Genomic DNA, 57458 nt, shown 5'->3' on the forward strand with positions numbered 1-57458 from the left:
TCAACCGCTTTGTCAAAGAGCACAATACCGAGCCAAAGCCGTTCGTGTGGAAGGCAGACCCCGACGAGATAATCGCGGCTGTTAAACGCGGGCACCAAACGTTGGAATCAATCCACTAGCAGCTTGCCAACAAACGACTTTCGGGGCTCGCAGGCGAGCATTTGGTTGAAAATGGGTCAGCCGATGGTGGCTCCCGTCTGTTGAGCGAGGAGTGACCAGATGCGTAGCCGTGGCCAAGGATGACCTGAAATCGGCCCATCGCGACTTCGACCAAAGTTCGTTTGTCATAGCCTTTTTGGATGCCTGCCATATATGGCCGCCCTCTATATGCATGGATGCCATTGGCATTGCCAAGTTGTTTGACCGCCGCATTTCGGGTATCGGGAGAGGATTAAATTATCGAGCTCAACTCCCCGTCTGAAGGGGTTTCGTTTTCCGTGTGAGGTTATCGCCTATTCGGTCTGGGCCTATCTTCGGTTTGCCCTAAGTACAGCCGATGGAAAGGAACTTCTGGCCGAGCGCGGCGTCATTGTCAGCCGGGAAACGGTTCGTCTTTGGATCAATCGCTTTGGTCGTCATTTTGCCGCATGTATTAGCATAGACCAACGCAAGCCGAACGACACGTGGCATATGGATGAGGCTGACATCACGATCGGCGGATAGCAAATTCTGGCTCAGGCGGGAAATCGATGCGGACGGCGATGTTCTTGATATCCTGGTTCAACCTCGCCGTAACACCAAAGCTGCCAAGCGTTTACAACCTCTCCGTTTTCTCATATCGACACGCAAGAGCAGATGCCTTCTGCCTGTGGTCCGACTACACGGCAGAAATGGCAGTTTGAAAAACGAACGCCTCGGCGACCCGCGACCAACATAATTAATTTGGCAATGCCGGCATTGCGGAATTCACCGCCGTGCGCTGGGTGTCGATCGAGGAATCCCAGCAGCACTATCCGTTCTGCTCCAGAAGGCCGGCGATGAATCCCGCCGGCCTTATTCGCCGAGGTCGGCGCAGATGATGTCGGCCGTGCGGCGGTAGTGGTTCTGCAGGAGTGCGACCGCGTCTTGCGTCCGCCTCTCGATGGCGGCCTTGAAGATCTGGGCATGTTCGTCGCTGACCTTGCGGACCCTGAACGCCTTGCGGATCGACAGGGCGCGGTAGCGGTAGAGACGGTCCGCCAGCTGTTCGCAAAATCCGATCAATGGCTTGGAGCCGCAATTTCCGATGAGCAGCGCATGGAAGCGGCGATGATGCCGCTCCCATTCGGGATTGTCCTTGAAATTTTCCGGATCGAGTGAGCGCGGCGTCCGGTCGAGCCGGTGATGGGCAATCAGCAGCGCCTCTTCCCAGTCCGCCGTTGTCCGCTGGATGGATTCACTCAGCGCGATCCCCTCGACCCAGCAACGCGTCTTCGTCAGTTCCTGCAATTCATCGAGGCTGATCGGCTTGACGAAAAAGCCGCGCTGCTCCTTGCCGATCACCAGTTCCTCGCTCGCCAGTCGGTTCAGCGCCTCGCGGATCGGCGTCTGGCCGGACCCGTAATGCTCGGTGAGAAAGCGCAGCTGTAATTTGCGGCCGGGCTCGAGCTCCGCGGACAGGATGTCGGCCTTCAGGCGTTCATAGATGCCCGTCGCCCGGGTGGCCGGGGCTTCCGCGGATTTCTCGATCGTGTCCTGGCGCATGGTTGTCTCGTGCGGTTGCTCTCAATTTCATATACATCAATCGCTAGAAATAGAAAATTTATAAATTTCATATTTACAGAACTTATTTTGTATTTTATTCCAAAGATGCAAAGGGAGGATCGGCCGTGGACGGCAATGCGCGTCAAAACAGGAAATTTGCCTTCGGTCGCAGCTGCGCGTGTTGCGGCCTGGACGTTCATGCACATGTCGTTCCCTATGACTTTCCCCGCTTCGCCGGAGACGCCGTCCCGAAATCATGGCCCTCGATGCAGCCTGCCGATGGCTGCCACCGCACCATGGTCGTCGATGGAAAGAACTACCGGACCGTCAGCGATGCCTGCTGGTCGGTCGAGCGACGGATCGCCGACATGGATAAGGCCGGCATCGGCGTGCAGGCGCTTTCTCCGATGCCGGAACTGTTTAGCTACTGGATGGATCCTCGGCCGGCCGATGATCTGCTTCGCTATATCAATGACGTGATCGCCGGCATGGTGGCGGAGGGCAGGGGCCGCTTTGCGGGCCTCGCCGCAGTTCCCCTCCAGTCGCTCGACCTCGCCATCGCCGAACTGCGGCGCGTCGTCGAAATGCTCGGATTTGCGGGCGTCGAGATCGGTAGCAATGTCAACGGCGTGCCGATCGGCGATCCGCGTTTCCTGCCCTTCTTCGAGGAAGCGGAGAGGCTCGGCGCGGCTGTCTTCGTGCACGCCGTGCGCCCGGCCGGCATGGATCGCCTCGTCGGTCCCGGTCAGTTGCAGCAGGTGCTTGCCTATCCGACCGATGTCGGACTGGCAGCGGCATCCTGCATCACGTCCAACCTCCTGATGAAGCTGCCGAAGCTGCGCATCGCCTTCAGCCATGGCGGCGGCACGCTGGCAAGCCTCCTGCCGCGTCTCAGGGAAGGCTGGAAGATCTTCCCGGCGCTCGCCGATGCCCTGCAGGCGGACCCCTATGATCAGGCCCGGCGCTTCTATGTCGATTCACTCGTCTATGACGAGTCGACCCTGCGCCATCTTCTGACGATCTTCGGCGACGACCGCATTCTGATCGGTACCGATTATCCATTCAAGTTCCATGAGCGTGCGCCGCTTGCCCGGATTGAGGCCGCGTTCGAGGATGCGGGCTCACGCGATCGTCTGGCCTTTGCCAACGCCGCCGCATTTCTGAACCTTGAGGAGGCCGCCTGATGTCCGACTTTCCGCTTGCCGGACTGAGAAGCGTGGAACTGTCCACGCCCGATCTAGAAGGATCCGTCGAATTCTACACCCGCGTCTGGGGTCTCGAAGAGGTCGCCCGGGAGCAGGGCAAGGTCTTTCTGGCCGCCACCGGCAGCGATTTCCACGTGCTGGAACTGAAGCCGGGCGACGCGCCCCTCTTGCGCAAGGTCACCTTCCGCGCCCGGTCGCGCGAGGCGCTGGCAACGCTCGAAGAAACTCTGGTTGCCGCCGGCTGCACGCTGCTGCGCGCCCTCGGTCCCGCTGATTCTCCGGCCGGTGGCGAACGTTTCGTGGTCCGTGAGCCGCAGGGCTCGACGCTTGAATTCGTCTTCGGCGACAAGACGAAAGAGGAACGGATCGTCCCCAACGTGCCGCTGCGGCTGGCGCATGTGAACATCAATTCCAGCGACATCGAAGCGCTGACCTCATTTTACCGCTCCGCCCTCGGCTTCCGCCTCACCGACCGGTCGAAGATGATGGCCTTCCTGTGCTGCAACAGCGACCATCATTCGGTGGTGCTCGCCGAAGCCGACGTCAACGGGCTCAACCATATCGCCTTCCAGATGCCGGACCTCGAATCCGTCATGCGCGGCTCGGGTCGTGTGAAGGATGCCGGTTATCCGATCGGCTGGGGTGTGGGACGGCATGGCCCGGGCGACAATGTCTTTGCCTATTTCGTCGATCCGACCGGCGTGGTCATCGAATACACCGCCGAGGTTCTGCAGGTCGACGACAATTACCGCTTCCGCGGGCCGTCCGAATGGGTCTGGCCGCCCGGACGAACCGACCACTGGGGCATTGCCCCGCCCAAGAGCGACGACTGCAAGAAGGCACAGGTGTCCGTGTCTTTCGCGGGTCCATGAATCAATCATCACGACAGTTTTGAGCAGGCAGTTTTCCGTGACGAACGACAAAGCAAAAACCGATCATTACACCGTCCTGGTTGTGGGCTTTGGCCCCGCCGGCGCCGTGGCCGCAGGCCTTCTGGGCAAGCTCGGCCACCGCACGCTGGTCATCGACCGGCTGGCCGACATCTACGACAAGCCGCGCGCCATCGCGCTCGATCACGAAATTCTCCGTCATCTCGACAATATGGGGATCGCCGAAGAGGTCATGCCCCATGTCGCGCCGTTTACCGCCTCGCAGCATTTCGGTGCCAAGGGCCAGCTGATCCGTCGCATCGACATGGTGCCGGAGCCCTATCCGCTCGGTTACACGCCGAGCATGGTTTTCACCCAGCCGCCGGTCGAAGCGGCCATGCGGCATCACGCGGAGAGCTTCGATTGCGTCGACGTCGACCTCGGCGTGGAACTGATCGGCCTGACGCACGATGCGGACGGTGTCTCGGCCGAGCTCAAGTCCGCCGACGGCCGGGTTCGGTCGGTGACGGCCGATTATCTGATCGGCTGTGACGGGGCGTCGAGCACAGTTCGCCAGCTCGTCGACATTCGCCTGGAAGATCTGATCTTCGACGAGCCGTGGCTGGTCATCGACGTCAAGGTCAATGAGGCCGGTCTCGCCAAGCTGCCTCAGACCTCGGCGCAGTTCTGCGATCCGGCGCGCCCGACGAGCTTCGTGATGGGGCCGAAGAACCACCGCCGCTGGGAAATCATGCTGCTGCCGGGTGAAAACCCGCGCGAGATGGAGAAGCCGGAGAATGTCTGGGCGCTTCTGTCCCCCTGGCTGACGCCGGAGGACGGCACGCTCTGGCGTGCCGCCGCCTATCGGTTCCATGCCCTTGTCGCCGAAAGATGGCGCGACGGCCGTGTCTTCATCGCCGGCGATGCCGCCCACCAGCAGCCGCCTTTCATCGGCCAGGGCATGTGCCAAGGCCTGCGGGACGTCACCAACCTCATCTGGAAGCTCGACCGTGTGATCACGGGCACGTCGTCCGACGGCCTGCTCGACACCTACGGGGTCGAGCGCAAGCGCCACGTGATCGAACTGACCGGCAAGATCAAGGCGATCGGCGAGATGATCTGCATCCGCGACCCGGCCGAGGCGGATGCGCGTGACGCCCGCATTCTGGCCGAGGGAGGCGGCACTCCGCCGACCATCACGCGGCAGGAGATCGTCCCGCCGCTGCAGGAGGGGCTGCTCGCGGCAGCGGCCTGCCCGGCACGGGGAACGCTGTTTCCCCAACCCGTCATTCGACAGGCGGACGGCGAGCGGCTTCTGGACACGCTCATCGGCACCGGCTGGCGGCTGATCGTCGACGGCAGGGGCGACATCGCGATGCGGGATGTCGCGCCGCTTGCCAATGAAATCGGCCTCGCTGTCGCGACCATCGTTCCACCCGGCTCGGACGGCACGTCGCCCGGCACCCTGGCTGAGAAGGACGATGTGCTTGCCGGATGGTTCGATCGCCATGGAACGCAGGCCGCGCTGGTGCGGCCGGACCACTACGTCTTCGCCACTGCCCGTACGCAGGCGGATCTGGTGGCGGAGCTCGGCGAGCTGCAGCGCAAGCTCGCCTGAAGAAGGATTTGCGTCGAAGCCGCGTCCCGCGGCTTCGCGACAGGAACAAGACCGCGGGTTTGCAAGACGACCCGCATGCAAGGAGAGACAGAGAGATGAAACTTTCCACCGTCAAGATCGCGGGACGCGTGACCTGGGGCATCGTCGAAGGCGAGACCTTCCACGACGTCGGCGCGGCGATGAAGGCAACCTATCGAGACCTCAAGCAGGCCGTTGCTGCCGGCCTCGCGGGCGTCGCCGAGGCGAAGACCGGTGCGGCGACTTACCCGACATCCGACGTCGAGTGGCTGGCCGTCATTCCGAACCCGGACAAGATCCTCTGTGTCGGCCTGAACTATGAGATGCACCGCCAGGAGACCGGCCGCAGCGTCGTTGAAAATCCGACCATCTTCGCCCGCTACGCCAACAGCCAGATCGGCCACATGGCGCCGATCGTGCGGCCGAAGGTGTCGAGCGATCTCGATTACGAAGGCGAGCTGGCGGTCATCATTTCCAAGCCAGGCCGCTATATCAGCCGCGAGAACGCGCTGGAGCATGTCGCCGGCTACTCGATCTACAATGACGGCAGCGTCCGGGATTTCCAGCGCCATACCCATCAGTTCACGCCGGGCAAGAACTTCCCCGATACGGGCGCCTTCGGCCCCTGGATGATGACGCCGGACGAGCTCGGCGATCTCGATCCGCTGCGGATCCAGACCCGCCTCAATGGTGAGGTCGTTCAGGACGCCACGTTCGCCATGATGATCTTCGATGTCGCGCGCATCATCGAATACTGCTCGTCGTTCACCCGGCTGGAAGCCGGCGACGTGATCGCCACGGGTACGCCCGGCGGTGTCGGCGCCAAGCGCAATCCGCCGCTGTGGATGAAGCCCGGCGACATCGTCGAGGTGGAAATCGACAAGCTCGGCATCTTGAGGAATCCGATCGGCCAGGAGGCCTGACCGGCAGACGCGGCCGGCCGCCATGTGGCCGGTCCGCGAGGACGGAAGACAAGTTCAAGCGACTGAATGCAACCCCGGCCGTCGATTGGCGGCCATTCATGACCATCGGGAGGATGAAATGAACAGATATCTCGCAGGCGGCGTTGCCGCGATTACGCTCCTACTGGCCGGCATGGCGCCGGCGTCGGCCCAGACGACGCTCAAGGTTTCGAGCTTCCTGCCGCCGAACAATGCCTGGCAGAAGGAGCTAGAGGCCTGGGGCGATGAGCTCAAGGAAAAGTCTAAGGGCGAACTCACGCTTCAGATCTTCCCGGCCGCGCAGCTCGGCCCGCCGAACCGCCAGTATCAGCTCGTCACGAATGGCGTTGCCGACATCGCCGTCATCCTGCACAGCGCGACGCCGGGCCGCTTTCCGATGACGGAACTGGCCGGGCAGCCGCTGACCTTCCCGTCGACCGGCAAGACCAGCGAGATCATGTCGCGCCGCTTGACGGAACTGGCACCGGAATATCTGGCTGCCGAGCATCCGGAGACGAAGATCCTCTGGATGGCCGTCACGCCGCCTTTGAAGCTGCACACTACCAAGACGGATGTGACGACGGTCGCCGACGTCAAGGGTCTGCGCGTGCGCTATGCCGGCAAGGTGTTCCAGGAAATGCTGGAAGCCTTCGGCGCCGCACCGCTGCCGATCCCGCCGGGTGAAACGGTCGACGCGCTCTCAAAGGGTGTCGCCGATGGCGCGATGTTCCCCTATGAAGCGACGAAGTCCTTCAATCTTGGCTCCGTCGTGAAGTATTCGCTCGAACCGGGTCTCGCGTCCGCCACCTTCGCTCTGGTCATGAACCAGTCGGTCTTCGACGGCTTGAGCGCCGACGACCAGAAGCTGATCGAGGAAACGACGGGCCCCGCCCGCGCCGAGGCTTTCGGGCGCCGCTGGGATGCGAGCGAGGCGGACGGTCGCCAGTACATGGTCGACAACAACGTCAAGATCGAAACCCTGACGGACGCGCAGCTGGCGCCGTTCAAGCAGGCCGTCGAGCCGATCGTGAAGAACGCCGTCGACGCTCTGGATGCCGACGGAAAGCCCGGCAGCGCTTTCATCGAAGCCTATACGAAGTAACATGACACACCGCGTCGCCCCGATCGGGCGGCGCGGTTCGATACTGCGCGAGGAGGCTCAGCTAATGTCACTGTCGTCAGCCGGATTTTCCCGGCTTCTGGAGCGGTATTTTCGCCTGCTGCTCGTCATCCCCATCCTTGCGCTTGTGGCGATGATGCTCACCACCGTGGCCGATGTCTTCATGCGCTACGTGTTCAACGCGCCGATCCGCGGCTCCTATGACACCGTCGAGATCTGCCTGCTGGTCAGCATCTATTTCGCGCTGCCCGCAGTGATCCTGGAGGGCCACCAGATCGTCATCGATCTGATCGACGGCCTCGTGCCCGAAAAACTGGTCCGGGTCATGAAGGCCGTGGCGGCGATTGCCGCCGTCGTCATACTCTGCTTCATCTTCTGGTCGATGCTGAAGCCGGCGCGTGACGCCTATGACTTCGGCGACATGAAGCTAGAACTAAACTTCCCGGTCTGGATCATCTGGGTCCTGGCGCTGTTCGGCCTCTTCAACAGCATCATTGCAGCGATTGCGGTCCTCTTCGGGGCAGGAACCCCGGACGTGGGGTCGGTGGAAGGCGAGGGTGCGCTATGAGTGCCTCGCTGATCGGTCTGTTCGTCGTCATCTTCATGTTCGGCATCCTGTTCCTGAGGATGCCGGTCTGGCTTGCCCTTCTGATCTGCGGCATCGCCGGCAACACCTTGCTCTCACGCCTGTCGGTGGCGGCGGCTGTCACCGGAACCAACGCCTTCGATACGGCCTCCAATTATGGCCTTTCGGTCATTCCCCTGTTTATCCTGATGGGCGAGGTGGCAACGAACAGCCGTCTCTCTGCCGAACTCTTCAAGGCGGCTCGCGTCATTCTCTCCGGCATTCCCGGCGGTCTGGCCGTGGCGACGATCGGCGCGTCCGGCGCGTTTGGCGCCGTGTGCGGATCGTCGGTGGCGACCGCCGCGACCATGACGCGGATTTCGCTGCCGGAAATGCGCGAAGCCGGCTATGACGACGGCCTTGCCACCGCATCGGTTGCCGCCGGCGGCAGTCTCGGCATCCTCATCCCGCCGTCGATCATTCTGGTCATCTATGCGGCGATCTCCGAACAACCCCTGCCGCAACTGTTTGCCGCTGCACTGTTGCCGGGCATCCTGTTGATGCTGCTCTACATTCTCGTTGCCCTGATCGTCGCCCGGCGGCAGAAGGACAATGTGCCGGTCGACCCGCCGGCCAGCCTCAAGGCCCGCTTGCTGGCGCTGAAGGACCCGTGGCAGTTCCTCGCGCTGTTCATCGCGACGATCGGCGGGATCTATGCCGGCGTCTTCTCTCCGAACGAGGCCGCGGCCGTCGGCGCCTTCGGCGCCATCCTGCTTGGCTTTCTCGGTCGCCGGCTGACCTGGCAGGGGCTGACCCATGCGCTGAAGGTGACGGTGATCACCAGCTGCGTGCTGTTCACAATCATCATCGGCGCCACGATCTTCGCAAACTTCATCGTCCAGACGAAGCTGCCGGATCTGCTGCTTGCCGGCGCCCAGGCGCTGCATCTGGCGCCATGGGCCGTCATGGCGCTGATCATTCTCATCTACATCCTGATGGGCTGCTTCCTCGAAGGCATCGGCATGGTGCTGATCACGGTGCCGGTCTTCCTGCCGGTCGTCATGAGCTTCGGCTATGATCCGATCTGGTTTGCGATCATCGTCGTCATCGTCGTGGAACTGGGTCTCATTCACCCGCCGGTCGGCATGAACCTGTTCATCATCCAGGCGCAGGCGCCAGAGATCAAGATCAAGCAGCTTTACGTGGCAATTCTGCCCTTCCTGCTGGCGCCATTCGCGCTGATCCTGCTGCTGTTCGCCTTCCCGCAGATCGCCCTCTGGCTGCCGAGATTGCTCTACTGACGAACGGCCTTCGGACCTGTCGCCGAGATAGTGTGAGAAGGATAGTTTAAGCTTCCTGCACTCCCTCGAACGACTCATTCATCGTATGCGCAGGGCATTATGATAAAAGTCTGCGACGGTGCGGAAGAGCTGCGCCCGGTTGATCGTCTTCCCGGACGCAAGACGGTCATCGACGGCCCCGTGCAAAGCGTCGAACAGCATGACGGCAGTCAGACGCGGATCGCCGATCTGCCAGGCCTCGTCTTCAGTGCCTTTCTCCAGCAGAGCCATCAGCCGGGGGATCACCGGATTGTCAGCTTTCATGGCACGGTTTGCTGGCCGATGCTCGTGAAACACCAGATCATGCACCGGCATGGCGTCGAGATAGGTATCGAGACAGACCGCCACAAAAGCGTCGATGCGGGACGGCCAATTGGTGTATTCCTTCGCCATCGCCAGGTCGATCTTGTCACAGAAACCCTCGACGAAGCGCATTTGCAGGGCGGTCAGCACATCGTCCTTGGTCTTGAAGTAGAGATAGAAGGTGCCCTTGGCGACATCGGCGCCTTCGACGATCTCGCTCACATTGGTGGCGGCAAAACCTTTCTCCAGAAAGAGAGCCTGGGCCGCATCCATCAGTTCTTCGCGCCGGATATCGGCCGATTTGGTGCGGGGTCGTTTTGCCGTGTCGCTCTTCATTGCTGCTTCCATGTGATTTGCCTTTGCGATCTTTTACACCAAAAGGCATTCCAGCGTCTTGCCGACAGCTGCGGTGTCCGCCGTTAATCCATTGTCCTCCAGTCGCGCCACGATCCATGCAACGGCCGGTTCTACGGTCGCAAAGGTCCGGGCCGGCACGCCAAACAGCTTCTCGGCATTCATGCGGCTCATCTCGTCGAAGCGTGACGGGGGCACCACGGTCGCCATGCCGATCACCTGTTGCCTGATCTTGTCGCCGTTTTCCTGAAGCCAGAGCTTGGCTTCCTTCGCCCCACCGGAGGGACGTTCGAGCGAGGCATCATCCTGGAAGACGCGTAGCGTGGCGAAAGGGACGCCGCGATCGAGCCATGCCGACCATTCGGCGAAAAAGGTCTGGTGCACGTCAGGGGCGGAAGCGCCCGCCATCGTGGAGAGAACGAGGGGCCAATGCGAGAGATCGTGACGGATCATGCGGGGAACTCCTCAAGGGTCATGAGCTGACTGTAAAATGTGCCAGGCACGGCAAGTGTCGCATGCGTGCCGGCCTCGACGAGGCGGCCTGCATCAAGCACGAGAATGCGATCGGCGCTCTGGATCGTCGACGGGCGATGGGCAATCATCACCACGGTCCGTCCTTCGCCGCGAATGCCTGAAAGTGCCTTCTGGAAAGCCCGTTCATTCTCTGTGTCGAGATTGGACGAGGCCTCGTCCAGAAGCAGGATCGGCGCCTCGGTCAACAGCGCGCGGGCAATCGCGATGCGCTGGCGCTGGCCGCCGGACAGCCGCGCGCCACGTTCCCCGCACACCGTGTCATAGGCTTGCGGCAGCGCCGCAATAAAGTCGTGCGCCTGCGCCAGACGGGCCGCGCGCTCGACCTCGGCATGCGTGGCATCTGGCTGTCCGAGCCGGATATTGTCGGCCACCGAACGGTTGAACAAGTGGATGTCCTGCGCAACATAGGCAACATGTCTTCGCAGGTCGGTGAGCGGCAGGTCGCGGATATCGATCCCGCCAATGCTGATCCGGCCTTGTCCGGCCTCCCAGAACCGCATCAGCAGATTGGCCACCGTCGTTTTGCCCGCACCAGAGCGGCCGACCAGGGCGACCGTCTCGCCCGGTCGGATCGTGCAATCAAAGCCGCTGAGGACCGGGCTGCGTTTGCCGCCATAGCCGAAGCCGACGGCCTCGAAGCGGATCGTCGTGTCGGAGGGGAGGGCGTGGGTTCCCTTGTCGATAATCTGCGGCTTCTGGTGGAAGATTTCGAGAATGCGCCGCGCACCTGCTTTCAGTTCGCCGAGCTTGCGCGCGGTCTGCGTAACCTCGGCGATGGGCGCGAGTGCGCCGCCGGACAGAATGATGACCAGAGGCAGGAGCGGGAGGCTGAGTGTGCCGCTTTCGACCAGAAACAGGCCGACAAGCGCTGCCGCCAGAACGGCCAGCGCGGTCAGGGCATCGATGGCCGCATATTCGAGACCTGCGCGCGAGCCGTAGCGTCGCTGCGCCACCCCGAGAGCCCCTGTCTGCGCCATCAGTTTTGCCAGTGCATCACGACTGCGCCCGAACAGCGCCAGTTCGCGCTGGCTCTGAATGAACTCGACCGTCTCGGCGTTGAGATGGCCCAGCTCACCCAGCACCTTCTCGCCCTGTCGCCCGGCACGGCGCGACAGCCAGGCGGGAATGGAGGCGACCAGCAGCAGGAAGGGCGCGAGCGTCAGCGCTGCCAGCGGATGGATGAAGACGAGCCCGACGAGTGCCGCCAGAGGCACGATCACCGCACCGACATAGTCGGCCAGCGTATGGGCATAAAACGCTTCCATCAGTTCGGCATCGCCGGTGGCGACCGAGGCGAGCTCGCCCGTCCGTCGCCCGAGGATCGCGGCGGGTGCCGCGCGTTCCAGCCCGTCATAGATGCCGAGTTGCAGGTCCCCGATCAGCGTGAAGGCAAAATCGTGCGAGATATGGGCCTGCCACCAGCGCCCGGCCGCTGCGACGGGTACGACGACTGCCAACAGGATGAAGGCGGGAACAAGGCTTTCCACTGCGCTGCCGCTGACGGCCCGTCCGGCGATAAAGGCCAGGGTCGCCATGGTGGCGAGGGTTCCGCCTTGCGCGAGGATGCCCGAGCAGAGCGTCAGGAGCAGCTTGAGGCGCCGGTCGCCCTTGATAAGGGGCAGCAGGCCGAAGAGGCCCGGAGCGCCCGGCGATGATGATAAGGGGATATCGGTCACAGGGTGTCTCCTTCCGTTGAGGCCAGCCGGGCAAAGGCACCGCCGGAAGCCATCAGGTGCTGCAGATTTCCATCCTCGACCAGCCGGCCACTGTCGAACACGAGCACCCGGTCGGCGGCGGCAATGGTCGAAAGCCGATGGGCGATGACAATCAGTGTGCGACGACCGCTGAAGCCATCAATCGCCGCCTGGATGGCCTTCTCGCTCGCCGGATCGACATTTGAGGTCGCCTCGTCGAGAACGAGGATTGGCGCGTCCTTCAACAGGGCGCGGGCAATGGCGAGCCGCTGACGCTGTCCGCCTGAAAGGCCGGTGCCGCGTTCACTGAGTGGCGTGGCGAGCCCTTGCGGCAGGCTGTCGATGAAGGAGCCGAGATGGGCGGCCTCTATCGCTGCGCGCAGTTCGGCATCGGTCGCCTCCGGCTTGGCCATGCGCAGATTGTCAGCGATGGTGCCGTTAAACAGCACCGTGTCCTGCGAGACGACACCGATCAGCGCCCGCAACATCGCGAGTGGCAGGGCGCGGATATCCGTGCCACCGATGCGGATCACGCCCCTTGTCGGATCGAAGAAACGGGGCAGCAGCATGGCGATTGTCGATTTGCCGGCGCCCGAGGGGCCGACGATGGCGACAAATTCATTTTGCCTGACCGTAAACGAAACCGAGGAAAGGGCGCGTGCTTCGCTGGCCTCATAGGAGAAGTCGACCGCATCGAAGGTGATGTCGGTTGCGGTCGGACGCGACGCTGGGCTTCGTGGCTCATGGACCGGGGGCGTAAGCGCCAGCAGATCGCGGATCGCTTCCATCGCGCCACCGGCTGCCCAGGCGGTGTGAAACTCCTTTTCCAGCCGGTCGAGCGGCCGGAACGCCTCGCGGGCCAGGAAGAGCGCCAGAAACAGCGCAAACGGCGTCAATTCGCCCGAAGCCACCCGCCAGGCATCGACCGACACCACCAGCGCCATGCCCGTCAGCGTCACGAACCCGGTGACGCCGGTGCGCATCATCGTCACCGCCGCCGCCCGGATCGATTCCTCGGCAAGCGTCGTGGCGCGCGTGGCGAGCCGCTGCCGCCAGGCATCAGAGGCATTGAAGGCCTTGAGCGTCAGCATGCCTTGCAAGGCATCGAGAAATTCGGCGCCGAAGGCCCCCATCGCTGCAAAGACACCGGAGACGGCTGGCATCTGCCAGCGCATCCAGAAACGATCCAGCAGCGGATAAGCCACAACGAAAACAGCCAGCAGCAGCGCCGAGGGCCAATCGACCCACGCCAGCAGAGCGAGCACGCCGGCGCAGCCGATGACGGCAATGGCGATGGCCGGCAAATAACGGCTGTAATAGCTCTCCACCGCCTCGACCCCGCCGACAATGGTGGCCTGCAGGTCACCGGTTTGCCGCCGCAGCGTCACGCCGGGGCCGAGATCGATGAGATGGCTGAGCAGCCGTCGCCGCAGGTCTTCCTTGGTGGCCTGCGCGGTTGACTGCGCGATGACCTCCGCGCTCCAGAGCAGAGCGCCCCTTAAGAGGATAATGGCGGCAAAGGCTGCCAGCCAGATGAGCGGCGACACTGCAGCGGATGATTGAGCCCCCGTGAGAAGGGACCCGATCAGCCCAGCGAGGCAAACGCCCTGCAACACATGGCAGGTGGTGATGGCAAGGCCCGTCGCCGTGCTTGCAATCATGCGGCGCTTCAGTCGGGCTGTTGCGACGGCTGGAAGGGGCTTCATGAGGTGCGTCCCTCGCTGCCGATAAGGTGATCGCGTCCGCCGCGCAGGCCAATGAAACCATTGAGGACGAGCAGGGCGAGGACGAAGGCGAGCGGCCAGGTCCAGCCGCCGCTCCAGCCATGCAGCGCGGTGGCAATGAGCGGCCCCGTCGCGGCGATCAGATAGCCGAAGGTTTGCACCATGCCGGACAGCTGCGCCATGTGGTGGCGATCGGCGGTACGCTTGGCATAGAGCACGCCGGGAAGGGCAAGGCCTGCGCCCATCCCCGATCCGAGAATGATCGCCCAGAGCGGGCCGGTTGCGGCCGGTGCCAGCAGGACGCCGAGAAAGCCGATGATGCACAGCACGACGCTGGCAAGGATATGCGGGCGATGATCGCGCTTGCGGGCGGCCAAGGTCGGACCCACAAAACCGCCGACCGCAATGCCGATCATGCTGAGGGCCAGATAGATCCCGCCTTCTGCAGGCGTTGCACCCTTGTCGACATAGATTGCCGGCAGCAAGGACAGGGCGATGTAGAAGACCAGGCAATGGATGCCGAAAAAGCCCGTGATGCTCCAGGCCGAGGGATGGCTCAGCAGCCAGTGCCATGGCTGCGCCGGACGATCGAGGGTCTTTGGCTTGTTGGTAGAGCCCAAAAGGGGAACCAGCGCCAGCAGTGCGACGACCGCCGGGATCGCAGCACTTCCCAGAGCAATCGGCCAGGAACCGCCTGCCGCATGGTAGAGCGGAACGGCGAGCGCCGCCATCAGGCCACCGCCAAGCCCCATCATCATGGCGTAGATGCCCATCATCACGCCGATCTGGCTGGCGGCGAAATTCTGCCGGACGAATACGGGCGTCAGAACGTTGAGCGCGGCGATGCCGATGCTGGCAACGACTGTTCCGGCGAGAAGCCCGCTGACACCAAAGGAGCGGATCAGGACGCCGATGGTGAGGATGGCAATCGACAGGAACAGGGCGCGTTCCTCGCCGAAGCGCCGCGCAAAAGTGGCGCCGAGGGCCGCAAACAACCCCATGCACAGTGGCGGAAGCGCCGTCAGCGCACTCATCGCGAGCGGCTCGAGCTGCATATAGGGAAGCAGCGGTCCGACGCCGCCATAGACGATCCTGAGGTTCAGGCACACAAAGACGAAGGCAATCGTCACGATCGTCTGGTTGACGGTCTTGGAACGTCTTTCGGGGATGGAAACGGGCATGGGGGTGCTTTCGGGCAAGGGTTTATTCTGATTGGCAAATCCGGATTGCGTGCGTGTGTACATCGCTAAGGGTAAAACAGCTCTCGCTTGGATGTATCAAAATGACTGTCGGTCAGTCAATAAATATGTACTGCGACGTTTTGCTCTTCCTGTCCCTCGTCTGCCTTGCATCGCGGTCAGATCAACAGGAGGTTGGCTCCTCGCGCCTACGAGTGGCTTCCGGGGCAGCGTAACCAGCAACCGCGGCATCGCCGTAAAGGCCAGTGATCGGGAAGGGGCAGGTCGGAAATTTCGAGCTTAACCGTATGTCGGACCTAGGCATGGACTTTGCCGCTTCGAAAGTGGCAGAGCGAGCAATGGTTCTGAATGCCATTGTCGAGAAGCTAAACCGCCAGGCGAAACACGATCTCGAACGAAAGCCATTCGTGGCATGGCTGATGACTCAGAAAGTGTCGTCGTAGCTGCGCGAACCTTTGAGATATCCAGATCTTGATGAAATGTTCAAGGAACGGAGTTTCGAGTTCGACCACAGCACGATCAACCGCTGGGTTCTGGCCTACGCGTCGATGAGACCTACATCAAGATCCGCGACAAGTGGCGATACGTGTATCGCGCAATCGACAAGCGCGGAAATCCCGTCGACTTCCTGCTGACCTCAAAACGCGGTCCCGATGCCGCCATGCGGTTCTTCCGCAAGATGCTGAAGGACGAACCCTTGTTGTCGCCGAACAGGATCGGATCGAACAGGGCAACACCTTTCCATCAACGATCAAAACGTCTGTTGTTCATGGGCTTCCACGTCCCGATCCCGTCCTCTATGTTACCAGGTACCTCCAGCAGGGCATAGAAAGTGATCATTTCCGGATCAAGAAGAACATGCCAAGGATCGGTGGCTTCTCATCTTTCAACGCGGCGCCGCGAGCGATTGCCGGTTTCTAGGCGATGCTGTGGTTCAGGAAAGGCTGTGGTTGTTCCGGTCGCCTGACTGCAAACGATCAGAACGATTTCCTTGCACATCTTCGGACTGCAAATGGGTAACAGGGCGTAAAAATGAAGATGCTCAGGGGATAATAGCGCGCTCCGTCAATTTATGCGACACGCCCCTCCGATTTGACGGGTCCCGGACGATGGTTCTCGATACCATCGCCGAAAAGCTGAAACGCTTATCCAAACTCGATTTCAAAGGGCCGTATTCCCACGCCGCCCGACATGATAAAACACATCGCCCCACTAGACTGGTGGTGTGCAAAGATCAAAATCCTGAGAAACGCCACTCAATGCGGTGGTGATAGACTTCGCCCGGCGACAACACGGCACTGGGATAAGACGGTTCATTTGGGGCGTTGGGATATGTCTGGGGTTCCAGCGCAATCGCTCCGTTTTCGATCATTTCAGAGTGTGGGGCAATAAGTGCGTCGGAAAAGTGGTTGGCAGTATAGAGCTGTATGGCTGGCTCTGTTGTCCACACTTCCATACTTCGCCCGCTTCGCGGCTCGCGCACCCGGGCAGCCAGATGCAGACTGCCGCGTCCCGCGTCCAGACAAAAACTGTGATCGTATGGAATTGCGATTGGCCGCATTGTCCGAAAGTCGAAAATCGTTTCGGCCACGTCTTCAGGCGCCCCCAAAGGGATCAATCGCTCGTCGACAGCCGAATAGCGCGATGCGGGGATCTCTATCTCGTGGTCCAGAACGTTGCCTCCACCCTTCAGGTTCCAATAGGCGTGATGGGTGAGATTGATGATGGTGGTCTTGTCTGTGGTGGCGATCATGTCCAGCCAGAGTGTCGTTTCCGAAATTCCATAGGTTGCAGAAACATCCATCTTGCCCGGATAGCCCATCTCACCATCAGGTGATGTCAGACGAAAGGTCAGGCTGTCATCTGCGGCTTCAACGGCCCAGTCTCTCAGTGCGAAGCTTTTCGGGCCCCCATGCAACGCGCTTGTCCCGTGGTTCGCAGGCAGTGTGTAGCGGATGCCGTCGAGTACAAAGGTAGCGTTGGCGATGCGGTTGGCAAAGCGTCCGCAGATTGTGCCAGCCCATGTATCGCCTTTCGGTTGTGTGCTTGCACTTGCGCTACCCATAACAACTTGGGTGCTGCCGCCTTTACTAGATGGAATGTCGAGCCGCAAAAGGCGAGCACCACATTGAGCGAATTCGGCGCGGAGTCCATTGGAGCTTCCAAGTAGTATGCTTGTGTCATTTTCCATCGCCGTTTTCCTTCATGATTTTCTTAGTCGACTCAATGTTCTTACGTATTTTGCCCGTCATTAACCCAATTGTTCTTCTCTAAATGTCGGGCATTCGATTGAATGATAAGTTGTTATTTTGAAAGCATAAAATCATTAAGCTTTATAGAATTGTATTGAGGTGCGGGCATCGAGATTGCGCGATTTATTCTACCTGGCGACCGGTGTGTAAAGCTCACCAATCAACTCCACGTGCTTCGTCCAAATACCCATTGCGATACTGATGCCTGACTTGAGGTGTCTGCGTGAACGCTTGTTCGATGATTAGTCCCTGCGGAGATGCAAAGACGTGGACGGTGCATCCTACCGTCCACGTTATACTGTACTTGATGGACCAAAAATGCGCCCTGGAGTCAGGGGGGTAGGAGCCTGAAGTCAGCGCCTTCGGGTAACAATTGTCCCCCGTCGACCACAATTGTTGTTCCCGTCACATAACTGGCATCCTCAGACGCCAAGTATAGGAATGCATTGGCGACATCGCGGGGCGAACCGAGACGCCCGAGCGGTATGGCCACTTCCATATTTTCAATAAAAGCGGCGCTGCGGTGGAGTTGTATCGCTTCGGTTAAGATGTTGCCAGGCTCGACGCCGTTGACATTGATGCCATAGGATGAAAATTCCAACGCCGCCGAACGGATAAATCCATTAATGCCGGCCTTGCTGGCGGCATAATGTCCATGACCCGGACTGGTCACATGCGGACCGGTAATAGAGGACGTAAAAAGAATACGTCCAAACCCCTGCTTTTTCATTGGAGTCAGGGCTGCACGAGCGGCGTTGAAGCAGCCGCGCAGGTTGATTGCCATTACCCGGTCCCAGTCATCCGGTGAGGTATCTTCGATCAGTTGCCAAGGATATATGCCGGCATTTTGAACGATGGTATTGAGCCGACCGTGACGTTCGAGAACAAAATTGACCGCCGCGATCGCGTCGTCCATTTTCGAGATATCGGTATGCACGAAATCAACACCGATTTGTTCGGCCGCAGCCTGTCCCGCCTCTTTCTCGTGATCGGCGATAACAACGGTAGCACCCTCTTCCTTGAAGCGTAGTGCAACTGCCTTGCCGATGCCACGGGAAGCGCCAATGATCAACGCTACATTGTCTTTTAGTCGGTCTGTCATGCGAGCCTCTGGCGGAGCCTTTGTTTGAATGTATCGAGAAGAACGGCTGCAAGCACCAGAAGACCATGGATGACTTGGGTATAGGTTGCCGGCAGGCCCATTAGATTGATTGCTGTGTTGATGGATGAGAGTAGTAGTACCCCAGCGTAAACGCCCGGCAGAGCGCCCACCCCGCCTTTAAGACTGACGCCGCCGATCACCACCGCAGCAAAGGCATTGAACAGCAACCCGACGCCGAGATTGGCCGTCGCACCCGATGTGCGCACCGCAAGCAGCCAACCGGCAAGTCCGGCAATGGCACCCGCCATGACAAAGGCAATAATCAGATAGCGGTTGACGCGAATGCCTGCACGGAAGGTTGCCGTTTCATTGCCGCCTATCATCATCAGGTGCCGACCGAAGGGCGTCTTCTGCATCATGATCGAGAATATGAGGAAGCAAGCAATGGCAACCCATGCCGACAGCGGGATGCCGAAAATGCGCTCAATCGCAAACCAACGGATGGCCGGAGCCAGATCCTGAGCAGACCGTCCGCCGGAGACGGCCAGCACGAGGCCACGCACCCATATGAAGGACGCCAAGGTAATAATGAAAGCGCTCATCTTCAGCCTGACAACAAGAAAGCCGTTGAGCAGGCCGATCAAACCGCCGATGGCACATGCCGCAAGCAAAGAGGCAGGGATCATCAACCATGCGGGGTTAAGCTCGATCCCAAGACCAATGCCTGCAGAACAAAACAGGATACTCACGGCCATCGCCGCCAATGCAGCAACGGATTCGACCGAGAGGTCCATATGCCCAGTGATAATCACAATGGCGAGGCCGATCGACATCACACCGAGCACGCTCGAAGCTTCGATGATGTTGGCGAAGATGCCGAGTTGGAAATAGTTTGGAATCAAAGCTGAGAACAGTGCAAGCACAACAATGAGCATGAACCAGACAAGATTGTTGAGGATGAATTCAAGAGTTTTGCGTTTTCCAGGGGACATACGGCAAATCCAAGTTGGAGGAGGAGAAGACCGGGGCCTTGTGACCCCGGAAGGAAGAGCCGCCTACTCGACGGATTTGATGGTGCCTGCCGGCGGCTTCTGGTTGCCCCAGAAAGCTGGATCGTCGACATTTTCCTTGGTGATTGCAGAGCCAGGGATCTGGATGTTCGGACCCCAGGTTTCGTTTGTCAAAACACCCTTCAAACCAATGACGTCATACTCACCAGCCTTGATTTCCTGCTTTCCGACGATCTTATCCATGAACATGGCAATCGCGGCAGCCTGTGCATAAAGGGGCTGTTCCACTTCGACATTCAGCCACCCCCTGCGTATGAGGTCGAGACCCACGGGTGCGCCGTTCGAGCTCATCATCATGACTTCGCCTGGTTGTTTGCCAGCGGCTTCAAGAGAGGCTGTGGCAGCAACCGAAAGACTCGCTGCATGCAGGAAGATGAGATCAATATCAGGATTAGACAGCATCTGGTCGGAGACGATCGTTCCGGCATTGCTGGCTTCCCACTGCAAGGCTGGTAACGAGATGATCGTAACGTCTGGGAATGCCTTCATTTTTTCCTCGAAACCCTTCTGGATGTCGAGTGTGTAAGGGTCGCCCGGGTCGCCAAGAACCTGCAAGACCTTGCCCTTTACAGAGCCATATTTGGTCGCCAGCATTTTTTCAGCCTCAGCGGCAGCAATATGGCCGATTTCGATCGTACCAGCGACTGACGTGAAGTCGGACGGTGTCGAAGTGATCTGACGGTCAAATTCAACGACCGGGATGCCCGCGGCCCGGGCCTTTTCGATGGATGGTTTCAGCGCGTTGAAATCAACAGCCGCAAGAATGATGGCAGCCGGCTTGAGCGCAATGACATCGTTCATTTGCGATTGCTGGATTTCGGTCTTGTTGTCGGCATTGAGCGCCTTCATCTCGTAACCGACTTGCTTCAAAAACATTTCCAATGCACTGACCGAACCGGTCTGGAATTCGTCATTGAGCGTTGGCACAAGGTAATAAACCAGTCCCTTTGTCTGGGCGGCCGCGGGCGTGATGATAGCAAGGCCGAGCATCAAACTGCCCAGCACGAATAGCATTATTCGTCTCATTTTCATTCTCTCCAGTTTACGCCGGTTCCCTATTCATTCTTGGCTCGCCGGTCCGGCCCCGGCGAGTGATTGTCCGGTGATCATTTCGATCACTGAATCTGCATTTGTTTTGCTGCATTCGACATCGCCGGCAACAACGCCCTGGCGGATGACGACGATTCGGTCGGCGACCTGAAACGCCTGCTGCATGATGTGTGTAATGATGATGACCCCGATGCCCTGATTGGCAACGTGCCGGATCATCTCCAGCCCGCGACGGGTCTGTTCAACGCCAAGGGCTGCAAAGGGCTCATCAAGCAGAATGAGCTTGCCGCCCCAATGTACAAAGCGATTGAGCTCAATGGCCTGTCGCTGACCACCGGACAGATGCTCAACCTTTCCGCGCATCGAGGGAATGCGTGTGCCGGCATCGGACAGTGCCTTGCTGGTGACCTCCTCCATCGCCCGTTCGTCCAGAAAGGGAATGCCCGCAATCTTGCGGGTGATCTCGCGTCCCATGAAGAAGTTGCCGACCACGTCGATATTGGTGCACAAGGACAAGTCCTGATAGACAGTTTCGATGCCGGCGGCCTTGGCTTCGGAAGGCGTCTTTGCCTGGTACTCCTTGTTTTCGAAAAACATACGGCCGGATGTTGGCTGCTGACCACCTGAGATGATTTTGACCAAGGTCGATTTTCCGGCGCCATTATCTCCCAAAAGCGCGACGACTTCGCCTTTTCCAATCGAAAAACTGATGCCTTTGAGGGCTTCAATCGCACCGAAACTCATGCGGATATTATCCAGGGCGAGTAGCTCTTCGTTCATTTTTTGTTCCCTTTTTTTATGTTTCAAACATTTGGCCGTGACGCGGCGACATGACGCCGTAGACAGCGAGCGCAGCAGCGCCGCGCAGCGCGGAATGCTGGCAATCCCTGGCGGCGATAACGCGTGGACTCGTCCGGTTGGCGCGCGCCGAAACAGAGTTGTCGAGTCCAGTGGCAAGAGTCGTCAGTTGCTCGATAAGCGATTGCGGCGCCAAACCACCAAGCACGACGGTCTGCGGATCAAAGAGATTTTCGACGGTGCGAATTGCATGGCGAAACATCGGAGCAACCTCAGCGACCCAGGCAACCTCGGAAAGACCTCGCCTTCTGTAAGCATCAAGCGACAGATATCTTTCGAGGCAGCCGCGATTTCCGCAGGGGCATGGCTCACCGTCCGGGACGGCGGGTATATGGCCGATTTCGCCTGCATTGCCCCACGCTCCGGCCATCACCACGCCATCGTTCATCATGGCGCCACCAAGGCCGACACCGAAAAACATGTAGTAGTAATCCGAGAATTGCTGTCCTAGGCCGTAGAGCTGCTCCCCCAGGGCTGCCGCTGCCATATCGTTCTCGAAGAATACAGGCAGATCCGTCGCCTCAGCGAGGCGCTCGCCAATATCAACGTTCTTCCAGCCCGTCATGGTCGTTGAACCAACGAAACTCATGGATTCGACGTCGAACGGACCCGGCAATGCGAGCCCCGCGCCAAGCAGTCGGCCACACAGTGGGCTGCGCTTCAACTCGGCGACCATGTCACTGATTATGGCAAAAGCTTCATCGGGTTTGGGGTCTGAGGTGTCGCGCTGGCGGCTGATCACCACGTCGCCGCGCAGGTTCACCAGTGCGGCTTCAATGCTGAGTGGCGTCAGGTGAATTCCTACTGCGTGGCCGCCCTCTGGATTGATAGTCAGCTTAGAAGGCGGAATGCCGCGGCCCTTAGGTTCCTCACGTACTGAAAGTGTAAGGCCCTGTTCTTCGAGTTCACGAACAATCGTGGAGACAGTCTGGACTGTGAGTCCAACACGACGGGCTATCTCATTGCGCGTCGTGGGTCCGTGAAGACGAATCGATTCAAGCACAATCCGTCGATTAAATGGTTTCCCAGACTCTTGGTTCGCGCCGCGCAATGCCATTTCGTTTTCTCCTGACTGCGGCAGAATTGCATGAGTTATTTATTTCGTCAAATGGTTTTCATAAATAGATCCGTGACCGGACCTGTCGCAAAAATTATTCAAAGTAGAATCCAACTCCGTCCTCGCATTCCCAGCCGCCGAAAAACCAAGTCGTTCGACGCTCGTCCCGTCAGATTCGATTTTTGTTGGAAAACGGAGGCCATGCGTCAGCATCCTGCAAGACCAGGTGTACTCGTGTTTCTCTTTATCGTCGGCCTTGATTTCCAGGGGAAATGATTGCCGGGCATCGTAAACTTAACGGCAAGGCGGGCAGGCAGTGGCCCAGCCTATTTCGCCGCTCATGCGCGGGTGATTTTCGGCCACAGCTTCATCGCGGCTGAACGCAATTGGCGATAATGTTTGGAAGAAATGTCGTGGCGCGGGATGTGGAATAAGTTGGCGACTAGGTCGACGACCATCGCTGATAATCTCGATGCAGCAATGCAAGCGGCTCAGCTAAGTGTGTGTTTCGAATGCAGGGATGGACCGAAAGCGAAGCAAAAATAAGCTGGGCGTCGATTCCAGTTCCATCAAGACGATAAAAGAGCCGTTGTGGCCTTCACTGCGGCAGATATGCGTCCGCTCCGGTGGCGATGATTTCTTCTTCGCTGAGGTGCTTGTACCAGTGCGAGTAGAGCACGAAGCGATCGCGGGAAAGCCCGATGTCCTTTTTCAGGTGCCGATGAATAGCACTGAACGTCCGGTGCTCACATCCGCCCCAGACAAAGACCTTATCGAGCGTCTCAGGCCATTTTACTGAGCGTATTGCATCCACCAGCAACGTCGTCGTGCCGGCGTCAGCGCCCATGCGATGCAGCCAGACGATTGCCATGCCCGCAGGACAGTGAAGTGGTATCTCGTCTGTTTCCGTGTCCACCTCGATGAACACATGGCCGGTCGCGGTGACGGGCAGGTTTTCCAGGACCCGTGCAATGCCCGGCAAAGCGGTTTCATCCCCGACCAGGACGTAGAACGCCGCGGATTTGGGACCATTGGCGGCCGGACCGAGGATGCCGGCAAGATCGCCGGGCCGCGCGTCTATGGCCCAGCGAGTTGCCGGACCGGGCTCAGCGTGAAGGGCAAAGTCGATCGTGATTTCTTGAGCTGAGGCATCGATATGCCGGATCGTGTAGACGCGTGTCGGAACGGCTTTGTCATCGGGCCAGACGACATGGCCGCGATGGTCGAGCATCGGCCATCGCGGTTCGGTCATGCCGCGCGGTTGGAAGATGAGTCGACAGTGGAGCTGGTCTTCGCGATCATAACGCTCGAGGTTCTCCCCCCGGAACACGATGCGGCGGAAGCGGGGAGCAATGTCTTCGACGGATTTCACATGCAGGATGCGTAGATCCGCGGGTAGGGCCGGTTCGGCATGATCCCCTTGCCACTGGATTTCCAGCTTTTCACGGGCGGCGATGAAGCCGATTGGTCCGACGAGCGCATGCTTCAGCCGATTGAGACCGCCTGCGTCTGGGGCTTCGGCCGTGAGCCTGAAGCCGTTTCCGGTCGCTTCGAACGTGGCGGTGCCGAACGGTGAGCGGATATGATGAACACCATCGGCTTCTTCAACTGTCATGTCGTGGGTCGCGATCGACTCCACGATCGGCTCGACGTATTCGCTGATGTTTGCAAACTGCACCATGGCGCTTGCGCGATATTGCTTGTTGATGATCAGTGACATCCGGATGCCTCCTTGAACTCAGATCGAGGCCCATAACGGTCCTTGAATGGGGAATGCCGCGAACTCTCGATTGATGTGACCGAGGATGGCCGCAGGGTCGAGGTCGACACATTGTTCGGGGTGCAGCCATTTTGCGGCCTGGGCTACGAAGAGGATGTTGAGCGGAAGATTGGTGATCAGCCCGGTCCATATCCCGTAAACCCGCTTTGCGCGCACGCTGGCCAGATGATTGAAGGCAGGTCTGCCATCTACCAAGCGCTGCAAACCTTGCCGTCCGAGGGCGGGGTCGATGCCAGGTCCGATCGCGGGCCGGCTTCCCGATGCCCATCCACCGCCGGAGGCGATGTAGACGTCGTGTGGGGTGGACAGCAGATATTCGAGCGAGAGCTTTTCAAACCAGGGCGCGGTCACGCCTGGCAAGGGTTGTCCGCCGGCCAGCGCCAATAGATCGCCCCAGATCCGTCGCCCCGCTGCCCAGCAGCAGTCGTCAACGGTCGACTGGACCTCCAGATAGGTCGTGACGGGTTTCGTGCCTTCAAGGCGTCCTGTTATCCCTGCCAATTCTCGTTCATAAAAGGCAATGAATGCATTCGCCTTTGCCGATGCGCCGAGAAGTACACCCCACATGTTCAGTGAACGCCTTAGTTCAGTAACAGGATCGGCTGTTTGCGCGCCGGCAATGGTATTGCTCGATGCGTCACTGAGGACCACGGGAATGCTAAGTTGCTTCAGCCTTTCCACCAGTGGATCGGCGTCACCCTGGGGCGTCATGAAGGTGGTCGTGACAACGAGATCAGGTGCCAGGGCGATCAGCCCTTCCAGGGAAACTGTCTCGGGAGATTGCTTGCCGACGGTGCTGATCCCTTGGCCGTTGGTCAGGCGCTCCTGCAGCCACTCGCTGTCGATCCGATCGACAGCCGCCCAGCCGACGACGAGCGAGGCGGGGTCTGCATGCAGGAGGGACATTGTCAGGAGATCATGCGCCTCAAGAAGTATGATCCGTCTTGGCAGTGCGGGAAGTCGCACCTCGCGCCCAACCATGTCCGTCACTGTTAGTGGTTGCCCCTCCGCCGCCACGGGCCTGAACCCAGAGAGGATGCCGGCGGCGACGGAGGTGCAAAATCGACGTCTTGTGAAAGTCACCGCCGCCTCACCACTTGTATCTCAGGCCGGCCAGGACCACGCGGCCGTTGCCGTACTGGCAATAATATTCGGAACTGCAGGAGGAATAGTACTCCTTGTCGAGCAGATTGGTGACATTGAGCGTTGCCTGAAGCCCTTTCAGGCTTGGGTTCTTCGCGCCAAAATCGTAGCGCAGTGCTGCGTCCAGTAGCGTGTAGCCCTCCGCCTTCACCGTATTTGCGTCATTGCTGTAGCTGGAGCCGACAAAGCGTGCGCCCCCGCCAATGCTCAAACCTTCCAGCGCGCCGGTGTCGATGGTGTAATTTGCCCAGAGCGAACCGTAGTAGCGCGGCACGGCCTGTGGACGGTTGCCAATGATCGACGCGATGCCGGATTTGGAAACTTCCGTGTCGAGCAGGGATGCGGCCGCAATCAGTTCAAGATTGCTGGTCACATTTCCTCTGGCTTCGAATTCCACGCCGCGCGAATGGATCTCACCCTGCTGTTCGTTGAATCCGGTTGAAGCATTGTAATAAACGACGTTCTGTTGGCGGATGTCGAAGGCGGATAGGGTAAAGATGGCATCCAGCCCTGTTGGCTGATATTTGATACCCACCTCGTATTGTTGCGCTTCCGTCGGTCTCAACGGATTGCCGTCCGCTCCCAGACTGGTCGTCGGCTCAAATGAGGTAGAGTAGCTGACATAGGGCGCTATGCCGTTATCGAATAGATAAAGCAGGCCCGCTCGATAGCTCGTCGCGCTGTCGGATCGCGCGGTCGACGTGCCGGTGAGGCGATTGTCCGTATCCTGGTTTGCCCAGTCGTGCCGGACGCCGAAGACACCTCGCAGGTTGCCGATGTCTATCTGGTCCTGAACGTAGATCCCCGTCTGGCGAAGTGTCTGATCGCTGTCGATTGCGGTCATGAACGGGCCGACCGGCTGACCATAAACAGGATTGGTGACATCAAGCGATGTTGCGCCGCCCAGCATATATTCCCAACTGCTGCTGGAACGCTGGATGTCCAAGCCTGCAAGCAGCGTGTGACCGACGGCGCCCGTGTCGAAGTTGAACTCGGCCTGATTATCTAACGAAAAACCATTCGCATCTTCAATGGAATGCACAGCCCAGCGAGGGATAAGACCGCTCGCCGACATCGGGCCGTTCATCTGGAGCGATTGCATGTCAGTTTCAACGCCGGAATAGCGGAAGTTCGAGCGTACAGTCACCTGTTCATTGAAACTGTGCTCGAACCTGTAGCCAACGCCGTATTGGGTGCGCTCGAAAGCGTCATAGTTTGGATCACCAACATTGAGATCGCGTCCCAAGAAACCCGCATAGCCTGCAGGCGCCAGAAACTTCGGATACAGCGAATTAAAATAGCCACCTTCCGGATCCCGTTGATAATAGCCGGAGATCACCAGCGACGTGTCTGCGTCCGGCTGCCACTTCAGCGAGGGCATCACGCCGAGGCGCTGCTCGTTGACATCGTCATAGCGCGTGCCCGAGGACCGGCCGATGATCCCAAGCCCGTACTGCAAAGTCCCATCCGAGGTGACAGGTCCGGTGGAGTAAAATCCGCTCTGAACCCGCCCGTCCGATCCCGCCTCAAGCCGCACTTCGTTCAATTGGACGTCGGACGGCTCGCGGCTAACCTGATTGACGAGGCCGCCGGGGCTGATCTGGCCATAGAGAAGGGCAGAGGGCCCTTTCAGGACGTCCACATGATCCAGGAAAAATGGATCGATGGACGGCGTGGCAAAAGCCTGCCCTCGCTGCACCTTCAGGCCATCGAGATAGCTGACATAACTCGTAGCGGTGCCGAATGCGCCGAAGCCACGGAGAAAGACCGAATCATAGCGCGAATTCGAATCCCGATCGGAGAGAACGCCTGCGGTATATCGCAGCGCCTCGCTGACCGTTTGCGGGTTCTGGTCGTCGATCTGCTTGCGCGTGATGGTCGTTATGGATTGCGGTGTCTCTGCCACGGGCGTGACGGTCTTGGTGGCCGATCGTGCCGATTTGACGACAACGCTGCCGGACGTGTCGTCAATGGTGGCGTTGCCATACACGCGGATAGGCGCCAGTTGTGTGCTTTCGTCTTGTGCCCAGGCTTGGTTGACAACGAGGAGAAAGGTCGATGCCGTCAGTATCTGTTTTAGGGAAATGCTGTGCTTCACGAAACGCCCCCATGGTCGTAGCTTGCAGGATCTGGTAGGCTAATAAATCAAACGGGACCGTCCTGTCCAGATAAGATGATTACTATTGTCAACTTTTTTGTTGGCAAGTCCGGCGACCAACTCCAAAGAGGTGGCCGGGAAAACGGCAAGGGAGAAACAATGGCATTGCGGAAATCGGAGATGCTCGTGAGATCAGGCCGACCCTCGAAGGAAATGCAGAATGCGGCGGCCGAAAGGATCATAGGGGCAGCGACGTTGCTGTTCGCCAGCCGAGGTTTTGCTGGCACCTCGATGGAACAGGTCGCGTCGCAATGCGGGGCGGGAAAGGATACGGTCTACAGACGCTTTCCCTCGAAGGTTGCTTTGTTCGAGGCAGTTGTTGAGCACGCGCACAAGCGCGCGGTGGCACGACTTGACGATTTGCCAGCCATGGAAGGAGATGCACTAGAGCGCCTGCAGTCTCTTTCGCGCGAACTCCTGCACATCAACATGGAGCCCGATCTGGTCGCTTTGAAGCGCATCACGTTCAGCGAAGCCGTCGTGTTCGAAAAGAATGCGCCGATCCCGCCCCAACCAGATCCGATCATGGGCCGATTGGTCCAAGCAGTCAGCGAGGCGCAAAATGCCGGAATGATTGCCGATGGCGAAGCAGACACGATCGCCAGCCATTTGATCCACTGTCTGGTCGCGCTGCCCACGTCATCGGCAATGATGGGTAGCGCCGACTTCGACACCAGGGAGGCTGTGGATGCGCACTTCGACCGGGCGTGGGATTGGCTCCTCAGGGGAGTAACGCCCCAGACCGAATCTTAGGCTGGCTCTCCGCTGTGGACTGCGCCTTTATCCGGTCGGTAGCAGGGACTTGGACGACTGACCTGAGACGCCGAAGCATTCGTTCAAGCCTGGTTCGCCGGGAATGCTCCTCGCGCCTGCAAAGGCGACCGACCTGCAAAACAATGATGGAGCCGAGCAATTTAACGAAGGCTACTGCGTTCGGCAGGCTCCGGAGACTGAAGAGGTCACCATCGCCGTTCTGCCTCTGGCGTCGAGCGAGAGTATCTTCTCGGAAGTCGAAGCGCTCATGGTGGATGGCGGATTCCTAGCTGTTTGAAATCGTCGGGTGAGGTGTCGTTTCTGTCGCCTTTCCCGGCTTGGTATCCTACGGCGGACGATCCGCTGACGCCCCCCAACAGCTATTCTGTGCTGGCTAAGTGTTCGCTCCACCTAGCTGGTTTCAAAGCGATCAAGTCAGGGTCCTAACGGCTCGCAGGTTCGAGTCCCTTAAAGGCGAAACGACGATGTCGGCTCGGACGTAGGCTGAGCCAAGCATCCAAGCCGAGCATGCCATTCGAGCCTACGTAGCCTCCCAAACCTGATTGAGGATTTTTGCAGCCAGAGCTGCCTTGTCCTGTGGCAAGAAGCGACCGTAGTGTTGCAGAAGGACATCGGCGCGCGAAAGGGCTTGGGCTACCATGAGTATGTCTTCTTCCCATTTTGTGTGGAAGCCACGTCGTTGTTCCATGGCCGGTGGAGTGCCGAGCCATCGGATGATTGCATCCAGGCCTGGCCGGAGCAGCTTTTTCAGTTCCGCCGTGAACTCGGCTTCGAGCCCACAGGCCTTACCAATCGCCGTCCAGTCGATATGGCCGTTCAGGAGCGGTGGCGATTTCCGGTAGATGATCAAGCTGCCCAAGTGAGGCCGGATACTCTACAGCATCCTCTGGGATGCGATTGGTGCAATACGTAGCTCGCAGAATTCAGATATATTTCGCTGGAAATGACGTGATGAAATGTCGTTTTTGATCATGCTTATTCCGTTTCTCTTGGCGCCAATGCCGAGGGCGAGCGGGAATATGAGGCGAGCTTTAACAAAATATGTTCAGGGTAGGTCGATGACTTTTGTGATCGCTGCTGCTTGGATTGAGAGTTACAGATGTGGCTTTGAGTGATAGATAGGCTTGCAATAGCTCATCTATGACAATAATGATGAGTTATAGAAAGGCTGGCTATAGCTCATGAAATGGAACTGGCAGAATGCCGACTGGCCAAATTTCAGGTACGACGCTGCAAGTCTAGTACCATTGGAGCAAAAATTCCTTCAGTCCGCCGGCGAGGTCATTGGTGCCGTTCGGCATTTCAACGAGGATGACAGCAACCAACTTCGCATTGAGTTGCTAAGCGACGAAGCGGTTAAGACCTCAGAGATCGAGGGTGAGTTTCTGGACCGCGTAAGTGTCCAGTCATCACTCCGCCGGCAGTTCGGGCTCAACGCCGATGATAGACAGGTTCGTCCCCAAGAGCGGGGGATCGCCGAGATGATGGCGGATGTCTATCGAAACTGGGAGGTGCCGCTGCAGCATGAGGGATTGTTCCACTGGCACTCAATGTTGATGGCCGGAAATCGATACATTGAAACGATTGGTGCTTACCGCAAACATGAAGACGCCATGCAGATCGTGTCGGGTCGATTGGATAAGCCCACAATCCATTTCGAGGCTCCTCCGTCTCGTCAGGCTGCCATTGAGATGGAGACCTTCATCACCTGGTTCAATCAATCCAGGCCAAGTGGACAGGCGCCACTTCCGGCTTTGACGCGTGCAGCGGTAGGCCATCTTTACTTTGAAAGCATCCATCCGTTCGAAGATGGCAACGGTCGAATTGGGCGCGCGCTCGCCGAAAAATCCCTGGCACAAAACATTGGGCAACCAAGCCTCATTTCCCTCGCCTTTACGATCGAGAAGAGCCGGAAGTCCTACTATTCCGAGCTTGAGCGGCACCAACGCACGCTCGATATCACCGATTGGGTTATTTTCTTTTCAGAGACGATCCTGGATGCTCAACGCGCAACGCTTGAGCGCATAGATTTCTTCATTCAGAAAGCAAAATTCTACGACCGTTTTAGAGACCGCCTGAACGAGCGGCAGGAAAAGGTGGTCGCGCGCATCTTCAAGGAAGGCACAGCGGGCTTTAGGGGCGGCCTAAGTGCAGAAAACTACATCTCGATCACAAACACATCACGCGCTACTGCGACACGCGACCTTCAGCAGCTCGTGGAGATTGGTGTCCTCATGCGTACGGGTGAACGTCGGCATACCCGTTACTCGCTGTCGTTGCAGAAATAAATTCGCTGCCAAAGCAATGAATTTCACTAACGTCATTATTTAGGTGAACGGCTGTTCGATTCCTCTCAACTGTATTCGCAATTTCAGGAAATAATTCACCTCAGACACTCATTGGCACAAGGCTTAGCTTCGCTCGGTTTAGCTTAGCGGTAGCAGTTCGGGCACAGAAAGGTCGCCCGTATTTCGCAGCAGGTATTTGGACGCAAAGGCAGGACCGCGACTGCGGACACGAAGCTGGGAGCCTGCCCGGTTCGCTGTGAGACAGTAGGTCATTGACCGTTGGGAGAAAATTTCCCTCCAGCGTCATAACGGAACAGACCCGCTACCAATGCAAGCCCCACGAATCCAGTGATGGCAACCGACATACCCTGTTCCGCCATCAGTAGTCCAAACACCGGTGCGCCACACGTTTGCCCCACTGCAATCGTCAGGAAGCCGATCATCAGGCCGGTCGCCGGCCTATGAGGCAGCAGTCCAACACCCCAGACCAAATATACCCCGGTCAGCATCACATAGGCCGTGCCGAACATTGCTCCACCCGCCAGTGCAAGCGCGAGCATGTTCGTGCCCGACCCCACAGCAAGGATGGCCGCTGACATCAGACCTAGAAACGTCAGGTGGACACGATTTACCCCGAAACGACGCACCAATGAGCCTGCACAGGCCCCGACGGTCCCACCCGCTCCGAGGCAAGCCCAAAGCCAGCCGGTGCTGGATGCATCCCAGTCCAGCTGCTCGGACACGATCTTGCCGCCGAAAGACCATACAGCCGTGCTGGCCGCGCCCATCAGGAACGACGCCGCAATCAACTGGAGAAGCGGTTTGTTTAGTGTGAGAGACCCATTCGCTCCCTGGCGCCGCCGCGCCGTGGGGAGCCAACGTGCCGAAGCCAGGGTCAGGAGGAAGGCAATCGCCGCAAATAGACCGAATGCTATTCGCCATTGCCCCACCATCGCCAGTGCCACTAGACCAGACAGTGTAACACCCGCGCTGGTGCCCGCGTTTATGACGGTGTTGGTCAGGTCCTGGCAATCTTTTCGGACAACAGCCTCGACCGCCGCTGCCATGGGCGGAGAGGCAAGGCCGGTACTCGACCCTGCCACCAGCACGGCGACGGCCAGAAGCAGTGGCGTTGGCGCCAGCGCGATGCCTGCCATACCAACGGCAGCAACTGCGGCGGCTGCGGTTGCCACGGCGCGGGCCCCCAATCTCTCCGATAAGACGGCCGAAGCTACGATCGCGATGCAATAGCCTGTGAAGGATCCACCCGAAATCACGCCGCTGATTGTTGACCCCAGCTCCAACTCGGCATCGATCTGCGGGAGAAACAGCCCAAAGGCGAAGCGGGCGAAACCATAGCAGACCGCGATCATGACAAACCCCAGGGCGCCGATGCGAAGGTCGGAACTCATGACCGTGCACCTTCAAGCAACGTTGCTGCGGCTGCGCGAGCAGCCGAGACAGCCTTCCGCCCGCGGTATACCGCTGCGTGGGTTGCGCCTTCAAACAGCACAAGCACCTGCTCGGCCAGATCTGCGTCCTCCCGGCCAAGATCGACGGCAACGATTGCGACGATGCGCTGCGTGAAGCCCGCCTTGTGCGCAGCTACGGCCTCGGCTATCTCGGGCGTATCGCCCCCGGTCTCGGCACGGGCGCGCAGAAACAGGCAGCCGCGTGTGCCTTCGACGCGCACCCAGTCTTCAAGTGCCGCGAACAGTGTATCCACGCTACCAACCTCTAGTCGCTCCATGAAGCGCCGGTTCCGTTCGTCGAGGACGCTCGCCATCAGCTGCGCCTTACTGCCTGCGTGCTTGTATAGCGTGCGGCTAGACATGTCCGCAGCTTGCGTCAGGCGATCTACCCCGGTTGCCGAATAGCCGTGCCGGTCGAACAGTTGTTCGGCGGCAGAAATCATTTTCATTTTGAGTTCCATGGTGCAGCCTCCGTCAGTGCCGATCTCAATTATGTAAAGTGATCGTTTTACAGTTCAATCCCGAAAAGAAGACTGCGTGTCATGGCCGATCGACAAACACGCCAGGTTTTGGCGTAACGGCGTGGAGATAGCTGCGTGGCACAGAATGGCTCAAGGTGCAGTGTTGGTAACCAGTGAGGCGTCCAGATGCCAAAGCAAGATTGTCATCTTCGACGACATGATCTTGAATGCCCAATCAGGGCTTCATCAGCGTTCGACCATCTGGGAAACCCATTTGGAGAATCTGCGTCAAGGAGCCAGCCGTCATGCAAAGCCAGCGTTCCGTCTTCTGCAACCCAGCTTACCGGTGATGCCCACTAGCGCCACCAGCGTTTCGGTAGCACCTCTTAGGCAGACAACGCGCTTGCTTGTGTTGTCTGCCGGGATCGCCCGGCAGTCCATCCGGTTACTTGTCAATTCTGCAAAAGTCTTTTGTTCGTTGGCAACCTGCACGCCACACGGAGTTGCTCGATGTCCCCTTATCTTGGCCGCTGCTCAGGCGCCGCGACGTGCTGATCACAGCCTCGGCAATTGGCGCAGGTCTGGCCTCTCCCAGACTGACCTTTCCCACTATGGCCGCAGATCCGGCAGCATCTTTCATTACTGATATTCCTCAAGGAGACAACATCATGGGTTATGTCACCACCAATGGCGGCGTTGAGATTTTCTACAAGGACTGGGGTCCAAAGGATGCCCAACCTGTCGTTTTCCACCACGGTTGGCCGCTGAGTTCCGACGACTGGGATGCGCAGATGCTCTTCTTCCTGTCGAAGGGCTATCGCGTCGTTGCCCACGATCGCAGGGGCCACGGTCGGTCGGAGCAAGTCCATAGTGTGTTGAATTCCACTGAGAAGTCACCCGGCACAGCCAGATTTTCAAAATGGTATCCTGCGCCGTAACGCGCCGGTTATGCCACCATGATCGATCCAGCGCTGCACCTCGATATGCGCCTTGGCTTCAAGCTGAAGGTTTCTCTTCTGCGGATCGGCGCTATCATCATTCTTGAGCGCTCGCTCGATATCGACCGGATGGGTATCGTGACCTTCGATCAGGTTGCTGTAATAGCAATTCATCGAACGCACGAGATCAGAAAGCGCCTTGGCGATTTCGGCAGGAAGGCTGCGCTTTAATCCGGCGGAGGCCGCGGTCAGCTCCATCGCCAGATCGAGAAGCGGCCCTGTATGTTTGCTGCCCTCGGCAATCGTCATCGGCTCCATCAATCCGATAGATTCACCGCGATCTCCTGCCGCTTTTATGTCTGCTTCAATGTCCGGTTTATGTGCCGCTTAAAAGCTTGTTTCTCAAGGGAGCAGACCAACCTCGGAAAATCGCACAATCGGCATACCCACGTAATCCGCGACCAAGAGCCGAAGGCAAATTTGCGCTCCCTTTCCTGATCGGGTGAATTATTAAAAACAATAAAGAAACGGGAATGGATGGTGCATTCTCTGAAGTTCAACGCGGTATCTGGCAGTGCGGTGCAAAAGCGCGCCCAACAGGACTTCGATGATCTCCTGCCCTAAAGCGGCCGACTGGCGACTATCCAGAAGGCGGGGAGCAACAGGTATCGCGTATCGTCTCACGCGAGGCCAGCCTTCCGCAATGAAGGGGCGGCGTATTATCTCCTAAAATGGTTCCAAAGAGATACTTATGGCGAAATTGCACGCATTTATTGCTTTTCATAATCACAAAAATCTATAATCTCCATTTCAGAAATTATAGAAAAGGGGAACAGCATGAACATAACGCGATTGCAATTCCAGTGGGCGAAGCCAGCCGCAGCTGGCCTGCTGTTAGCATTGACGGCAGGGTTATCGACGCAAGCCAGTGCGTCGACACTGATGGTCCGCATGAACGCAGACATCCGTGGTTTCGACGGCTTCAACCGCGATGCAAACACAGACACAATCACACATCATATCTTCGAGACGCTGGTCGCCTTTCGCGGTGATCTTGCCATCGGCCCGGCGCTCGCCAAAAGCTGGTCTGTATCCGACGATGGCATGACATATACCTTCGCACTCCGTGATGGTGCTACTTTCCATGATGGAAAGCCGGTGACATCTGCTGACGTGCTGTGGAACTGGAAATGGCGCAACGACCCGGCGAATGAATGGGTCTGTGCCTCAGAATTCGACGGTAGCAAGGGACTGAAGGTCGAAAGCGTGGACACACCCGACGAAGGAACCGTTGTCTTCACTCTCAACAAGCCAAATGCGCTCTTCTTGATGCAATTGGCCAACATCCAGTGCAACGCCTGGATTGCGAGCCCGAAGAATGTCGATGCGCACGGCAAGTGGATCGAAGGAAGCGCCATCGGATCCGGTTCATTCAAGCTTGGCGCGTGGACCAAGGCCCAGTCTATCACCCTCGACCGCTATGAAGGCTACAGGCCGTCTGGCGAGCCCGCTTCCGGGTTCGCTGGAGACCGCACGGCAAAAGTAGACACCGTCAAATTCCAGATCATTCCCGATACCGCCGCGGCGGAGGCAGCGCTTTACGCTGGTGAAATCGATATTCTCCCAGGTTTCGAGGCCTCGCATCTGGAGGAGGCAAAGTCACGCGGGATTACCATCGCTTCGACGCCCGGTCTCTCCTGGACACCATTGCTCGTTCAGACGCTTGATCCTTTGATGAGCAACGTGAAATTCCGCAAGGCAATCGCCCATGCAATCGACTACGACCAGATTGCCGAGGTCCGCAACATGGGGCTTGCCGGACATAATTCTTCCGCCGTTGCCCAGGCGTCCGCGTTCTATGACGAGGACTTCAGCGAATGGCCGGCATACGATCTGGCAAAGGCAAAGGCTCTATTGGTTGAAGCCGGCTATAAGGGCGAGCCTGTCAAGATCCAGACCAATACCAAATATCAGGGCATGTATGACAACGCGGTCATGGTGCAGGCCATGCTCCAGGGTGCCGGCATTAATGCCCAACTCGACGTGCTCGACTGGGCAGCCCAACTCGATAACTACAATGCGGGCAAATTCCAGATTCAATCCTTCGGTTATTCTGCCCGCCTCGATCCCTCGCAGATGTATGGCCGGCTGATCGGAGACAAGAGCAAGTCACCGAGCCGTCAGTGGCAGAATGCCGAGGCCGAGGCGCTTTACAGGACGTCGACCGAGACCACCGATTTCGAAACCCGCAAAGGCATCTTCAAACAACTGCACAAACTGATGGTCACCGACCTGCCAATCCTCGGTCTCTACTACGAACCGGTGATTGATGCGCTAGGCCCCAAGGTGACGGATTATCACGTCTGGGCAGCTGATAAGACAGTCCTTTTTGGTGTAGGCAAGACGCAATAGGAAAGCGGTCTTCGAACACTGTGTCCAATTCACAATGACGCCGTCCGGAATGCGCATTCCGGGCGGCTGTCGTCTGACCGAGTGAATTGTCGTGAGACGCGGCGCCTGACGTGCATTTTTCAAGCGTGGATAGTCATGGAGAATGTCGGCTTAGGTGTTCGGGGCAGGGCGCCGTCAGACGCATCCTTTTAAAGGCTCGTCGGAGCTTAAGCGGCCTCCAACCGCATCGATGCGCGAAGCAGCCTGATCGTATAGGGGTGCTTTGGATGATCGAAAAGATCGTTGCGGGTCGAGAGCTCGACGATTCTGCCTGCTTCCATGACGGCAACACGGTCTGCCACCTGTTCAACGGCGGCCAGGTCATGGGAGACAAAAAGGCATGCAAAACCGTATTGGTCCTGCAGCCTGCGGATCAACAGCAGGATCTGTTTCTGTACCGTCATGTCGAGGGCCGAGACGGGTTCGTCGGCCACAACGAAACGGGGCTTGGCGATGATGGCGCGGGCAATTGCGACGCGCTGACGCTGACCACCTGACAATTGGTGCGGAAAGCGGTCCATCAACACCGGGTCCAATCCGACCTCGCCGCAAACCTGGCGGGCACGTTCATTTCTCTCAGTCCTGCTCATCTGTGAAACACGACGCAATGGTTCGGCGAGGATAACCGAAACCCGCTGGCGTGGATCGAGCGAGGAATACGGATCCTGGAAAATCATCTGCATGTCCCGCCGTGCGGCACAGGAGGCCGCCGTTCCAAGGCCGGAGATCTCCTGGCCATCGAAGCGAACGCTGCCTGTCTCTGGTTGCTCCAGCCCTATGATGGCACGGCCAAGCGTTGTCTTGCCGGAGCCTGAGGCGCCAACCAGCGCCAGCGTCTCACCGGCTTCGATATCGAGACCGACCTCATGCACCACACGCCGGACAGGCGCCTTGCCAAACAGGCCAGCCTTGCCGGCATAACCGATCGACAGATCGCGGATAGACAAGATTGCGTCCTGGGTATCTTGCGTCACGTTCCGCGCGGGCTGTCGCTTCGGCAATGCGTCCACGAGCTTTTTCGTATAGGGGTGAGCGGGCGTTTTCAGCACCGCTTTGGACGGTCCGCGCTCGACGGCTTCGCCATCTTTCATAACCACGACATCGTCTACATAGTGAGATACCATTCCGAGATCGTGGCTGATGAGCAATACCGAGGTTCCCGTCTCGCGGGCAAGGTCAGCCATCAAGTCCAGTACGTCCCGGCTCACCAGCGTGTCGAGTGCCGTCGTTGGTTCGTCAGCGATCAGCAATTGAGGCTTTAGCAGCATGACGGAGGCGATCATGACGCGCTGGCGCATGCCGCCCGAAAATTCATGGGGCCATGCGTTCAGGCAGCGATCCGGATCGGTGATCTTCACCCGTTTCAGCATGGCAAGGCTTGCCTGCCTGATCTCGGCGTCGGAAAGACCGGTATGCAGCTTCATGCCTTCGGCCAGTTGTGTGCCAATCCGCATCGATGGGTTGAGCGAGACCATGGGCTCCTGGAAGATCATGCCGATTTTACCACCGCGGATAGCGTGCAGCGTTTCTTGGTCAGCTCGTGTGAGGTCATGACCGTCGAGCATGATACGGCTTTGTGGACTGGCTTCGAGTCCTGGTGCAAGAAGTCCGAGGATGGAGCGCGCCGCCATGGTTTTTCCGGAACCGGATTCTCCGACCAGCGCCGTCATTTTTCCCGGCAGTACAGAGAAGGACAGGTCCTTCACCACCGTTATATTGGTGCGTGGTGCATAGACGGTGAGGTCCTCGACGATCAATCCTTGCGCCATCGGTCAGCCTTTCATTTTGGGATCGAGCCAGTCTCTAAGCGCGTCGCCAAGCAGGTTGACGCCAAGCAGGGTGATCGAGATGCAAAGTCCCGGAAAGATAATGAGATGCGGAGCATTGCTGACATGGGGGCGGGCGGTCGAAAGCATGTTGCCCCAACTGGGTGCTGGCGGGGGAACGCCAAGCCCAAGAAATGAGAGTGCGCTTTCCGACAGGATGATCCAGCCGAACATCGTGGTCGCCAGAACGATTACGGGTGCAAGGCAATTGGGAAGTACGTGTCGGACCATGGTATAAAGTTCGCCATTTCCGCTCACGCGCGACGCTTCCACGAATTCCCGCTCACGGATGGACATCACAGTGCCGCGAACCAGACGCACGACGACCGGCATGTAAGCGAGGCCGAGGGCGAATATGATGCCGCTGCGGCTTGCCCCGAACACCGCCATGAAGCCGAGTGCCAGCAGCAGTCCAGGAAAAGCCAGGAGGGCGTCATTGAAGATCATGACGATGCGGTCAGTGATGCCACGCAGGAAGCCTGCCAGGACACCGAAGACAAGGCCGAGCGTGATGGCCAAACTCGTGGTGGACAGCGCGATGATCACAGAGGTTCGTGCACCGAATAAGAGCCGGGTGGCAACGTCGCGGCCGAATTCGTCGGCACCGAGCAAATGGGCAGTGCTTGGTCCCGCCATCCGTTCGCGCAGGTCGAGCGCGATCGGGTCATAGGACGTGAGCCATGGTGCTCCGATGGCACAGACCAGCAGAAGCGAGACGATTACCGCTCCGATCAAAAGGTTGGGTGCGGGGCGTCTCATGCGGCGGTCCTTGGGTCGAGAAGCGGATAGACCAGATCAACCAGCAGGTTCACCGCGACATAAAGGAAGGTGATGAACAGCATGCAACCTTGAACCAACGGGTAATCTCTGCCGTAGATCGCATCGATCATCAGTCGACCGAGGCCAGGAATGGTAAATACGGTTTCGATGACGGCGATATTGGCGAGCAAACTGCCAAGCACCAGGCCGATCAATGTCCAGGTTGGTGCAAAGGCATTTCGAAAGGCATGCCGCCACATCACCGAGCGCTCCGAAAGGCCTTTGGCGCGGGCATGGGTGATGTATTCAAGGCGCGCGACCTCTATGGCCGAGGCACGCATCATGCGCGTGATAGGCCCGAATTCGACGAGAACGACCGTCACCACAGGCAGGATCAATGCCGTCAGAGCACCGGCGACATCTTGCTCAAAAGGCACGTAGCCGACGATGGGAAGCCAGCCCAGCGTCAGGCCGAATAGCAAGAGCAACATCAATCCCATCCAGAAGGAGGGAATGGACAGCAAGATTGTGGATGAAGTGACGATCGCCAGATCCCAAATGCTGTTTTGCCTCCAGGCAGCGATCATGCCGGCAGGTACCGCAATCAAGGTGGTGAGGATGATTGCGGCAAAGACGATAGTTGCAGACGTCGAAAACCGCTCGATGATCAGCGGCAAAACCGCATCGCCAAGGACGATCGACCGACCAAAGTCCCCTTTCAATATGCCGCCAAGCCAATGCAGAAATTGCACCCAAAGGGGCTGGTCCAGTCCCATGCTCCGGCGCATCGCCTCAAGCTGCTCGGGATCGGCGAGATCGCCGAGCATAAGACTTGCCGGATCGCCTGGAACCATCCGCATGAGCGCAAATATGGTGATAGCGACGATCAGGAGCGTCGGGATGGCGCTCAAGAGACGCAGAATGATGAAGCGGGCCATGCCGAACCTCTTCCTGTCAGCTCGCGAGCACAGCTCCGGACTGATCCATGGTCAATTCATACCGGGCGAAGTCCCGGTTGATGGCGGGCAGTGGTGCTATCTCCATTAAGCCTGCGGCGGGTTCCATGACGATCATGGCAACTGTCGCTGACAGGTTACCAGTGTCCTTGCGAAACGGCGGGCGGCAGACAGAGAAGGGGCTGGCGAAATCATCGAATAAACTCTGTTTCAGATCGTCCATGGTGATATGTCCGACATTCGATAGAAGGTGGCGGCGCACCCTAGCGTCACGGTAAAGGCTGTCGGGGACGTCGGCGAGACCCGTTTCCTTCAGCTTGGACAGGGCAGCCATATGGAGCCAGTGATTGGCATGGACAATCAGGCCATCCCTGTCGGGATAGATCGAAAAGGCCTCATCTGGGGCGCATTCGAGATTGACGGCAAAACCCTCTGCCGTGGACAGCATCATATTATTGGATCCTGATTTCGCCGTGCTCGCCACAATCCTGATCGCTTCAGAAAAATGCGCAGCTTCCAGAGCACGGCGTCGGATAAAGGGAAGTGGAATACCGAGAGAGCGATAATCGCGCTCACATTCCAGATAATTCGCCGTCAGGCCAATTCCCGCCGCGTTCATGCCGCTGCGGGCAAGGCCACCGGCTTCGGTGAAGGTGAGGAAATCAGGCCCATCATCGCGCAATACTTTGAGGACGACGGACGTTTCCGCGCATTCCGCGCGCCAGTCCCAATTCTGCCCGTGTATCAGGCGGCCATTGGCGGTGAAGTCGGGCATGACAACTGCACCCGTACAGCCGTCAGGTTCCTCGTCTCTTGCAGGATTGTCTGCTTTCCCAGATTTGCGTTCGCCCAGCTGAAGCACTTCGGTCCGAGCATTAACGAGCACAATTTCTGCAAGCGAAACCCCTGCACCCTCAGCTATGCCCTCCATTTCGTCCAGCAGGTGAGGTGCCCAGTCGCGAACGCGCGGCGCGAAGTCGATCGCCATGTCCAGAATCTCGGGCTTTGCCAGACCGCGCTTCGACAGGGAGCCAACATAGAGTTCTATCGAGCCTTGAATGCGGTCGCGTGCCAGTTCACCGTAGGAGCGCCCGCGTTCGACCGGAGGCCCGGAGACTTCGATGAGTGGAAAAGGTGTAACTGACGACATTTCAAAAGTCCTGTTAACGATGAAGAGACATTATGTGCATTTTGTGGATATGAAAAGCATAAAAATGCATTTCTGTCACCTGTTCGCAATTTGTCCCGGGCTGTATAGTGATCCGTCGGCAAGGAGTTGGGAATGAACAGGAAAGACCAGGATGATATCGAGGCCGAAGAAGTTGATCTGCGGGTAGCGGACAGTTCTACGCCGCTGCAGATCGACCTGATGCGTCAAATCATCGAGCTCATCCGAGACAACGGCTGGTCCGTGGGGACGCGTATTTCTGTGCCGGACCTAGCGCGACGCTTCGGCGTTTCGCGCTCGCCGGTGACTGTCGCACTCAACCTGCTAAAGGAGCGTGGTGTGGTCGACTCGATGCCGACGCCGCAAAGGGGTATGCGGGTCATCGCCGACGTCAGCGCGCTCGACATCGGACAAATTGCCCCTGACTCCCCGCATGAGGAGCTTTACCGCCGCATTATGAGCGAGCGGGCGCGAGGGGAATTGCCGCAGGATGTTTCCGAAGCTGAACTCATGCCCCGTTATGGAATTTCGCGCGGCGTGGTGCGCAAAATACTGATGCGCTTCGCCGCCGAGGGTCTCGCCCAGCGCCAGCCCGGGCATGGGTGGCGTTTTACAGACTCACTTGATAATTCCGATATGCTCAACGAAAGTTACGAATTCCGGATCGCTGTCGAATGTGCAGGATTGAGATCTCCCGGTTTCCGTGTCGATCTGGCTCAGATGAGCGCCATCCGCAGGATGCATGAGCGCATTCTGGCGGATACAAATGCTCCCACCGCCGAAGACTGGTTCAAGGTGAACGCGTCATTCCACGAAGGGCTCTCGGCGATGTCCCGCAACCGTTTTTTCCATGAGGCGGTGCGCCAGCAGAACAATCTCAGGCGTATGCAGGAGGCAGCGAGTTTCGCGGACCTCACGACCGAGCGAATTGCGCAGTCCTGCAAGGAGCATCTGGCCGTTCTGGATGCCATAGAGGGCGGAATGATTGAGTGGGCCGAAGCATTACTGCGCCAGCACCTGCGCAAGGCTGCCGATTATTGAGTATTGCGTCTCGCGGTCCGTAGCCCCATGGGCATAAATGGGATGCATAACTGGGGGAAATGGATGTCAGTTGGTTCGCGATGCGCTGAAAATGTCGTGATGACAGGTCGTGTTTGGTCATGCTTATTCCTTTTCCTTCGGCACTAGTGCCGACGGCGAGCGGAAATAGGGGGCGCCCATTAACAAAATATGTTTAGGGCAAGAGGTTAGCTGCCGATCGCTGCCTCTTGAAAGGAGTGCTGCCGATTGTGGTGCTGAGCGATAGACTGGCTTGCAATAGCTCATCTCTGTCCGACATCAGCGCCTTTGAGACCAAACTGGTTTAATTGAAGAAGAGAGGATTTTCGGATCATCGTAGCTCACTCAAAGGAGGCGAAGATGAGACAGAAATCCGCGCCGCAGAAACCAGCGGCAGAGCAAGTCATCAAGGATATTCGGCGTGCGACGCGCAAGCACCACTCGGCAGAGGACAAAATCCGCATCGTGCTGGAAGGCCTGCGTGGCGAAGACAGCATTGCCGCGCTGTGCCGCCGCGAAGGCATTGCCGAAAGCCTCTATTATAGCTGGTCGAAGGAATTTCTCGAAGCTGGCAGGAAGCGCCTAGCTGGCGATACGGCGCGTGCTGCCACCTCTGATGAGGTCAAGGTTCTTCGCCGTGAGACCCGCGATCTGAAGGAGGTCGTGGCTGAGCAAGCGCTGGAACTACGGCTTCTCAAAAAAAGCATGATAGCGAAATTGCTGGACCCGTTCTTTTCTTTAGGTATGGCCGCCTGCGTGCGCGCCGCGGGCTTGCCGTGGCACGGACGCTCACTTTGGAGCTTGCCCTTGCAAAACCTCTACTACCATGCTCCCGCTTCGATGAAGGTCGCAGTCTTGCTCAACCAGCTTCAGTTGCGTTGTGAATTCCGGGTAAACGCGCTGTGCCCGGGCTGCATATCCGCGTCTTTCAATGCGGAGTTCATTGCGAAAAACTGGCGCGCGGCTACGGAACGTTCTTGGGTCAAGAGGTCCCGCTCGGCCACCGGGCGGATGTTTCCCAGATCTCCGAACTGACCCGCCTTATCGTTTTGGATCGCTCATCTTACATGATCGCGCAGATCCTGGTGGCCCAAGGTGGGGCGACCGTGTCTTAGAAGGGCCACCGTCATTTGAGGTCGTGAGCTTTCGGACTGACCTACTATCCCCCTGCAGCCGCTTGCTTTGGCAACACGCACTCCTATCCGTCGTTGCCCAGAAAAAAGAGAAGCATTGCATGCGACGCATCCGGTCCGCCCGGGTCGGTGTATGATCCGCTTGGATGTCCGCCCGACCAGGCGTGGCCGACCTGGTCAATGAGCCAGTATTCCAATGTCGGGATGCCCTGCGGGTCGGTAAACCTTGTCCTGGTGTAGCTTCGTCCGCCATTGGAGCGGGCCTTGTGGGTTTGCGGGGCTGAATGATTGTGGGACGCGCTTGCCAACGCCACGATTCGGTCGGCATTGGAAGGGTGAACCGTGCGGTCGGAACTGCCCTGGAAGACAATGGTGCGAATCTGGGACGTAGCGTTTGCACCGCCGCTCGGGAGGGAATAGGTAGTTGCATCACCCCGCATGACGGAAAGGGCAGACATGACATCGTTTGCCGAGCCATATGCCAACCCTGAGTGAATGCCGACCGCTGAATACAGATCGGGATAGGTTTCGCCCATGATAGCCGCCATTGCGCCGCCTGCAGACAGGCCAGCCACGAAAACCTGGCTTCTGTCGAGACTGTATTCCGAGATCAACACTTCCGTCAGCCCTGCGATGATAGATGGCTCGCCAACGCCACGTTTCTGGTCACTGGGTCGGAACCAGTTCCAGCAGGACGCGCTATTTTCGATCCCAGTCTGCGCGGGATAGGCGACGAGCAGTCCGTGCGACTCTGCGGCGGTGTTCATTCCCGTTCCGATTGCAAAGTCGTCCGGGTCCTGTTTGCATCCGTGGAGCATGACGACAAGTCCACGTGGCTTTTCTTGTGCCGAGGCCGGAATGTAGAGCTTGAAATGTCGCGTGCCGGCTGCGCAAGAATACGATCGGCTTGCGAATTGCGCCCCTGCCGCAATGACAGGCCGGCGTTGAGGCTTTACCACTCCCGCCAGCGCTCCGTCTGCCATGCGACCGAATATACCGCCTTCGCGCCCCTCCCGCAGGATACGCACCGCCTCATTCAAAGGCTTGCGCAGCCGTCTATAGGGTTTGGCCCCATACGCAGGATCATGCGCTTCAGCATCCTTACTAGATTCAACGTCAGTAATCTCGGCCTCGGGATGGATTTCAAAGGGTTTCTGATGATTGACCGGGGACGGGGGCAAGATATCTGGATCTGCTGCCTTGGAATTTGCGGAAGCAGGGCGGCCTGCCAGGGCAGCCTGAATGATCGCCGTTGCCTCGGTCAGGTTCAGAGCGCGGGTCGACGATGTCGCCCGACGCATGGCTGCAAAGAAATCCTCATTCATGCGTCTATCCTTTTGTGCCGGGTGTAAAAACGTAAGTGGTCTGGCTCCGACATCTGCATCCTTGTGGCTCTTATTCGAGAGCAAATGCCAGGATCTTCAAGTCCATTGGTAATCTACGGAACCTAACAGAAGTTCTGAGTTTCAAACTTTGAGCGAAAGCGTTCTCTAGGGGACTCAAATGTTAAATTCACTCCCCTAGAGGATGCGGTCGGCTAGCGCCGCTTTCAGTTCCTTGCTGGCCTGGAGGGCGCCGAGCACAGTGATGGATGCGATTGTTGCGCGGGCGAGCTCCGGTGTGACATCGGATGCGATGCGCACAAGGCCGACCACCTTGACGTGAAGTTTCTCGCCGCCTGCCTTCACGGCCTCCAGTTCGGCCATGTCGTAAACACGTAACCCCAGTTCGAGCGTCTGGCGGACGATAGACTCCTTGACCGCCTCGCCTTCGGCAGAAAGCTGGTTTCTGATCGCTGTGCGGATGAAATCACTGCGGTTGGAGTAGAAGCCTTCCTGAACCAGGAGATCTATGCGCCCGAGATCCACATAGCCGAGATTGATGGTCAGCTTTTCAGTATCGCCGACCTTGTCGCGCCTCTTGTGTGAGTGATCAATCAACGTTCTTTCTCCATCCATATGGATGGTATGTGGATGGGAAATTATGATATTCAAGAGAAGCGTGATTTTTATTGTTCGCTCGGCAGCGTGGCTCTCAAAGTCCGCATGCGACCCGTATCGACACCCTTGGAGACATATTGCATTTAAAGACGCGACCAACGGCCGCTGCGGATGGGGAGGGGAAGTTTGAACAGGGGAGCCGGTTGTCTGGTTGCTTCCACTTATGCGTCTGATTTTGCTGTGCGGCTAACCAAGCCGGGCAGGCCCCAGTTGTATAATGCGCTCACTTACTCCCGGCCTTTCGCGTTTGCTATCGTCCGGGCTGCGGCAAATCCACAATGCTGCGAATGATCGCCCACCTCGAAACCAACACTGCCAGCATGAGTTGCGCGACGATGCACATCTTTGCGCGAGAGAACTTGTGACAGGCCTGATGTTCGCCCGCCCTCAGCTGTGCATGTTGGCCGCTCGCGATGTGACGCGACCACTTTCGATCAGTGCTTTCGTGTAGTCCTGTTGCGGCGAGAGGAAGATCTGTTCGGTTTTGCCCTGTTCAACGATTTCGCCGCGCTTCATCACGATTGTGCGATCGCAGATCTGACGGATAACTGCCAAATCGTGCGAGATGAACACGTAGGTGAGGTTCAGTTCTTTGCGCACCTCCTGCAGGAAGTCCAGTACCTGCGCCTGCACCGAAATATCCAGAGCCGAAGTGGGCTCGTCGAGGATGAGAAGACGCGGATTGAGCGCGATCGCCCGGGCAATGCAGACGCGCTGCTTCTGACCGCCGGACAATTCGTGTGGATAGCGATATTTGAACAGTTTTGGCAGTTGGACGATGTCGAGCAGTGCCTCGGTGCGCGCAAATATGTCGCGCCGGCTCATGGACGTCTGGAGATAGAGCGGCTCACTGATGGCGTCGCCGATTGTATGGCGACCATTGAGCGCTGAATGCGGGTTCTGGAAGACGAACTGCATGTGGCGGCGGATCTGGCGAAGGGGCTCTCCGGTCAGGCCGGAAATATTCTGGCCCTGGAAGATGATCTCGCCCGCGGTCGGTTCAATCAGTCGCAGCAGCATGCGAGCGAGTGTGGACTTGCCCGATCCGCTTTCGCCGACGAGACCGAAAATCTCGCCGGTTTCAACCGTGAGATTGATGTCGTTGACGGCCGTGAAATCGCTTCCGGATCGGCTTTTGTAGACCTTTCTAATGTTGGTCGCTTCCAGCAGTTTTTCCGCCATTGTCGACGAACGCGCGTCGATTGCTGCCGCTGCAACACGGCGTGGCTCGACTTCGATGTCCGGGACTGCTGACAGCAGTTGGCGCGTGTAGTCGTGCTGCGGATTGCCCAGAATATCGGCAGTCATGCCCTGTTCGACGATCTCGCCCTTGTACATGACCGCACAGCGGCTTGCGATTGTAGCTATCGCGCCGATATCGTGACTGATCATGATGACCGTGAGATTGAGTTTTGCCACCAGGGATTTGATGAGGTCGAGCACCTGCGCCTGGACCGTCACGTCGAGCGCTGTCGTGGGTTCGTCCGCGATCAGCAGATCCGGCTTGCCAGCGAGCGCCATTGCGATCAGCACGCGCTGGCGCATGCCGCCTGAAAGCTGATGTGGATACTGGTCGAAGAGCCGTGCCGGATTGGGCATGCCCACCTGGTCCAGCAGCTCCTCGCCGCGTCTACGGCGCACCTTTTTCGGGGAAACGCCGTTGCCCGTTGCCCGTTCGTGCGCTGCAATGACATCCGATAGCTGCTGGCCGACTGTAAAGAGCGGGTTGAGATAAGTCATCGGGTCCTGGAAGATCATCGAGATCCTGATGCCCCGGATGCCTGCCCAGCCCTTGTCGTCCAAACGCGTGATGTCTTTGCCGTCGAAGGTGATGCTGCCGCCCTGCACCGTGGAATTGTTTGGGCCGATGCCCATGACGGAGCGCACCAATACGGTCTTGCCGGAACCGCTTTCGCCAACGATGCCGACGGTGTCACCACGGTTGACGGTCAGGTTGATGCACTTGAGGACGTGGATGGGACCATCGAAAGTGCCGATATCGAGACTATAATCCTTGATGTCGAGAAGTGCATCGCTCATCGGGTTCGGCTCCGGGGATCGAGAATATCGCGAAGGCCATCACCCAAGAGGTTGAAGCCGAGCACGGTCAGGAAGATGGCGGCTCCCGGGAAGACGGAATACCACCACCAGTCAGGCATGTAGGAGCGTGCGACTGAAACCATCGCTCCCCATTCGGGTGCTGGCGGCGGAGCGCCGAGGCCGATGAAGCCCAGACCGGCGGCAGCCAGGATCGCCATGCCCATGTCCATGCTCATCTTGACGATGATCGGCGACATGCAATTCGGCAGGATGTGGTGCCAAAGGATCCAGGGCGTTCTGGCACCGATAGCGCGCGCGGATTCAACGAAGAGCTCTTCCTTGACCGCCAGCGTTTTGGCTTCCACCAGACGCACATAGCCGGGCCACCAGACGATGGCGAGGGCGATCATGCAGTTGGTGAGGCCGGGGCCGAGCGAGGCGACAATTGCAAGGGCCAACGCAAGACCGGGAACGGCGAGAAACAGTTCCGTGACCCGCATGATGCAGGCGCGCACCCAGCCCCCGTTGTATCCGGCAATAATACCGAGGGGCACGCCGACCAACGCGCCAAGGCCGGTGATCACGATGCCGATCCAGAGCGAGGTTCTTGCGCCGACGATGACGCGAGAAAAGATGTCCGTGCCCATTTCGTCGGTGCCGAAAAAATGCTCGAGGCTCGGCGGCAAAAGGCGGGCACCCATATGCACCGCACCTTGCGTGTCTTCCGGATAGGGCACGATCCACGGGCCGATCGCCGCCAGAATGAGGAAGAGTGCGACCAGTGTCAAACCGAGCATCGAGGAGAAGCTGCGGCAAAACATATGCGCATATAGGCGCATCTGGCGTATCCGGCTGGCATGGCGCTCCCGCAACGGAAGAGGTTTGGCGGCCGTCTGTTCAAGAGTGGTCATCAGGCCCTCCGAAGGCGGGGATCGATCCAGGCATAGGCGAGGTCGACCAGAGTGTTGGCGATGATGAAGAAGAAGCCGATCAGAAGCGTTACGCCGATCACCGGCTTGAAGTCGGAGGCAAGTGCCGAGGATACGGCATAAAGGCCGATGCCGGGCCAGTCGAACACTGTCTCGACCAGAACCGTGGAGCCTAGCATCCAGCCGAAACGCAGGCCGATCATCGCGATTGTCGGCAAAAGCGCGTTTTTCAGCGCGTAGATCATGATGATGCGGCGTGAGGACAGGCCGTGAGCGCGCGCCGCGACGATATAGTCGGACTGCAATACCTCGATCATCTCGGCGCGGTTGACGCGCAGGATCGACGCAAGGCAGGGAAAGCTGAGCACGACGGCGGGCAGGATGATGTGCGACAACGCGTTGTTGAAGGTCTTGAGATTGCCGGCAAGCAGCGAGTCGATCAGAAGAGAACCGGTGATCATGTCTGGCGGGCGGGTTGTCAGCGGCAATCGTCCTGACACCGGGAGCCAGCCCAGATCGACGGAAAAATAGAGCTGCATCAGAATGCCAAACCAGAAGGCTGGCAGCGCTACGCCGGAAATCGATAGGATACGGGTGAAGTGATCGATGGGCCCGTCTTTATAGACCGCGGACAGCATTCCAAATGGCACTCCGACGAGTACCCCAAGCGCCATGGCGACAAGGACGAGTTCGATGGTGGCGGGAGCGTAGCGCAGAAGTTCGTCAAGGACCGGACGCGTCGAGACGATAGAGGTGCCGAAATCGCCGCTCAGCAGATCCTTCATGTAGATGCCGAACTGTTCGATCACAGGTCGATCGAGACCATATTCGGTGCGGATTGTCTCAACCATGTCCTGGGTGGCGTTGGGACCCGCGACCAAGCGTGCGGGGTCGCCCGGAGCAATATTGGTAATGACAAAGGTCAAGGCTGCAATGCCGAGCATCGTCCCGGCCACCGTCAGGAGCTTTCGCAGTGTAAAGGACAGCATCTTAGTTCCAGATCCGTTGGGGTGAAGGCGGCAAGGCCGCCTTCACCTACATTGTTCACATTGGCTCTATGAAAAGGTTAGTCTTCCTTGATCCACAGGGGATAGAGATCAACTTCCCCGGTGAAGCGTACGGGGCTGAAGGTAAAGCCCTGCAGATAGCTCTGACGTGCCCAGCGCCGGTTCTGCAACATCCCGAAGACTTCCGGCTGATCGGCGACGATCTGCTTCTGGATCTTGGCATAGAGGTCGGCGCGGGTACCCCAGTCGGTTGCCGCACGGGCCTCGTCGATCATCTTTGAGACCTCCGGGTTGTCGTAATGGGCAATGCCGTAATACTGGCCCCAGCTGTTCTTGTGGTACTGATAGGCAACCGCATCAGCGTCCGTCGAGATCGGAGTGGCGTAGATCGACGTCATGTTCGGCGTGGTATCGACAGAAGAGCCTGCGGCCACCATGTTCGGCCACTGTTCCGGTTTGATGTTGACCTTGATGTTGAGCGCCTTGAGGTTGTCGAGCAGCACGAGACCAATGCGGCGCGCCTCTTCCAGACCGGCAACGTGGACGTAGTCGAGCGTGATGCCGCCGTCCGGATAAGCTGACTTGGCCAGATATTCCTTGGCCTTTGCGAGATCCTGACGCGGAATTCCAGGAACGTCGATATGGCCCTTCATGGCGCCAGGAAGCGGGCTTGTTTCAAGCGTGGCGGCGCCATTGTAAATGCCGACAAGCGCATCATAGTCCATCGCATAGGCAATAGCCTTGCGCAGGTTGATATCAGCTGTTGGGCCCTTCTGGTTGTTGAACTTGATACCGAATGTTGTTGTGCCCTTGTGATCTTCAATGACGATATTAGGGATCTTTTCAATCTGAACATAGTCGTCGGAAGTCAGCCCTTCGACGATATCGGCCTCGCCACGTTGCAGAGCAGCTTTCTGGGCTGACGGTTCGCGGATCATCCGGTAGATCACGCCTGCCGGACGGTTCTCACCTTGCGGCCAACCCTTCCAGTAGTCTTCAACGGAAGTAACCTCGTAGAGGACATTCGGTTCCCAACGACCGAGCTTAAACGGACCCGAGCCGGCTTCATGGTCTACCAGCCACTTCTGACCGTAATCACCATCCACTTCGTGTTCCTTTACCTGCTTAGGGTCGACGACAAACCACCAGGGCAGGAAAGACAGGAAAGGAGCAAAGGGAGCCTTCAGTTCGAATTTTACCGTATGGTCATCGACAGCAGTTACGCCTTCTGGAGCAAGAAAATCCTTGAGCATCCAGGCGACGCCCTTGTTAAGCTTGAGGCCGCGCTCGAAGGAATAGCGAACGGCTTCGGCGGTCACGGGCTCGCCATTATGAAACTTGGCGTTATCGACCAGATGAAATGTCCACGTCTTTCCATCTTCGCTCGTTTCCCAGCTTTCGGCGAGCCACGGCTTCACTTCCGCCGGATCGCCTTCATACTTTACCAGCGCATCGTAGACACCTTGCTGGATCATGCGCGTCGACCAGTCGTAACGAATATGCGGATCAAGCACCGGAATGGCCTGACGGCCGCCGAACACGATAACATTGCCATCGTCCGTGCGCTCGAAGGCAAGAGCCGGAGAAACGAGTGCCGATGAGGCGACGAGGCCAGCCAGCGCGATATTCCTGATTATTCTTCCGAACATTGAGTTCCCTCTCATTTTAGTTGGTCGGCGGGGTGGTTGGATCAAATCATCTGCCGCACGATGCCTGCAACGAGGCGACGTGACAGGAGCACGGGTGCATTAACGGAGGAGCGCACGGCATCAAGCATTTCTGCTGAATAGCCCATGCAGTGCATGACGATAAGGTCGCAGTCCTTCAACTCGGACGCGCGTTCGACCATATCTTCGTCCGCATAAGGCGAGGCTGCTATGAGACGAGGACTGCCGGAAAAGATGTGGCGTTCGCTGAAGTCATCCACCTGACGTTGAAGCGGCAGGATGACACCAAGGCGGCTGGCCGAGGCTGCCAGTGCTTCGACAGTGGAATCGACGATACGCTGGGCTTCGACGACGAGGGTCTTGTACAACGGCTCGATCCTGGTGCCCGTGCAAAGAAGTACGATGAGGCTGAAACCATTTTCGTCGATGTCCTTCAGCAACTGGTTGAGCTTTTCTTCGGTGCGCAGCTTTGAGGAGACGATCTCAGTGCCATCGGCAAGGCGTGTTGCGAAGGAATGCTCTCCATCCTTGGCGCGCATACCGTCAAGTTCTTGCGTGCTCATTCCATCGAGGACACCGTATTCCTGATACTCAATTTTACCGTCCGGTACACCGACGCAGATCTCGGCCAGCATCTCAGGCACGAGGTCGATACGGGGCGTCTGACCTATTGTAACGAATGCGATCTTGAAGGGAGATGACATGCTGCGTGTAGTTCCCTGCTTGGCTATCTTTATGACAGGGAGCCTACCGCTGGCGACGGCGCGTTCTCTATAGGGTTATCCCCCTATACGCATGAGAATCTGACACAATTTTGCAGCCTAGACTTTAGGCAAAATGCGTCGGACCACAGGTTTTTATGCAAATAATTGCGCCAGTCGAATAAAAAAGCGACTAGGGATGGCCCGCCGCCACCACCATTCGGATCAAGGTGTTGGATGAGTTGACTTCCATCTTGCTCATCACATTCGATCGATGGATTTCAACTGTCTTAGGACTGATGCCGAGCTGACGGGCGATCGCCTTGTTGGATAGCCCTTCTGCCACCAGCGACAGCACCTGACGTTCACGTGGGGTCAGGCGCTGTAGCTTCTCGGAGAATTCTGGCGCGACGCCCGGAACGGTGGCTGGATGTGTGCCGTGCAGCAAAAGCCGTATTGCGCTCGCAATGATACGGCGGGCAAGGATGACGGGCTTGCCGCTCGCCTTGGCCACCATCAGCCGGTCAGCCTCGGTAAAGCTCACCGAATTCAGCACGATGATCTCGCAATCGGCAAGATCCAGAAGTGCATTGGCAAGAAGGGCCTTGTCGCCGTCAGCTGCATGGCTGGCCAAAATACGATAGGATGAAAGTGCGGGAATATCGAGCTCTTCGACTTGCTGAGCTAGCGGTTGTATCAATCCCAAGGACGACCCGTGTTCAGCAAGCGAAATGACCGTCGATTCCATGGCGCGCTGGGCATTGACCGTCGGGCAGGTGCTCTCAAAATCGCGGAAAAGTCCCGTGGACAGGATTACGATGAGGTCGAACTGGCTAGGCTGGAAACCAGCCGCAATCTCGGCCATGCGCTCGGTAATGCGCGGTTTGGAAACCACAACATCGCTGCCGTCTGCCATGCGGGTAATAATACTCAGTTCACCGGGCCGAACCTTCAACTCATCAATTTGAGCTGCAGACAGGCCGTCCAATGCGCCAGTCTCCATGGCTTCGATGGGTAAATCCAAGCTTTCGAGCATTTCGTCTATGATATCGGCACGCGGCGATTGGCCGACGCTGAGAAACATCACCTTGTAGCGGGACGCCGCTTTCTCTGATGCGGTCGAAGGCGCGTTCGATGGGATCGTCTTCGCAGTCAGGGGAGTTTCCTTTCGATAGTCCGTCACAGCCCTTTCTAGCGATGCTTAAAAACAAGGCAAGCTTGTTATAGGGGCAGTCCCCTATAGGCAGCACTCACGGCTCATGGCTAGGTTCTAGCACATTCTTCGGAGGGAAACATGATCCGTGATTTTGACGAGGGCGAAATTGATCCGCTCGCAGTAGGTGCCTGGATCCTCGGCACTGGCGGTGGTGGAAGCCCCTATCTCGCCCAGCTTAACCTGAAAAAGCTTTACAAGGACGGCAAGCGCGTTCGACTGATCGACCCATTGGCGCTCGACGATGGCGATGCTGTAGCCGTTGTCTCCAAGATGGGGGCGCCGCTTGTGGGCCAGGAACGCCTCGTCGATCCTGCCCATTTGGCGCGCGCCATGCAGTTGATGGAAGGCTATACAGGTCGCAAGTTTCGAGCTGTCATGAGCGTTGAAATCGGCGGCGGTAATGCACTTTCTCCGTTTCTCGCAGCGGCGATGCTCGATATCCCGGTGGTAGATGCCGATGCGATGGGGCGCGCTTATCCGGAAGCGCAGATGACCAGCTTTGCGATCGGCGATCTGCCTATGTACCCATTAACCTTGGTCGATTGCCGCGACAACGAGGCGATCGTCGCCAAGGCCGCGTCGTGGAAATGGATGGAGCGTATTTCGCGAAAGATCTGTACCGAGGTTGGCTCAACATCAGCCACATGCAAGGCACCGCGTACCGGTCGCGAAGTGAAGGACTGGGGGGTTCTGCATACAGTCACGAAAGCTATCAGCCTTGGGCGTGCCGTTTTGGACGCGCGCGCTGCCCATAACGACCCGATCGAGGCCGTGTTGCGTCACGAGGGCGGCAAGGTACTGTTTAAGGGTAAGGTCGCCGATGTGGATCGCACAACCACGGGCGGGTTCCTGCGGGGCGCAGCCCATCTTGAGGGCCTTGACGACTATCGCGGCGCCAAGGTTGAACTTGCATTTCAGAACGAATGGGCCGTTGCCTTTCGCGATGGGGAGGCGATTGCAATGACACCCGACTTGATCTGCTTGCTCGACAGTGTTTCGGGTGAAGCGATCGGTACGGAGACCGTGCGCTACGGCCAGCGTGTGACGGTTGTTGCCCTGCCAGCCCCAGGCGTGCTCACCACGCCGAAGGGCCTCGAACACGTCGGCCCACGCGCCTTCGGATATGACCTTGACTTCAAATCGGTGTTCTCAGCATGAAACGGATCGGAATTGACGTAGGTGGCACCAATACGGATGCTGTTCTCATTGATGGCGAAAAAGTCGTCTCGGCGATCAAGTTTCCCACGACCTCGGACGTGATGCAGGGCGTGGTCAACGCCATCGCTCACGTCGTCAAGGAACAGCCCGCAGACTCAAGCCCTGTCGACGCGGTGATGATTGGCACTACGCATTTCACCAATGCGGTGGTCGAACGTGCCCGCCTTCAGAGGGTGGCAGCCATCCGTATCGCCATGCCTGCCGGCGCATCGCTGCCGCCGATGGTGGATTGGCCGGACGATCTACGTGCCGCGGTGGATCCGTTGTCTTTCATGGTCCATGGCGGCCATGAATATGATGGACGCGAACTCGTGCCGCTTGCTCGCAACGAGGTTCGCGAGGCTGCGATGAAGATCCGCGATGCCGGCATCGAATCGGTTGGCATCACAGCGCTGTTTTCGCCTCTGACTGCCGAATGCGAGCTCGAAGCGGCAGACATCGTTCGCACGCTTATCCCCGGTGTAAGCATCACCTTGTCGCACACGCTAGGCCGTATCGGCCTTCTGGAGCGCGAAAACGTCACCCTTCTCAACGCGGCTCTCCAGAGCCTCGGTCATAACACCATCGAGGCCTTCAAAGGTGCACTGCGCCAGGCCTGCATTGATGCGCCCTTCTACCTGACGCAGAATGACGGCACAGTCGTGCTGGCCGATATTGCAGCCGCCAATCCTGTCTACAGCTTTGCTTCCGGCCCGACGAATTCCATGCGTGGGGCGGCCTTCCTGACGGGTCTCAAGGAGGCAATGGTCATTGATGTCGGTGGTACCACCTCCGATATTGGATGCCTGGTCGGCGGCTTCCCTCGCGAAGCTAACAACGTCGTGGAGATCGGCGGCGTTCGCACGCTCTTTCGCATGCCCGACCTCCTTCCCATGGCCCTTGGAGGTGGTACCATCATCGACCCGGAAACGCGCACGATTGGCCCGCGATCGGTCGGCTATCGTATTACTGAAAAGGCACACGTCTTCGGTGGCGATACGCTGACGACGACCGACGTGGCGGTAGCTGCAGGCTTGGTCGAGATTGGTGACCGCGACCGGGTCAAGCACCTCGATCAGGCGTTGGTCGCCGATCTTTTGAAGCGTATCGAGGTTATGGTCGAAGACGGCGTTGACCGAATGAAGACTTCCGCAGATGGCGTGCAACTGATCGCGGTTGGCGGTGGTGCCTTCCTGATCCCGGAAAAACTCAAAGGCACAAGCGAGGTCTTGCGTGTTGAACATGCCGGGGTTGCCAATGCGCTCGGAGCGGCGATGGCACAGGTGTCGGGCGAAGTGGACCAAGTGTTCTCCGGCATGTCGCGCGACGACGCTATTGCTGAGGCAGACCGTATTGCCCGTCAGCGTGCAGAAGAGGGTGGTGCTGACCGAAAGTCGATTGTCACGCTGGATGCAGAGGACATCCCTATTGCCTATCTGCCGGGCGACGCCCGTCGTGTTCGGGTTCGTGTTGTCGGAGATATCGCTTTCATGAAAGATACGCCGAACCCCAAGTCATAAGTGTCGAAAACTCTCTGTTCTCAATTGCCCGCCGGCTTACCTGAAGGGCGCTGATGGCGGCTGGTTCGGTTGCAAGACAAACCAGGTCTGCCTCTGGTCGCTCCGACAAGCACGTTGAAGATCCACACGTTACTGTCCTATGTCAGTGTGATATACAAAACTCCCAAGGGCATCAGTTCCGGCTCAGTGGAGTACCAAACTGGATATCCAAATGCTTCCTTCAATTTTTGGGGTAACACTCTTTGACCAAGATGCCGCGCAGACCTTTGAACGCAATGGACGCCGCGGAGGCACTATTCAAACCCGCAAATCAATCGGCCGCGCCGGTCGTGGAACGGGCGGCAATTCCAAGCAGGAAGGAAACAGTCTCGATCAGGCTCGATAGCGATGTCCTGACATTTTTTCAGGATGACGGCCCCGGTTGGCAGGATCGCATTAACGACGCATTGTGGGAAGTCATGAAGGGTCGCGGTTAGCGGCGTGACGCCCTTTATCATTTTTGATTGCCGGATGATTGTTGTCGTTGCATCCTCCAAATGCTGGTCTTGACCGGCATCGTCAGGTCGCCTTGTTTGCAAAGGCTGGTTAGACGATAGCGTCGCCTTAACTTGGGTGGGGACTGATTTGGCGACGATGGAGCGGGCCTAAGTTCCGATCAGGTTCTATGGCGAGGCAGGCGAGAAGCCGCGACTCGCGCCTGTCTACGACGTGCTCTCGACAATCCCTTACATCCCCGCGGATGCCATGGCACTGTCGCTGGCCGGTGAGCGGTCCTTCAGGGCGCTGAATGTGCCGCGGTGGAAAGTCTCCGCCAATCGTGCACGACTGCCAGAAGCGGCCGTGCTTAGAGCGGTGGTCGATACAGTTGAACAGGTGAACGGATTTTGGTGGTCGCTGCCCGAACGAAAAGTCGTTCCGGCGAAGGTCCTCGAGCGGATTGACGCTCATGTGCTGTTGATGACCCCGATACTTGGCACGTGTGCGGATTGAAGCTATCCGGCCGAGCGGGACGACGCTCTGTCTCGGCCAGCGCGCCATCCCTTCTGGCACATCTTCACGCCTTGCCAGAGGGCGTATTTCGCAATTCTGTCGTTCTGGTCAGAAGAAGTCTGCGATCGCATAGTCCGCGAGCTCAATCTCAATCCTGACGACCGGCGCCTTTTGCTATCCCGCGCGCCACTGGTAAGTCTTCGACCATCCGCAAGCTGAGCGGGAACCGAAGATAAAGCCAGACGGAATAAGAAATCATTTCGCTGGCAACTGGTGGCGGCGATGATCGGGATCACGAACGGTTTGGGTCATGCCGCGAAATTGCACAGGGCAATCGCCGCGGGGTTTAACATTATGATTCCGATTAGTGACTTACGCCGGTTCGACGGCTCGATCATTTTTCTCGCGGTGGATCAGATTCATGATCCCTTCGCTCATGCGATCATAGTTACCATCGTTATCGATCATGCCTTGGATGCGGTAATCGTCCATCACAGAAATTCGGTCGGCTACGGCGACAATCTCCGGCATATCACTGGTGATCATGATAACGGCGGTGCCGCTGTTTGCCAGTTCGCGGATCAAGTCATGAAGGTAGGCCTTGGTCTTGATGTCGATGCCAACTGAAGGTTCATCAATGATCAGAATCTTGACGCCGGCGGCCAGCCATTTGGCGACACTGATCTTCTGCTGATTGCCACCTGATAGGTTGCCAACAATCTGAGACAGACTTGGTGCCTTGACTTCCAGACGCTCCAGAAAAGGTCTTACCGTGTCGCGGATCTTCGTATCAGATAGGCTTCCCATGAACCCTGAAAGCCGTTTCCAGACAACTATTCCCGCATTGGCGAGAACGGAGTGCGGCAAGACCAGGCCTTCGGTCTTGCGATCCTCGCTGACATAGCCGAGTCCATGGCGGTGAATTGCATCGGCGACCGATGTAATGCGCGCAGTATGACCAAAGATCTGCACCTCGCCAGCGGTGACCGGAATTCGACCCATGATCGCCTTCGCAAGTTCGGTCCGGCCAGCGCCAATCAGCCCGTAAAGTCCGACTATCTCGCCTTTGCGGACACAAAGATTGACACCGGAGTGACCGATGGCAGTGGAGACGTCTTTCAGCTCGAGTGCAATCGGGTTTTCAGTTGTATCGCGCTTGTACCAGCCACTGACACTTTCACTGCGCCCGATCATGAAGCGGACAAGATCCTGCCGATCAAGTCCTTTCAGAGGTTGGCTCTGGCAGGCATTGACGCCATCACGTAATAC

The 57458-nt window shown here is 58.2% G+C and carries 46 protein-coding genes and 9 pseudogenes (1 of these 55 running past the window's edge); 21 read left to right on the forward strand and 34 right to left on the reverse strand.

Annotated elements, in window-relative coordinates:
- Together ACQQ2Q_RS18120 and ACQQ2Q_RS18125 are read left to right on the forward strand one after the other, a co-directional pair.
- Positions 1–119, forward strand: a pseudogene (locus ACQQ2Q_RS18120) (IS630 family transposase); the annotation flags it as partial.
- A 271-nt stretch (positions 120–390) separates the two neighbouring features.
- Positions 391–754, forward strand: a pseudogene (locus ACQQ2Q_RS18125) (IS6 family transposase); the annotation flags it as partial.
- A gap of 239 nt (positions 755–993) precedes the next feature.
- Here the strand turns inward: ACQQ2Q_RS18125 and ACQQ2Q_RS18130 are convergent.
- Positions 994–1683 carry a GntR family transcriptional regulator gene (locus ACQQ2Q_RS18130; protein ID WP_428188536.1) on the reverse strand — a complete coding sequence of 230 codons (690 nt, stop codon included), beginning with the start codon at positions 1681–1683 and terminating at the stop codon, positions 994–996.
- Positions 1684–1808: 125 nt separating this feature from the next.
- Here ACQQ2Q_RS18130 and ACQQ2Q_RS18135 point away from each other — a divergent pair, with 125 nt between their 5' ends.
- From ACQQ2Q_RS18135 to ACQQ2Q_RS18165, 7 genes are all read left to right on the forward strand, one after another.
- Positions 1809–2867 carry an amidohydrolase family protein gene (locus ACQQ2Q_RS18135; RefSeq protein ID WP_428188537.1) on the forward strand — a complete coding sequence of 353 codons (1059 nt, stop codon included), beginning with the start codon at positions 1809–1811 and terminating at the stop codon, positions 2865–2867.
- Complete coding sequence (locus ACQQ2Q_RS18140; protein ID WP_428188538.1) at positions 2867–3760, forward strand: VOC family protein; 894 nt, start codon at positions 2867–2869, stop codon at positions 3758–3760. Before ACQQ2Q_RS18135 ends, ACQQ2Q_RS18140 begins: the two co-directional genes overlap by 1 nt.
- A gap of 37 nt (positions 3761–3797) precedes the next feature.
- Positions 3798–5375, forward strand: coding sequence for a bifunctional 3-(3-hydroxy-phenyl)propionate/3-hydroxycinnamic acid hydroxylase (locus ACQQ2Q_RS18145; protein WP_428188539.1), 1578 nt, complete (start codon positions 3798–3800; stop codon positions 5373–5375).
- Between the two features lie 95 nt (positions 5376–5470).
- Positions 5471–6316: a fumarylacetoacetate hydrolase family protein gene (locus tag ACQQ2Q_RS18150; protein WP_428188540.1), complete on the forward strand. Its 846-nt coding sequence runs from the start codon at positions 5471–5473 to the stop codon at positions 6314–6316.
- A gap of 118 nt (positions 6317–6434) precedes the next feature.
- Complete coding sequence (locus tag ACQQ2Q_RS18155) at positions 6435–7436, forward strand: TRAP transporter substrate-binding protein (protein WP_428188541.1); 1002 nt, start codon at positions 6435–6437, stop codon at positions 7434–7436.
- Between the two features lie 64 nt (positions 7437–7500).
- Entirely contained in the window at positions 7501–8022 is a 522-nt protein-coding gene (locus ACQQ2Q_RS18160; protein WP_428188542.1) for a TRAP transporter small permease, read from the forward strand.
- Complete coding sequence (locus ACQQ2Q_RS18165; protein WP_428188543.1) at positions 8019–9320, forward strand: TRAP transporter large permease; 1302 nt, start codon at positions 8019–8021, stop codon at positions 9318–9320. The genes ACQQ2Q_RS18160 and ACQQ2Q_RS18165 overlap by 4 nt, the downstream gene beginning before the upstream one ends.
- Positions 9321–9398: 78 nt before the next feature.
- Here the strand turns inward: ACQQ2Q_RS18165 and ACQQ2Q_RS18170 are convergent, their stop codons facing one another.
- Genes ACQQ2Q_RS18170 through ACQQ2Q_RS18190 form a run of 5 tightly spaced genes read right to left on the reverse strand, consistent with a single transcriptional unit; the run spans position 9399 to position 15149 of the window.
- Positions 9399–10010: a TetR/AcrR family transcriptional regulator gene (locus ACQQ2Q_RS18170; protein WP_428188544.1), complete on the reverse strand. Its 612-nt coding sequence runs from the start codon at positions 10008–10010 to the stop codon at positions 9399–9401.
- A gap of 21 nt (positions 10011–10031) precedes the next feature.
- Entirely contained in the window at positions 10032–10469 is a 438-nt protein-coding gene (locus tag ACQQ2Q_RS18175; RefSeq protein ID WP_428188545.1) for a hypothetical protein, read from the reverse strand.
- Positions 10466–12226 carry an ABC transporter ATP-binding protein gene (locus ACQQ2Q_RS18180; RefSeq protein WP_428188546.1) on the reverse strand — a complete coding sequence of 587 codons (1761 nt, stop codon included), beginning with the start codon at positions 12224–12226 and terminating at the stop codon, positions 10466–10468. The genes ACQQ2Q_RS18175 and ACQQ2Q_RS18180 overlap by 4 nt, the downstream gene beginning before the upstream one ends.
- The gene (locus tag ACQQ2Q_RS18185; protein WP_428188547.1) at positions 12223–13950 is read right to left on the reverse strand and encodes an ABC transporter ATP-binding protein/permease; all 1728 of its coding nucleotides are present in this window, start codon (positions 13948–13950) and stop codon (positions 12223–12225) included. Before ACQQ2Q_RS18185 ends, ACQQ2Q_RS18180 begins: the two co-directional genes overlap by 4 nt.
- A complete protein-coding gene (locus tag ACQQ2Q_RS18190; protein WP_428188548.1) occupies positions 13947–15149 on the reverse strand; it encodes an MFS transporter in 1203 nt (400 codons plus the stop codon). Before ACQQ2Q_RS18190 ends, ACQQ2Q_RS18185 begins: the two co-directional genes overlap by 4 nt.
- 356 nt (positions 15150–15505) lie before the next feature.
- On the opposite strand from ACQQ2Q_RS18190, the pseudogene ACQQ2Q_RS18195 reads away from it, so the two are divergent.
- A pseudogene (locus tag ACQQ2Q_RS18195) lies at positions 15506–16197 on the forward strand (IS6 family transposase).
- 204 nt (positions 16198–16401) lie between these two features.
- Here ACQQ2Q_RS18195 and ACQQ2Q_RS18200 read toward each other — a convergent pair.
- The 10 genes and pseudogenes from ACQQ2Q_RS18200 to ACQQ2Q_RS18245 all read right to left on the reverse strand — a co-directional run bounded on the left by ACQQ2Q_RS18200 (position 16402) and on the right by ACQQ2Q_RS18245 (position 27577).
- Complete coding sequence (locus ACQQ2Q_RS18200; protein ID WP_428188549.1) at positions 16402–17358, reverse strand: aldose epimerase family protein; 957 nt, start codon at positions 17356–17358, stop codon at positions 16402–16404.
- Between the two features lie 392 nt (positions 17359–17750).
- On the reverse strand, positions 17751–18521 hold the full coding sequence (locus tag ACQQ2Q_RS18205) for an SDR family NAD(P)-dependent oxidoreductase (protein ID WP_428188550.1): 771 nt from the start codon (positions 18519–18521) through the stop codon (positions 17751–17753).
- A complete protein-coding gene (locus ACQQ2Q_RS18210) occupies positions 18518–19513 on the reverse strand; it encodes an ABC transporter permease (protein WP_428188551.1) in 996 nt (331 codons plus the stop codon). Before ACQQ2Q_RS18210 ends, ACQQ2Q_RS18205 begins: the two co-directional genes overlap by 4 nt.
- 63 nt (positions 19514–19576) lie before the next feature.
- On the reverse strand, positions 19577–20617 hold the full coding sequence (locus tag ACQQ2Q_RS18215; RefSeq protein WP_428188552.1) for a sugar ABC transporter substrate-binding protein: 1041 nt from the start codon (positions 20615–20617) through the stop codon (positions 19577–19579).
- A 33-nt stretch (positions 20618–20650) separates the two neighbouring features.
- Positions 20651–21421: an ATP-binding cassette domain-containing protein gene (locus ACQQ2Q_RS18220; RefSeq protein WP_428188553.1), complete on the reverse strand. Its 771-nt coding sequence runs from the start codon at positions 21419–21421 to the stop codon at positions 20651–20653.
- Between the two features lie 16 nt (positions 21422–21437).
- A complete protein-coding gene (locus tag ACQQ2Q_RS18225; RefSeq protein ID WP_428188554.1) occupies positions 21438–22556 on the reverse strand; it encodes an ROK family transcriptional regulator in 1119 nt (372 codons plus the stop codon).
- Positions 22557–22894: 338 nt separating this feature from the next.
- A pseudogene (locus tag ACQQ2Q_RS18230) lies at positions 22895–23005 on the reverse strand (IS6 family transposase); the annotation flags it as partial.
- 149 nt (positions 23006–23154) lie between these two features.
- Positions 23155–24276, reverse strand: a complete 1122-nt coding sequence (locus tag ACQQ2Q_RS18235; protein WP_428188555.1) for a DUF2218 domain-containing protein — start codon at positions 24274–24276, stop codon at positions 23155–23157.
- Positions 24277–24294: 18 nt separating this feature from the next.
- Entirely contained in the window at positions 24295–25317 is a 1023-nt protein-coding gene (locus tag ACQQ2Q_RS18240) for an ABC transporter substrate-binding protein (protein WP_428188692.1), read from the reverse strand.
- Between the two features lie 109 nt (positions 25318–25426).
- Positions 25427–27577: a TonB-dependent siderophore receptor gene (locus ACQQ2Q_RS18245; RefSeq protein ID WP_428188556.1), complete on the reverse strand. Its 2151-nt coding sequence runs from the start codon at positions 27575–27577 to the stop codon at positions 25427–25429.
- A 75-nt stretch (positions 27578–27652) separates the two neighbouring features.
- On the opposite strand from ACQQ2Q_RS18245, the gene ACQQ2Q_RS18250 reads away from it, so the two are divergent.
- Both ACQQ2Q_RS18250 and ACQQ2Q_RS18255 read left to right on the forward strand, forming a co-directional pair.
- Positions 27653–28390 (forward strand): TetR/AcrR family transcriptional regulator, encoded by a 738-nt coding sequence (locus ACQQ2Q_RS18250; protein ID WP_428188557.1) that lies wholly within the window; start codon positions 27653–27655, stop codon positions 28388–28390.
- A gap of 103 nt (positions 28391–28493) precedes the next feature.
- Positions 28494–28688: a hypothetical protein gene (locus tag ACQQ2Q_RS18255; protein WP_428188558.1), complete on the forward strand. Its 195-nt coding sequence runs from the start codon at positions 28494–28496 to the stop codon at positions 28686–28688.
- Positions 28689–29084: 396 nt separating this feature from the next.
- On the opposite strand, the pseudogene ACQQ2Q_RS18260 reads toward ACQQ2Q_RS18255, so the two are convergent.
- Positions 29085–29282: pseudogene (locus tag ACQQ2Q_RS18260) on the reverse strand (hypothetical protein); the annotation flags it as partial.
- A 310-nt stretch (positions 29283–29592) separates the two neighbouring features.
- Between ACQQ2Q_RS18260 and ACQQ2Q_RS18265 the strand changes: the two are divergent.
- On the forward strand, positions 29593–30699 hold the full coding sequence (locus ACQQ2Q_RS18265) for a Fic family protein (RefSeq protein WP_428188559.1): 1107 nt from the start codon (positions 29593–29595) through the stop codon (positions 30697–30699).
- Between the two features lie 269 nt (positions 30700–30968).
- On the opposite strand, the gene ACQQ2Q_RS18270 is transcribed toward ACQQ2Q_RS18265, so the two are convergent.
- Together ACQQ2Q_RS18270 and ACQQ2Q_RS18275 are read right to left on the reverse strand one after the other, a co-directional pair.
- On the reverse strand, positions 30969–32111 hold the full coding sequence (locus tag ACQQ2Q_RS18270) for an MFS transporter (RefSeq protein ID WP_428188560.1): 1143 nt from the start codon (positions 32109–32111) through the stop codon (positions 30969–30971).
- Positions 32108–32620 carry a TetR/AcrR family transcriptional regulator gene (locus tag ACQQ2Q_RS18275; RefSeq protein WP_428188561.1) on the reverse strand — a complete coding sequence of 171 codons (513 nt, stop codon included), beginning with the start codon at positions 32618–32620 and terminating at the stop codon, positions 32108–32110. The genes ACQQ2Q_RS18270 and ACQQ2Q_RS18275 overlap by 4 nt, the downstream gene beginning before the upstream one ends.
- Positions 32621–33243: 623 nt before the next feature.
- Here ACQQ2Q_RS18275 and ACQQ2Q_RS18280 point away from each other — a divergent pair.
- A pseudogene (locus ACQQ2Q_RS18280) lies at positions 33244–33498 on the forward strand (alpha/beta fold hydrolase); the annotation flags it as partial.
- 48 nt (positions 33499–33546) lie between these two features.
- Here the strand turns inward: ACQQ2Q_RS18280 and ACQQ2Q_RS18285 are convergent.
- Positions 33547–33879 carry a hypothetical protein gene (locus tag ACQQ2Q_RS18285; RefSeq protein ID WP_428188562.1) on the reverse strand — a complete coding sequence of 111 codons (333 nt, stop codon included), beginning with the start codon at positions 33877–33879 and terminating at the stop codon, positions 33547–33549.
- 528 nt (positions 33880–34407) lie between these two features.
- Here ACQQ2Q_RS18285 and ACQQ2Q_RS18290 point away from each other — a divergent pair.
- Positions 34408–35982 (forward strand): ABC transporter substrate-binding protein, encoded by a 1575-nt coding sequence (locus ACQQ2Q_RS18290; RefSeq protein ID WP_428188563.1) that lies wholly within the window; start codon positions 34408–34410, stop codon positions 35980–35982.
- A 206-nt stretch (positions 35983–36188) separates the two neighbouring features.
- Here ACQQ2Q_RS18290 and ACQQ2Q_RS18295 read toward each other — a convergent pair whose 3' ends face one another.
- The 4 genes from ACQQ2Q_RS18295 to ACQQ2Q_RS18310 are packed head-to-tail and all read right to left on the reverse strand — an operon-like array spanning position 36189 to position 40712.
- Positions 36189–37790 (reverse strand): dipeptide ABC transporter ATP-binding protein, encoded by a 1602-nt coding sequence (locus ACQQ2Q_RS18295; protein ID WP_428188564.1) that lies wholly within the window; start codon positions 37788–37790, stop codon positions 36189–36191.
- Positions 37791–37793: 3 nt separating this feature from the next.
- Positions 37794–38606 carry an ABC transporter permease gene (locus ACQQ2Q_RS18300; protein WP_428188565.1) on the reverse strand — a complete coding sequence of 271 codons (813 nt, stop codon included), beginning with the start codon at positions 38604–38606 and terminating at the stop codon, positions 37794–37796.
- Entirely contained in the window at positions 38603–39544 is a 942-nt protein-coding gene (locus ACQQ2Q_RS18305) for an ABC transporter permease (protein ID WP_428188566.1), read from the reverse strand. The genes ACQQ2Q_RS18300 and ACQQ2Q_RS18305 overlap by 4 nt, the downstream gene beginning before the upstream one ends.
- Positions 39545–39560: 16 nt before the next feature.
- Positions 39561–40712 carry a C45 family autoproteolytic acyltransferase/hydolase gene (locus tag ACQQ2Q_RS18310; RefSeq protein ID WP_428188567.1) on the reverse strand — a complete coding sequence of 384 codons (1152 nt, stop codon included), beginning with the start codon at positions 40710–40712 and terminating at the stop codon, positions 39561–39563.
- A gap of 132 nt (positions 40713–40844) precedes the next feature.
- Here ACQQ2Q_RS18310 and ACQQ2Q_RS18315 point away from each other — a divergent pair, with 132 nt between their 5' ends.
- Both ACQQ2Q_RS18315 and ACQQ2Q_RS18320 read left to right on the forward strand, forming a co-directional pair.
- Positions 40845–41771 carry an FCD domain-containing protein gene (locus ACQQ2Q_RS18315; protein ID WP_428188568.1) on the forward strand — a complete coding sequence of 309 codons (927 nt, stop codon included), beginning with the start codon at positions 40845–40847 and terminating at the stop codon, positions 41769–41771.
- A 378-nt stretch (positions 41772–42149) separates the two neighbouring features.
- Positions 42150–42491, forward strand: a pseudogene (locus ACQQ2Q_RS18320) (transposase); the annotation flags it as partial.
- Between the two features lie 496 nt (positions 42492–42987).
- On the opposite strand, the gene ACQQ2Q_RS18325 reads toward ACQQ2Q_RS18320, so the two are convergent.
- The 8 genes from ACQQ2Q_RS18325 to ACQQ2Q_RS18360 all read right to left on the reverse strand — a co-directional run bounded on the left by ACQQ2Q_RS18325 (position 42988) and on the right by ACQQ2Q_RS18360 (position 52449).
- Positions 42988–44247 carry an extracellular catalytic domain type 1 short-chain-length polyhydroxyalkanoate depolymerase gene (locus tag ACQQ2Q_RS18325; RefSeq protein WP_428188569.1) on the reverse strand — a complete coding sequence of 420 codons (1260 nt, stop codon included), beginning with the start codon at positions 44245–44247 and terminating at the stop codon, positions 42988–42990.
- Between the two features lie 195 nt (positions 44248–44442).
- The gene (locus tag ACQQ2Q_RS18330) at positions 44443–44880 is read right to left on the reverse strand and encodes a CopG family transcriptional regulator (RefSeq protein WP_428188570.1); all 438 of its coding nucleotides are present in this window, start codon (positions 44878–44880) and stop codon (positions 44443–44445) included.
- Between the two features lie 429 nt (positions 44881–45309).
- Positions 45310–46962, reverse strand: a complete 1653-nt coding sequence (locus ACQQ2Q_RS18335) for an ABC transporter ATP-binding protein (protein ID WP_428188571.1) — start codon at positions 46960–46962, stop codon at positions 45310–45312.
- The gene (locus tag ACQQ2Q_RS18340) at positions 46959–47873 is read right to left on the reverse strand and encodes an ABC transporter permease (RefSeq protein WP_428188572.1); all 915 of its coding nucleotides are present in this window, start codon (positions 47871–47873) and stop codon (positions 46959–46961) included. The genes ACQQ2Q_RS18335 and ACQQ2Q_RS18340 overlap by 4 nt, the downstream gene beginning before the upstream one ends.
- Complete coding sequence (locus ACQQ2Q_RS18345; protein WP_428188573.1) at positions 47873–48880, reverse strand: ABC transporter permease; 1008 nt, start codon at positions 48878–48880, stop codon at positions 47873–47875. Before ACQQ2Q_RS18345 ends, ACQQ2Q_RS18340 begins: the two co-directional genes overlap by 1 nt.
- Positions 48881–48957: 77 nt before the next feature.
- On the reverse strand, positions 48958–50547 hold the full coding sequence (locus ACQQ2Q_RS18350; RefSeq protein ID WP_428188574.1) for an ABC transporter substrate-binding protein: 1590 nt from the start codon (positions 50545–50547) through the stop codon (positions 48958–48960).
- Positions 50548–50588: 41 nt separating this feature from the next.
- Entirely contained in the window at positions 50589–51269 is a 681-nt protein-coding gene (locus ACQQ2Q_RS18355) for an AroM family protein (RefSeq protein WP_428188575.1), read from the reverse strand.
- A 190-nt stretch (positions 51270–51459) separates the two neighbouring features.
- Positions 51460–52449: an AroM family protein gene (locus tag ACQQ2Q_RS18360; RefSeq protein ID WP_428188576.1), complete on the reverse strand. Its 990-nt coding sequence runs from the start codon at positions 52447–52449 to the stop codon at positions 51460–51462.
- A 111-nt stretch (positions 52450–52560) separates the two neighbouring features.
- On the opposite strand from ACQQ2Q_RS18360, the gene ACQQ2Q_RS18365 reads away from it, so the two are divergent.
- The 4 genes and pseudogenes from ACQQ2Q_RS18365 to ACQQ2Q_RS18380 all read left to right on the forward strand — a co-directional run.
- On the forward strand, positions 52561–53640 hold the full coding sequence (locus ACQQ2Q_RS18365; protein ID WP_428188577.1) for a DUF917 domain-containing protein: 1080 nt from the start codon (positions 52561–52563) through the stop codon (positions 53638–53640).
- Positions 53637–55199, forward strand: coding sequence for a hydantoinase/oxoprolinase N-terminal domain-containing protein (locus ACQQ2Q_RS18370; protein WP_428188578.1), 1563 nt, complete (start codon positions 53637–53639; stop codon positions 55197–55199). The genes ACQQ2Q_RS18365 and ACQQ2Q_RS18370 overlap by 4 nt, the downstream gene beginning before the upstream one ends.
- Before the next feature lie 242 nt (positions 55200–55441).
- Positions 55442–55675 (forward strand): BrnA antitoxin family protein, encoded by a 234-nt coding sequence (locus tag ACQQ2Q_RS18375; RefSeq protein WP_428188579.1) that lies wholly within the window; start codon positions 55442–55444, stop codon positions 55673–55675.
- Positions 55676–55862: 187 nt separating this feature from the next.
- Positions 55863–56189, forward strand: a pseudogene (locus tag ACQQ2Q_RS18380) (type II toxin-antitoxin system HipA family toxin); the annotation flags it as partial.
- A 175-nt stretch (positions 56190–56364) separates the two neighbouring features.
- On the opposite strand, the pseudogene ACQQ2Q_RS18385 reads toward ACQQ2Q_RS18380, so the two are convergent.
- Both ACQQ2Q_RS18385 and ACQQ2Q_RS18390 read right to left on the reverse strand, forming a co-directional pair.
- A pseudogene (locus tag ACQQ2Q_RS18385) lies at positions 56365–56501 on the reverse strand (IS6 family transposase); the annotation flags it as partial.
- A gap of 60 nt (positions 56502–56561) precedes the next feature.
- Positions 56562–57458, reverse strand: the 3' portion of a protein-coding gene (locus ACQQ2Q_RS18390; protein WP_428188580.1) for a sugar ABC transporter ATP-binding protein. The gene runs 642 nt beyond the window's last position; the window shows 897 of its 1539 coding nt (coding positions 643–1539); its start codon lies beyond the right edge, outside the window — the gene reads right to left on this strand; the stop codon is at positions 56562–56564.

The sequence above is a fragment of the Agrobacterium sp. ES01 genome (genome assembly GCF_050320885.1).
Taxonomy (GTDB): Bacteria; Pseudomonadota; Alphaproteobacteria; order Rhizobiales; family Rhizobiaceae; genus Allorhizobium.

What these genes read in the sequence shown, in the direction of transcription:
- ACQQ2Q_RS18330 (WP_428188570.1), bottom strand. Translation starts at nt 44,880, where the DNA reads ATGGATGGAGAAAGAACGTTGATTGATCACTCACACAAGAGGCGCGAC.
- ACQQ2Q_RS18210 (WP_428188551.1), bottom strand. Translation starts at nt 19,513, where the DNA reads ATGTCCCCTGGAAAACGCAAAACTCTTGAATTCATCCTCAACAATCTT.
- ACQQ2Q_RS18160 (WP_428188542.1), top strand. Translation starts at nt 7,501, where the DNA reads ATGTCACTGTCGTCAGCCGGATTTTCCCGGCTTCTGGAGCGGTATTTT.
- ACQQ2Q_RS18365 (WP_428188577.1), top strand. Translation starts at nt 52,561, where the DNA reads ATGATCCGTGATTTTGACGAGGGCGAAATTGATCCGCTCGCAGTAGGT.
- ACQQ2Q_RS18315 (WP_428188568.1), top strand. Translation starts at nt 40,845, where the DNA reads ATGAACAGGAAAGACCAGGATGATATCGAGGCCGAAGAAGTTGATCTG.
- ACQQ2Q_RS18235 (WP_428188555.1), bottom strand. Translation starts at nt 24,276, where the DNA reads ATGTCACTGATCATCAACAAGCAATATCGCGCAAGCGCCATGGTGCAG.
- ACQQ2Q_RS18165 (WP_428188543.1), top strand. Translation starts at nt 8,019, where the DNA reads ATGAGTGCCTCGCTGATCGGTCTGTTCGTCGTCATCTTCATGTTCGGC.
- ACQQ2Q_RS18170 (WP_428188544.1), bottom strand. Translation starts at nt 10,010, where the DNA reads ATGGAAGCAGCAATGAAGAGCGACACGGCAAAACGACCCCGCACCAAA.
- ACQQ2Q_RS18185 (WP_428188547.1), bottom strand. Translation starts at nt 13,950, where the DNA reads ATGAAGCCCCTTCCAGCCGTCGCAACAGCCCGACTGAAGCGCCGCATG.
- ACQQ2Q_RS18345 (WP_428188573.1), bottom strand. Translation starts at nt 48,880, where the DNA reads ATGCTGTCCTTTACACTGCGAAAGCTCCTGACGGTGGCCGGGACGATG.
- ACQQ2Q_RS18240 (WP_428188692.1), bottom strand. Translation starts at nt 25,317, where the DNA reads ATGGTTGGGCGCGAGGTGCGACTTCCCGCACTGCCAAGACGGATCATA.
- ACQQ2Q_RS18220 (WP_428188553.1), bottom strand. Translation starts at nt 21,421, where the DNA reads ATGAACGAAGAGCTACTCGCCCTGGATAATATCCGCATGAGTTTCGGT.
- ACQQ2Q_RS18130 (WP_428188536.1), bottom strand. Translation starts at nt 1,683, where the DNA reads ATGCGCCAGGACACGATCGAGAAATCCGCGGAAGCCCCGGCCACCCGG.
- ACQQ2Q_RS18270 (WP_428188560.1), bottom strand. Translation starts at nt 32,111, where the DNA reads ATGAGTTCCGACCTTCGCATCGGCGCCCTGGGGTTTGTCATGATCGCG.
- ACQQ2Q_RS18290 (WP_428188563.1), top strand. Translation starts at nt 34,408, where the DNA reads ATGAACATAACGCGATTGCAATTCCAGTGGGCGAAGCCAGCCGCAGCT.
- ACQQ2Q_RS18190 (WP_428188548.1), bottom strand. Translation starts at nt 15,149, where the DNA reads ATGCCCGTTTCCATCCCCGAAAGACGTTCCAAGACCGTCAACCAGACG.
- ACQQ2Q_RS18285 (WP_428188562.1), bottom strand. Translation starts at nt 33,879, where the DNA reads ATGACGATTGCCGAGGGCAGCAAACATACAGGGCCGCTTCTCGATCTG.
- ACQQ2Q_RS18335 (WP_428188571.1), bottom strand. Translation starts at nt 46,962, where the DNA reads ATGAGCGATGCACTTCTCGACATCAAGGATTATAGTCTCGATATCGGC.
- ACQQ2Q_RS18325 (WP_428188569.1), bottom strand. Translation starts at nt 44,247, where the DNA reads ATGAATGAGGATTTCTTTGCAGCCATGCGTCGGGCGACATCGTCGACC.
- ACQQ2Q_RS18355 (WP_428188575.1), bottom strand. Translation starts at nt 51,269, where the DNA reads ATGTCATCTCCCTTCAAGATCGCATTCGTTACAATAGGTCAGACGCCC.
- ACQQ2Q_RS18205 (WP_428188550.1), bottom strand. Translation starts at nt 18,521, where the DNA reads ATGACAGACCGACTAAAAGACAATGTAGCGTTGATCATTGGCGCTTCC.
- ACQQ2Q_RS18370 (WP_428188578.1), top strand. Translation starts at nt 53,637, where the DNA reads ATGAAACGGATCGGAATTGACGTAGGTGGCACCAATACGGATGCTGTT.
- ACQQ2Q_RS18175 (WP_428188545.1), bottom strand. Translation starts at nt 10,469, where the DNA reads ATGATCCGTCACGATCTCTCGCATTGGCCCCTCGTTCTCTCCACGATG.
- ACQQ2Q_RS18255 (WP_428188558.1), top strand. Translation starts at nt 28,494, where the DNA reads ATGCTCCTCGCGCCTGCAAAGGCGACCGACCTGCAAAACAATGATGGA.
- ACQQ2Q_RS18350 (WP_428188574.1), bottom strand. Translation starts at nt 50,547, where the DNA reads ATGTTCGGAAGAATAATCAGGAATATCGCGCTGGCTGGCCTCGTCGCC.
- ACQQ2Q_RS18150 (WP_428188540.1), top strand. Translation starts at nt 5,471, where the DNA reads ATGAAACTTTCCACCGTCAAGATCGCGGGACGCGTGACCTGGGGCATC.
- ACQQ2Q_RS18265 (WP_428188559.1), top strand. Translation starts at nt 29,593, where the DNA reads ATGAAATGGAACTGGCAGAATGCCGACTGGCCAAATTTCAGGTACGAC.
- ACQQ2Q_RS18225 (WP_428188554.1), bottom strand. Translation starts at nt 22,556, where the DNA reads ATGGCATTGCGCGGCGCGAACCAAGAGTCTGGGAAACCATTTAATCGA.
- ACQQ2Q_RS18250 (WP_428188557.1), top strand. Translation starts at nt 27,653, where the DNA reads ATGATTACTATTGTCAACTTTTTTGTTGGCAAGTCCGGCGACCAACTC.
- ACQQ2Q_RS18140 (WP_428188538.1), top strand. Translation starts at nt 2,867, where the DNA reads ATGTCCGACTTTCCGCTTGCCGGACTGAGAAGCGTGGAACTGTCCACG.
- ACQQ2Q_RS18340 (WP_428188572.1), bottom strand. Translation starts at nt 47,873, where the DNA reads ATGACCACTCTTGAACAGACGGCCGCCAAACCTCTTCCGTTGCGGGAG.
- ACQQ2Q_RS18300 (WP_428188565.1), bottom strand. Translation starts at nt 38,606, where the DNA reads ATGAGACGCCCCGCACCCAACCTTTTGATCGGAGCGGTAATCGTCTCG.
- ACQQ2Q_RS18305 (WP_428188566.1), bottom strand. Translation starts at nt 39,544, where the DNA reads ATGGCCCGCTTCATCATTCTGCGTCTCTTGAGCGCCATCCCGACGCTC.
- ACQQ2Q_RS18155 (WP_428188541.1), top strand. Translation starts at nt 6,435, where the DNA reads ATGAACAGATATCTCGCAGGCGGCGTTGCCGCGATTACGCTCCTACTG.
- ACQQ2Q_RS18295 (WP_428188564.1), bottom strand. Translation starts at nt 37,790, where the DNA reads ATGGCGCAAGGATTGATCGTCGAGGACCTCACCGTCTATGCACCACGC.
- ACQQ2Q_RS18215 (WP_428188552.1), bottom strand. Translation starts at nt 20,617, where the DNA reads ATGAGACGAATAATGCTATTCGTGCTGGGCAGTTTGATGCTCGGCCTT.
- ACQQ2Q_RS18275 (WP_428188561.1), bottom strand. Translation starts at nt 32,620, where the DNA reads ATGAAAATGATTTCTGCCGCCGAACAACTGTTCGACCGGCACGGCTAT.
- ACQQ2Q_RS18200 (WP_428188549.1), bottom strand. Translation starts at nt 17,358, where the DNA reads ATGGAAAATGACACAAGCATACTACTTGGAAGCTCCAATGGACTCCGC.
- ACQQ2Q_RS18310 (WP_428188567.1), bottom strand. Translation starts at nt 40,712, where the DNA reads ATGTCGTCAGTTACACCTTTTCCACTCATCGAAGTCTCCGGGCCTCCG.